The sequence below is a fragment of the Streptomyces sp. CA189 genome (assembly GCF_056428985.1).
In genome coordinates this window covers 114,447-172,117 of the sequence record NZ_JBWJVM010000012.1, presented here as the reverse complement: position 1 = coordinate 172,117, position 57,671 = coordinate 114,447, and the positions used below count along the sequence as shown (strand labels likewise).

General features: G+C 71.8%; 44 protein-coding genes and 4 pseudogenes (2 of these 48 cut by a window edge). 13 read left to right on the top strand and 35 right to left on the bottom strand.

The features are described from left to right. The 5 genes from cimA to ureA form a co-directional block, all read right to left on the bottom strand. Positions 1-1,351, bottom strand: the 5' portion of a protein-coding gene (gene cimA / locus AC061S_RS13070; RefSeq protein WP_478686071.1) for a citramalate synthase. 281 nt of this gene lie to the left of the window's left edge; 1,351 of the gene's 1,632 nt are visible here — the first part of the coding sequence; its start codon is at positions 1,349-1,351; its stop codon lies off the left edge, out of view. 380 nt (positions 1,352-1,731) lie between these two features. Then, complete coding sequence (locus AC061S_RS13065; protein ID WP_478686070.1) at positions 1,732-2,352, bottom strand: TetR/AcrR family transcriptional regulator; 621 nt, start codon at positions 2,350-2,352, stop codon at positions 1,732-1,734. A 32-nt stretch (positions 2,353-2,384) separates the two neighbouring features. After that, positions 2,385-3,425, bottom strand: a complete 1,041-nt coding sequence (locus AC061S_RS13060) for an agmatine deiminase family protein (RefSeq protein ID WP_478686069.1) — start codon at positions 3,423-3,425, stop codon at positions 2,385-2,387. Between the two features lie 47 nt (positions 3,426-3,472). Further along, positions 3,473-5,155: an urease subunit alpha gene (locus AC061S_RS13055; protein ID WP_478686080.1), complete on the bottom strand. Its 1,683-nt coding sequence runs from the start codon at positions 5,153-5,155 to the stop codon at positions 3,473-3,475. A 47-nt stretch (positions 5,156-5,202) separates the two neighbouring features. Further along, positions 5,203-5,961: an urease subunit gamma gene (gene ureA / locus AC061S_RS13050; protein WP_478686068.1), complete on the bottom strand. Its 759-nt coding sequence runs from the start codon at positions 5,959-5,961 to the stop codon at positions 5,203-5,205. 156 nt (positions 5,962-6,117) lie between these two features. Between ureA and AC061S_RS13045 the strand changes: the two genes are divergently transcribed. Both AC061S_RS13045 and AC061S_RS13040 read left to right on the top strand, forming a co-directional pair. Continuing rightward, entirely contained in the window at positions 6,118-7,551 is a 1,434-nt protein-coding gene (locus AC061S_RS13045; protein WP_478686067.1) for a cytosine permease, read from the top strand. Positions 7,552-7,677: 126 nt separating this feature from the next. After that, complete coding sequence (locus tag AC061S_RS13040) at positions 7,678-7,830, top strand: hypothetical protein (protein WP_478686066.1); 153 nt, start codon at positions 7,678-7,680, stop codon at positions 7,828-7,830. Positions 7,831-7,923: 93 nt separating this feature from the next. On the opposite strand, the gene AC061S_RS13035 is transcribed toward AC061S_RS13040, so the two are convergent. The 4 genes from AC061S_RS13035 to AC061S_RS13020 all read right to left on the bottom strand — a co-directional run bounded on the left by AC061S_RS13035 (position 7,924) and on the right by AC061S_RS13020 (position 11,673). Next, positions 7,924-9,027, bottom strand: coding sequence for a branched-chain amino acid aminotransferase (locus tag AC061S_RS13035; protein WP_478686065.1), 1,104 nt, complete (start codon positions 9,025-9,027; stop codon positions 7,924-7,926). 232 nt (positions 9,028-9,259) lie between these two features. Continuing rightward, positions 9,260-10,300 carry a 3-isopropylmalate dehydrogenase gene (locus AC061S_RS13030; protein ID WP_250742445.1) on the bottom strand — a complete coding sequence of 347 codons (1,041 nt, stop codon included), beginning with the start codon at positions 10,298-10,300 and terminating at the stop codon, positions 9,260-9,262. A 92-nt stretch (positions 10,301-10,392) separates the two neighbouring features. Beyond that, positions 10,393-10,530, bottom strand: a complete 138-nt coding sequence (locus tag AC061S_RS13025; protein WP_478686064.1) for a hypothetical protein — start codon at positions 10,528-10,530, stop codon at positions 10,393-10,395. 261 nt (positions 10,531-10,791) lie between these two features. Further along, positions 10,792-11,673, bottom strand: a complete 882-nt coding sequence (locus AC061S_RS13020) for a LysR family transcriptional regulator (RefSeq protein WP_478686063.1) — start codon at positions 11,671-11,673, stop codon at positions 10,792-10,794. 101 nt (positions 11,674-11,774) lie between these two features. Between AC061S_RS13020 and AC061S_RS13015 the strand changes: the two genes are divergently transcribed. Both AC061S_RS13015 and AC061S_RS13010 read left to right on the top strand, forming a co-directional pair. After that, entirely contained in the window at positions 11,775-12,797 is a 1,023-nt protein-coding gene (locus AC061S_RS13015) for an NADP-dependent oxidoreductase (protein ID WP_478686062.1), read from the top strand. 119 nt (positions 12,798-12,916) lie between these two features. Further along, the gene (locus tag AC061S_RS13010) at positions 12,917-14,947 is read left to right on the top strand and encodes a phosphocholine-specific phospholipase C (protein WP_478686061.1); all 2,031 of its coding nucleotides are present in this window, start codon (positions 12,917-12,919) and stop codon (positions 14,945-14,947) included. On the opposite strand, the gene AC061S_RS13005 is transcribed toward AC061S_RS13010, so the two are convergent. After that, positions 14,944-15,525 carry a GNAT family N-acetyltransferase gene (locus AC061S_RS13005; protein ID WP_478686060.1) on the bottom strand — a complete coding sequence of 194 codons (582 nt, stop codon included), beginning with the start codon at positions 15,523-15,525 and terminating at the stop codon, positions 14,944-14,946. The genes AC061S_RS13010 and AC061S_RS13005 overlap by 4 nt on opposite strands. Before the next feature lie 130 nt (positions 15,526-15,655). Here AC061S_RS13005 and AC061S_RS13000 point away from each other — a divergent pair, with 130 nt between their 5' ends. After that, on the top strand, positions 15,656-16,357 hold the full coding sequence (locus tag AC061S_RS13000; RefSeq protein WP_478686059.1) for a nitroreductase family protein: 702 nt from the start codon (positions 15,656-15,658) through the stop codon (positions 16,355-16,357). Here AC061S_RS13000 and AC061S_RS12995 read toward each other — a convergent pair. The 4 genes from AC061S_RS12995 to AC061S_RS12980 form a co-directional block, all read right to left on the bottom strand. Further along, positions 16,341-16,577, bottom strand: coding sequence for a hypothetical protein (locus tag AC061S_RS12995; RefSeq protein ID WP_478686058.1), 237 nt, complete (start codon positions 16,575-16,577; stop codon positions 16,341-16,343). The genes AC061S_RS13000 and AC061S_RS12995 overlap by 17 nt on opposite strands. Next, the gene (locus AC061S_RS12990; RefSeq protein ID WP_478686057.1) at positions 16,577-17,485 is read right to left on the bottom strand and encodes a hypothetical protein; all 909 of its coding nucleotides are present in this window, start codon (positions 17,483-17,485) and stop codon (positions 16,577-16,579) included. The genes AC061S_RS12995 and AC061S_RS12990 overlap by 1 nt, the downstream gene beginning before the upstream one ends. 251 nt (positions 17,486-17,736) lie before the next feature. After that, positions 17,737-19,377, bottom strand: a complete 1,641-nt coding sequence (gene pruA, locus AC061S_RS12985) for an L-glutamate gamma-semialdehyde dehydrogenase (protein ID WP_478686056.1) — start codon at positions 19,375-19,377, stop codon at positions 17,737-17,739. A 33-nt stretch (positions 19,378-19,410) separates the two neighbouring features. Next, positions 19,411-20,394, bottom strand: a complete 984-nt coding sequence (locus AC061S_RS12980; RefSeq protein WP_478686055.1) for a proline dehydrogenase family protein — start codon at positions 20,392-20,394, stop codon at positions 19,411-19,413. A 202-nt stretch (positions 20,395-20,596) separates the two neighbouring features. Here AC061S_RS12980 and AC061S_RS12975 point away from each other — a divergent pair, with 202 nt between their 5' ends. Continuing rightward, on the top strand, positions 20,597-21,973 hold the full coding sequence (locus AC061S_RS12975) for a PucR family transcriptional regulator (protein ID WP_478686054.1): 1,377 nt from the start codon (positions 20,597-20,599) through the stop codon (positions 21,971-21,973). Positions 21,974-21,994: 21 nt separating this feature from the next. On the opposite strand, the gene AC061S_RS12970 is transcribed toward AC061S_RS12975, so the two are convergent. Beyond that, positions 21,995-22,606 carry a TetR/AcrR family transcriptional regulator gene (locus tag AC061S_RS12970; RefSeq protein ID WP_478686053.1) on the bottom strand — a complete coding sequence of 204 codons (612 nt, stop codon included), beginning with the start codon at positions 22,604-22,606 and terminating at the stop codon, positions 21,995-21,997. 103 nt (positions 22,607-22,709) lie between these two features. Here AC061S_RS12970 and AC061S_RS12965 point away from each other — a divergent pair, with 103 nt between their 5' ends. After that, the gene (locus AC061S_RS12965; RefSeq protein WP_478686052.1) at positions 22,710-24,245 is read left to right on the top strand and encodes an MFS transporter; all 1,536 of its coding nucleotides are present in this window, start codon (positions 22,710-22,712) and stop codon (positions 24,243-24,245) included. A gap of 76 nt (positions 24,246-24,321) precedes the next feature. Here the strand turns inward: AC061S_RS12965 and serA are convergent, their stop codons facing one another. The 6 genes and pseudogenes from serA to AC061S_RS12935 all read right to left on the bottom strand — a co-directional run bounded on the left by serA (position 24,322) and on the right by AC061S_RS12935 (position 34,161). After that, complete coding sequence (gene serA, locus AC061S_RS12960; RefSeq protein WP_478686051.1) at positions 24,322-25,911, bottom strand: phosphoglycerate dehydrogenase; 1,590 nt, start codon at positions 25,909-25,911, stop codon at positions 24,322-24,324. Positions 25,912-26,188: 277 nt separating this feature from the next. Continuing rightward, a complete protein-coding gene (ilvC, locus tag AC061S_RS12955; protein WP_478686050.1) occupies positions 26,189-27,190 on the bottom strand; it encodes a ketol-acid reductoisomerase in 1,002 nt (333 codons plus the stop codon). 141 nt (positions 27,191-27,331) lie between these two features. After that, positions 27,332-27,856 (bottom strand): acetolactate synthase small subunit, encoded by a 525-nt coding sequence (gene ilvN / locus AC061S_RS12950; RefSeq protein WP_053677671.1) that lies wholly within the window; start codon positions 27,854-27,856, stop codon positions 27,332-27,334. A gap of 32 nt (positions 27,857-27,888) precedes the next feature. Next, on the bottom strand, positions 27,889-29,778 hold the full coding sequence (locus tag AC061S_RS12945; RefSeq protein WP_478686049.1) for an acetolactate synthase large subunit: 1,890 nt from the start codon (positions 29,776-29,778) through the stop codon (positions 27,889-27,891). Between the two features lie 215 nt (positions 29,779-29,993). Then, positions 29,994-32,922, bottom strand: a pseudogene (locus AC061S_RS12940) (putative bifunctional diguanylate cyclase/phosphodiesterase). A 282-nt stretch (positions 32,923-33,204) separates the two neighbouring features. Next, entirely contained in the window at positions 33,205-34,161 is a 957-nt protein-coding gene (locus AC061S_RS12935; protein WP_478686048.1) for a 2-hydroxyacid dehydrogenase, read from the bottom strand. Between the two features lie 78 nt (positions 34,162-34,239). On the opposite strand from AC061S_RS12935, the gene AC061S_RS12930 reads away from it, so the two are divergent. The 3 genes from AC061S_RS12930 (at position 34,240) to AC061S_RS12920 (ending at position 36,905) form a co-directional block, all read left to right on the top strand. Further along, entirely contained in the window at positions 34,240-35,241 is a 1,002-nt protein-coding gene (locus AC061S_RS12930; RefSeq protein WP_478686047.1) for an aldo/keto reductase, read from the top strand. A gap of 221 nt (positions 35,242-35,462) precedes the next feature. Then, positions 35,463-36,689: a PQQ-dependent sugar dehydrogenase gene (locus AC061S_RS12925; RefSeq protein WP_478686079.1), complete on the top strand. Its 1,227-nt coding sequence runs from the start codon at positions 35,463-35,465 to the stop codon at positions 36,687-36,689. 42 nt (positions 36,690-36,731) lie between these two features. Next, entirely contained in the window at positions 36,732-36,905 is a 174-nt protein-coding gene (locus tag AC061S_RS12920; RefSeq protein WP_385380777.1) for a DUF6191 domain-containing protein, read from the top strand. 12 nt (positions 36,906-36,917) lie between these two features. Here the strand turns inward: AC061S_RS12920 and AC061S_RS12915 are convergent, their stop codons facing one another. From AC061S_RS12915 to AC061S_RS12890, 6 genes and pseudogenes are all read right to left on the bottom strand, one after another. Next, positions 36,918-39,968: a helix-turn-helix transcriptional regulator gene (locus AC061S_RS12915; RefSeq protein ID WP_478686078.1), complete on the bottom strand. Its 3,051-nt coding sequence runs from the start codon at positions 39,966-39,968 to the stop codon at positions 36,918-36,920. Between the two features lie 81 nt (positions 39,969-40,049). Further along, positions 40,050-40,214, bottom strand: a complete 165-nt coding sequence (locus AC061S_RS12910) for a hypothetical protein (protein ID WP_478686046.1) — start codon at positions 40,212-40,214, stop codon at positions 40,050-40,052. Positions 40,215-40,433: 219 nt separating this feature from the next. Next, on the bottom strand, positions 40,434-41,030 hold the full coding sequence (locus AC061S_RS12905) for a hypothetical protein (RefSeq protein ID WP_478686045.1): 597 nt from the start codon (positions 41,028-41,030) through the stop codon (positions 40,434-40,436). A 204-nt stretch (positions 41,031-41,234) separates the two neighbouring features. Then, the gene (locus AC061S_RS12900) at positions 41,235-41,789 is read right to left on the bottom strand and encodes a GNAT family N-acetyltransferase (protein ID WP_478686044.1); all 555 of its coding nucleotides are present in this window, start codon (positions 41,787-41,789) and stop codon (positions 41,235-41,237) included. Between the two features lie 39 nt (positions 41,790-41,828). Continuing rightward, positions 41,829-44,078 (bottom strand): MMPL family transporter, encoded by a 2,250-nt coding sequence (locus tag AC061S_RS12895; protein WP_478686043.1) that lies wholly within the window; start codon positions 44,076-44,078, stop codon positions 41,829-41,831. Between the two features lie 294 nt (positions 44,079-44,372). Then, positions 44,373-44,786: pseudogene (locus AC061S_RS12890) on the bottom strand (cupin domain-containing protein); the annotation flags it as partial. Positions 44,787-44,845: 59 nt separating this feature from the next. On the opposite strand from AC061S_RS12890, the gene AC061S_RS12885 reads away from it, so the two are divergent. Continuing rightward, on the top strand, positions 44,846-45,655 hold the full coding sequence (locus AC061S_RS12885) for a GNAT family N-acetyltransferase (protein WP_478686077.1): 810 nt from the start codon (positions 44,846-44,848) through the stop codon (positions 45,653-45,655). 108 nt (positions 45,656-45,763) lie between these two features. On the opposite strand, the pseudogene AC061S_RS12880 reads toward AC061S_RS12885, so the two are convergent. Next, positions 45,764-47,029, bottom strand: a pseudogene (locus AC061S_RS12880) (chloride channel protein); the annotation flags it as partial. Between the two features lie 176 nt (positions 47,030-47,205). Then, a complete protein-coding gene (locus AC061S_RS12875; RefSeq protein ID WP_478686042.1) occupies positions 47,206-48,009 on the bottom strand; it encodes an alpha/beta fold hydrolase in 804 nt (267 codons plus the stop codon). A 260-nt stretch (positions 48,010-48,269) separates the two neighbouring features. Between AC061S_RS12875 and AC061S_RS12870 the strand changes: the two are divergent. Next, a pseudogene (locus AC061S_RS12870) lies at positions 48,270-48,848 on the top strand (protein kinase domain-containing protein); the annotation flags it as partial. 394 nt (positions 48,849-49,242) lie between these two features. Then, positions 49,243-50,001: an NPCBM/NEW2 domain-containing protein gene (locus AC061S_RS12865; protein WP_478686041.1), complete on the top strand. Its 759-nt coding sequence runs from the start codon at positions 49,243-49,245 to the stop codon at positions 49,999-50,001. A gap of 80 nt (positions 50,002-50,081) precedes the next feature. Here the strand turns inward: AC061S_RS12865 and gatB are convergent, their stop codons facing one another. The 6 genes from gatB to ligA all read right to left on the bottom strand — a co-directional run. Continuing rightward, positions 50,082-51,593 carry an Asp-tRNA(Asn)/Glu-tRNA(Gln) amidotransferase subunit GatB gene (gene gatB / locus AC061S_RS12860; RefSeq protein WP_478686040.1) on the bottom strand — a complete coding sequence of 504 codons (1,512 nt, stop codon included), beginning with the start codon at positions 51,591-51,593 and terminating at the stop codon, positions 50,082-50,084. 15 nt (positions 51,594-51,608) lie between these two features. Then, on the bottom strand, positions 51,609-51,860 hold the full coding sequence (locus AC061S_RS12855; protein ID WP_327304402.1) for a hypothetical protein: 252 nt from the start codon (positions 51,858-51,860) through the stop codon (positions 51,609-51,611). Then, positions 51,857-53,362: an Asp-tRNA(Asn)/Glu-tRNA(Gln) amidotransferase subunit GatA gene (gatA, locus tag AC061S_RS12850; protein ID WP_478686039.1), complete on the bottom strand. Its 1,506-nt coding sequence runs from the start codon at positions 53,360-53,362 to the stop codon at positions 51,857-51,859. The genes AC061S_RS12855 and gatA overlap by 4 nt, the downstream gene beginning before the upstream one ends. A gap of 5 nt (positions 53,363-53,367) precedes the next feature. Then, entirely contained in the window at positions 53,368-53,664 is a 297-nt protein-coding gene (gatC, locus tag AC061S_RS12845; protein WP_007266718.1) for an Asp-tRNA(Asn)/Glu-tRNA(Gln) amidotransferase subunit GatC, read from the bottom strand. A 471-nt stretch (positions 53,665-54,135) separates the two neighbouring features. After that, the gene (locus AC061S_RS12840; RefSeq protein ID WP_478686038.1) at positions 54,136-56,337 is read right to left on the bottom strand and encodes a putative bifunctional diguanylate cyclase/phosphodiesterase; all 2,202 of its coding nucleotides are present in this window, start codon (positions 56,335-56,337) and stop codon (positions 54,136-54,138) included. 388 nt (positions 56,338-56,725) lie between these two features. Next, positions 56,726-57,671, bottom strand: the end of a protein-coding gene (gene ligA / locus AC061S_RS12835) for an NAD-dependent DNA ligase LigA (RefSeq protein WP_478686037.1). The gene runs 1,265 nt beyond the window's last position; the window shows 946 of its 2,211 coding nt (coding positions 1,266-2,211); its start codon lies beyond the right edge, outside the window; its stop codon occupies positions 56,726-56,728.

The window sequence follows — 57,671 nt, the reverse complement described above, 5'->3', positions numbered from 1 at the left end:
CCTCCGCCGTCGCGACGATCCGCTCGCCCTTGGCCCAGAGCTTCACCGTGGCTTCGTTGGCGTGCGTGCCGTCGGGGCGGTCCTCGACGATGGCCCGCCAGGACTCGATGCGGAAGTACTTGCGCGCCCGGCCCTCGGCCTCGGCGCGCAGCAGCAGCTCGAAGGAGGCGTCGGCGGCCTCGTACGTGTAGCCCTGGAGCTCCCGCTCCTTGACCCGCTCGACCACCCGGGAGACCAGCGCGCGGTCCCCGCCGAGGTCGACGCCGAGCTCCTTGCCCTTGAGCTCGATGGAGGCCCGGCCGGCCATGTCGGAGACGAGCATCCGCATGGTGTTGCCGACCCGCGCGGGGTCGATGTGCTGGTACAGGTCCGGGTCGACCTTGATGGCCGAGGCGTGCAGGCCCGCCTTGTGCGCGAAGGCGGACACGCCGACGTAGGGCTGGTGCGTGGAGGGGGTGAGGTTGACGACCTCGGCGATGGCGTGCGAGATCCGGGTCATCTCGGCCAGGGCGCCCGCCGGGAGGACCGTGCGGCCGTACTTGATCTCCAGCGCGGCGACGACCGGGAAGAGGTTGGCGTTGCCGACCCGCTCGCCGTAGCCGTTCGCGGTGCACTGCACGTGGGTGGCGCCCGCGTCCACGGCGGCCAGCGTGTTCGCCACGGCGCAGCCGGTGTCGTCCTGGGCGTGGATGCCCAGGCGGGCGCCCGTGTCGGCCAGTACGGTCGCCACGGTCGCGGTGATCTGCGCGGGCAGCATGCCGCCGTTGGTGTCGCAGAGGACCACGACGTCGGCGCCCGCCTCGTGGGCGGCGCGTACGACGGACTTCGCGTACTCGGCGTTCGCCCGGTAGCCGTCGAAGAAGTGCTCGCAGTCGACGAAGACCCGGCGACCCTGGGAGACCAGGTGGGCGACGGTGTCGCGGACCATCTCCAGGTTCTCGTCCAGGGTGGTGCGCAGGGCGAGCTCGACGTGCCGGTCGTGGGACTTGGCGACCAGGGTGATCACCGGGGCGCCGGATTCCAGCAGGGCGCGGACCTGCGGGTCGGTGGCGGCCGAGCCGCCCGCCCGGCGAGTCGCGCCGAAGGCGACGAGCTGGGCATGCTTGAAGTCGATCTCCGCGCGGGCGCGGGAGAAGAACTCCGTGTCGCGGGGGTTGGCGCCGGGCCAGCCGCCCTCGATGAACCCCACCCCGAAGTCGTCCAGGTGCCGGGCGATCGTCAGCTTGTCCGCGACCGTGAGGTTGATGCCCTCACGCTGGGCACCGTCGCGCAGGGTCGTGTCGAAGACGTGGAAACCGTCATCGGGGCCCGAAGCCGGCGCAGTCGGCTCGGTCGCCTCTGTCGTCGTCATGCTGATCTGACTCCTGTCGGATGGGTGGTTCCGGATGCCCGCCCTCGGGCAGGCCGACGCCACTGCCCCCATCATCGCGCGCTGCCCGATCCCGGCATGTTCGTGGCCGGAAAACGAAAAAACCTCTCGCGGGTGCGAGAGGTCTGCGCGCGGGTCTGGGGCACGGTGGCCGCCTCCGCGAAGTTCTTCCGCGGCTCAGCGGCCACTGGGGACCGGCGCGCTGCTGTCCATAATCATGAGCTGAGCAGGCACGTCGGCAGTCTGCCATACCGCATGCCGCGGGTGGACGGGGATCTCAGCATGCGGGCACACCCGTCCGCGGGGCGGGCGGAGCCGCCGGGCGGCTCCGCCCGGCGGACGGTGCGGGCCGGGTCGCCGGCTCAGACTCCGGCCCCCGGGGTCAGCGCCTCACTGAGGAACTCGCCGACGTGGTCGAGGATGTCGCCCCGCCCTATCCCGGGCAGGCCGACGGCGACCTGGATGCTGAACCCGTCGAGCAGGGCCCGCAGCCGGGCCGCGAAGCGGTCCGGGTCGACCGGGCGGAACTCTCCGCGCGAGATGCCCTCGGCGAGCAGGGCCACCAGGTCGCGGTGCCAGGCGCCCTCGATGGCCCCCTGGCGGTCCCGCTCCCCCGGCCCCGCGTTCTGCGAGCGGTTCCAGACCTCCAGCCACAGCGTCCAGTGCGGATCCCGGGGGCCCTCGGGCACGTACAGGTCCACGTACGACTGCAGGCGCTCGCGCGCCGGGCCGCGGCGGGACAGCAGGGCGCGGCGGCGGGTGCCGAGCGCCGCCTCGCTCCACTCCAGGGTCTGGAGCAGGAGCTCGTCCTTGGTGCGGAAGTAGTAGAGGAGGTGGCCGCTGCTCATGCCGACCTGACGGCCCAGGCCGGCCATGGTCAGACCGTCCAGGCCGCGTTCGGCGATGGTGGCCATGGCGGCGACCAGTACGTCCTCGCGCGGCGGCGCGTTCTTGCGCGCGGCACGTACCTCACCCGCCACCATGGCCCACTCCTCGTCCCGGCCGCCCTCTCGGGTCAGACCTTCGGCTGCTGCTGGGTGATGCAGTGGATACCGCCACCCCCGGCGAAAATCGTACGTGCGTCGACGAGCGTCACGGTCCGCTCGGGGAACAGACCGCGGAAGATCTCCGCCGCCTCCTCGTCGCGCGGGTCGTCGAAGGCGCACAGGACCACGCCGCCGTTGCACAGGTAGTGGTTGATGTAGGAGTAGTCGACCCACTCCCCGTCCTCTTCCAGCACGGTCGGCGCCGGGATCTCCACGACCTGGAGCTGCCGTCCCTGCGCGTCGGTGGACGCGCGCAGGATGGCGGCGATGGTCTTGCCGCGCTCGTGGTCCGGGTGGGCCGGGTCGGGCTGGCTGTGGACCATGACCACGCCGGGGCGGGCGAAGGCGGCGACGATGTCCACGTGACCCTGGGTGCCGTAGGTGCCGTAGTCGCCGGCCAGGCCGTACGGGAGCCAGATCGCCTTGGTGGTGCCCAGGTGGGCGTGGATCTCGGCCTCGACCTGCTCGCGGGTCCAGTCGGGGTTGCGGCCCTTGCCCAGCTGCACGGTGTCGGTGAGGAGCACGGTGCCCTCGCCGTCCACGTGGATGGCGCCGCCCTCGTTGACCAGCGCGGTGCTGTAGGTGCGGGTCCCGACGATGCCGGAGATCTCGCGGGCGATCTTCGAGTCGTGGTCCCAGCGGGCCCACTCCTGGGCGCCCCAGCCGTTGAAGGTCCAGTCGACGGCGGCCAGTTCGCCGGCCTCGTTGGTGACGAAGGTCGGGCCGATGTCGCGCATCCAGGCGTCGTCGAGCTCGCGCTCGACCAGCTCGATGTCGTCACCCACGACGGCGCGGGCGCTGTCTGCGTCACCGGGCGAGACGACGAGGGTCACCGGCTCGTACGAGCGCACCGCGCGGGCGACGGCGCCCCATGCCTCGCGGGCTTCGGCGAGCTCCTGCTCGTTGGTGAAGGTGGGGTTGGGGCTGGGCCAGGCCATCCAGGTGCGCTCGTGGGGCGTCCACTCGGCGGGCATCCGGAATCCGGCGTTCACGGGCGTGGTGTCGGTCATGGCAGGGAGGTCCTTAAAGACTGTGCTGACGTACAAACTGTGCTGGTTTAAAGGAAGTACAGGCGGTTGAGGGAGACCGATTCGGCGGCTTCGGAGCACAGCGGTTCCCCGTCGAGGGAGACGAGTCCGCTGCGCGCGTCCACATCGACCGCGCCCACCCGGGAGTTGAGGAGCAGGTTCCCGGGGCCGATGCCCCGGGTGCCGCGGACGGCGACCCGGCGCCTGCGGGTCGGCATCTCGTCGCTGCCGAGGGCCGCCGCAGCGGCCGAGACGAAGGCGACGGAGATGTCGGCCGCGGTGGCCCCGTACGAGCCGAACTGCGGTCCGAGGACGAGCGGTTCGCAGGTGTCGGTGGCGGCGTTGGGGTCGCCGGTGACCCCGTAGGCCGGGAAGCCGGACTTGAGGACGAGCTGCGGCTTGGCGCCGAAGAACTGGGGGCGCCACAGCACGATGTCGGCGAGCTTGCCGACCTCGATGGAGCCGATCTCGTGGGCCAGGCCGTGGGCGATGGCCGGGTTGATGGTCAGCTTCGCCATGTAGCGCAGGACGCGGGCGTTGTCGTCGCCCTCGCCGTCGCCGGCCAGCGGTCCCAGCTCGCCCTTCATCTTGGCGGCCATGGCGAAGGTGCGGCGGATGGTCTCGCCCGCGCGGCCCATGCCCTGGGCGTCGGAGGAGGTGATGCCGATCGCCCCGAGGTCGTGCAGGAGGTCCTCGGCACCCATCGTGCCCGCGCGGATCCGGTCGCGGGCCATGGCGGCGTCGCCGGGGAGGTCCGGCTTGAGGTCGTGGACGGAGACGATCATCCCGTAGTGCTCGGCGACCGCGTCCCGGCCGAAGGGCAGGGTCGGGTTGGTGGAGGAGCCGATGACGTTCTCCACGCCGGCCATCTTCAGGACGTTGGGGACGTGGCCGCCGCCGCAGCCCTCGATGTGGAAGGCGTGGATGGTCCGGCCGTCGAGCACCCGAAGGGTGTCCTCGACCGAGAGGCACTCGTTGAGGCCGTCGCTGTGCAGGGCGACCTGGACGTCGTGTTCCTCGGCCACGCGCAGGGCGGTGTCCAGGGCGCGGGTGTGCGCGCCCATGTCCTCGTGGACCTTGAAGCCGGACGCCCCGCCCTCGGCGAGGGCCTCGACCAGCGGAGCCGGGTCCGATGAGGAACCGCGGGCCAGGAAGCCGACGTTGACGGGCCAGGCGTCGAAGGCGTTGAACGCGTGCTTCAGCGCCCACGGGGAGTTGACGCCGACGCCCCAGACGGGGCCGAACTCCTGCCCGATGATCGTGGTGACCCCGGACGCCAGCGAGGCCTCCATGATGCGCGGGGAGAGCAGGTGCACGTGGGTGTCGACGGCGCCGGCGGTGGCGATCATGCCCTCGCCGGAGACGATGCTCGTCCCCGTGCCGACCACCACGTCCACCCCGTCGAGGGTGTCGGGGTTGCCGGCCCGGCCGATCGCGTGGATGCGGCCCTCGCGGATGCCGATGGAGACCTTGCGGATGCCGAGCACGGCGTCGATGACCAGCACGTTGCTGATCACCACGTCGCAGGTGTCGCGTACGGCGGCGGCCTTCAGGTGCAGTCCGTCGCGGGCGGTCTTGCCGAAGCCGGCCAGGAACTCGTCCCCGGGCTTCTGCGAGTCGGACTCCACCCGCACGGTCAGCCCGGAGTCGCCGAGCCGGACCCGGTCCCCGGCCCGGGGACCGAAGACGGAGGCGTACTCGTGCGGGTCGATGTGCCGGCTACCGGGTGCGCAGTGGTCACTGTGCCTGGTCTGCTTGCTCACGCCTGGTCTCCGTCCGTGGCCTCGGCTTCGTCGGTCGCCGCGCTTGCGTCGGTTCCGTCGGTTGCCGCGCTTCCGTCGGTTCCGAGGTAGCCGCAGGCGGCCGCGCGGCGCAGGGCTTCGGCCTTGGCGCCGGGGGCGTCCAGCGGTCCGTCGACCAGCCCCGCGAAGCCGATCGCGACGCGGTCCCCGCCGATGGGGACCAGGCCGACCTCGCCCTCGCCGTGCGGGTCGAACCGTACGGACGAGCCCGCCGGCACGCACAGCCGCATGCCGTACGCCGCCGCGCGGTCGAAGTCGAGGCGCGGGTTGGCCTCGAAGAAGTGGAAGTGGGAGGTGACGCTCACCGGCACCGGGGCGGTGTTGCGCACGCGCAGGTGGACCACGGGCTCCGGCTGGGGGGCTCCGGGGCCAGGCACGACCGCGCCCGGGGCGTCCTCGCCCAGGCCGACGGCGCCCCGGATCGGGGACGAGACCACCGCGAGGCGGGATCCGTCGTCGAAGACGGCCTCCACGTGCACCTCGGTGACCACGTCGCTGACGCCGGGCAGCACATCGGCGGGGCCCAGCACGGAGCGGGCCTCCTCGATGGCCTCCGCCAGCCGCTTGCCGTCGCGCGCGGCCTCGCAGACCGTGTCCGCGATGAGCGCGGTGGCCTCCGGAACGTTGAGTTTGAGCCCGCGGGCCCGTCGGGCCCTGGCCAGTTCCGCGGCACTGCGGAGAAGCAGACGGTCGCGCTCCGTAGGGGTCAGCCGCACGCCGATCCACCACCCTTCGAGTCGATGGGTTAGAGCATCACTCTAACTCTTCATTTCTCTGCAATGAAGCATTGACCTGAGACCAGGGCTTAGGTCACATTGAGTGTCGCTCAAACAGTGCACTGCCACCCCCCGCCCTGCCAAGGGAGTCCCCCCATGCCCATCGAACAGCGCGGAGTCGACACCATCCCGGAGGAGGAACGGACGAGCGGTCCCCGTGACCTGATCTCGATCCTCCTCGGCTCCAATCTCTGCCTCGGTGTGATCGTCTTCGGCTGGCTGCCCCCGTCCTTCGGACTGGGTCTGTGGCCGTCGGTCACCGCCATCGTGACCGGCACCCTCGTCGGCATCGCCTTCACCGCGCCGCTGGCGCTCGTCTCCCTGCGCACGGGGACCAACCTCTCCACCTCCAGCGGCGCCCAGTTCGGCGTCCGCGGCCGGCTCGTCGGCTCCGTGGTCGGCCTGCTGCTCTCCCTCGGCTACACCGCGCTGACCCTGTGGATAGGCGGCGACGTGATGGTCGGCGCCCTGTCCCGGCTCACCGGACTGCCGGACACCGGCCTCTCCCGGGCCGTGATGTACGGCGTGCTCGCCGCGTGCACCGTCGTCGCGGCCGTCTTCGGCTACCGGCTGCTGCTGCGCATGAGCAAGGTGCTCTCCATCGGCATGGTGCTGCTGCTGGCCGTCGGTGTGTTCGCCTACGCACCCGACTTCACCAGCGCCGCCCCGCCCGACACCGCGTACCTGCTCGGCTCCTTCTGGCCGACCTGGCTGCTCGCCGCCGTCGCCGCCGGGCTCAGCGGGCCCGTCGCCTTCATCACCCTGCTCGGCGACTACACCCGCTACGTCTCCCCGCGCCGGCACAGCTCCCGCAAGGTGCTCTGGTCCACCGGACTCGGCCTGCTCGTCGGGCTGCTGATCCCGCAGCTCTTCGGCACCTACACCGCGCTCGCCGCCCGGGCCGGCGCCGAGTACGCCGGTCCGCTGGTCGACGCCGCGCCGTTCTGGTACCTGGTCCCGCTGCTCGTCGCCGCGGCGGCCGGATCGATCGGCAACGCCGGGCTGATGCTCTACTCCATGGGCCTCGACCTCGACGCCATCGTCCCCAGGGCCACCCGCACCACGGCCACCGTGATCGCCGCGGCCGTGGCCACCGCGTTCGTGTTCGTCGGCTCCTTCTCGTGGGACGTCCAGGCCGCGATGACCTCGTTCGTCCTGCTGCTGACCGCGATCGGCACCCCGTGGGCCGTGATCACCCTCATCGGCTACGTCCGCTGCCGCGGCCGCTACGACGCCGAGGCCCTCCAGGTGTTCAACCGCCGCGCCAAGGGCGGGATCTACTGGTTCCACGGCGGCTGGAACATCCCGGCCACCCTCTCCTGGGCCGTCGGCGCGGGCGTCGGGCTGCTCGCCGTGACGACCCCGTTCTACGAGGGCCCCCTGCTGGCCCTGACCGGCGGCGTGGACTGCTCCTTCGTCCTCTCCGGCCTGACCGGCGGCCTGGTCTACGCGGCCCTGACCGCCCGCACGGCCCCCGCCCCGGCCCCCGCCCCGGCCGCGGAGGCCGTCGAGGAGTCCGTGGCCGCCTGAGCCACCCCGTACGCCCGGGTTCCCCGGTTCGGACTCCGTGTTCAACCATCCGGCCTGCGGCGGCGTCTACCGGTACAGCGGTGGCCGAACAGGACGCGGCCGCCACGGACGACACGGGGAGACGTCGTGGAAGAGCTCGCATACGTGGCGGGAAGGATCGTCAAGGGGGTCGCGGGCCTGGCCTACGCCTTCGGTGACACCCTGGTGGGCCTCGGCCCGGACGGGAAGGACCAGGAGCGCAAGAAGAAGCGCGAGGGCGAGGCGGACGAGGAGCGCTGACCACGCCCCTCCCGCCGCCCCTCACATCCGGAACACCCGAAGGCCCCCCGCGTATCGCGCGGGAGGCCTTCGGGTCGTTCGGGGCGGGGCGGACTAGCCGAGCGGGTGCATCCACCCGTGGGTGTCGGCCTTGTGGCCGGTCTGGAGGTCCAGGAGGGCCTTGCGGAGCTTCATGGTGACCGCGCCGGGCTCGCCGTCGCCCTGGGTCCAGTTGGCGCGCTCCGACTTGACGGAGCCGACCGGGGTGATCACGGCGGCGGTGCCGCAGGCGAAGACCTCGGTCAGGGTGCCGTTCTCGTTGTCGCGCTTCCAGTCCTCGGTGGTGATGCGGCCCTCCTCGGCGGTGTAGCCGAGGTCGCGGGCGATGGTGAGGAGGGAGTCGCGGGTGATGCCGGGGAGGAGCGAGCCGGTGAGCTCGGGGGTGACGATCCGCTGTGTTCCATCCTTTTGCCCGTACACGAAGTACAGGTTCATCCCGCCCATCTCCTCGATCCAGCGGTGCTCGACCGCGTCGAGCCAGACCACCTGGTCGCAGCCGTGCTCGGCGGCCTGGGCCTGCGCGACGAGCGAGGCCGCGTAGTTGCCGCCGGTCTTGGCGGCGCCGGTGCCGCCCTTGGCGGCGCGGACGTACTCCTCGGAGAGCCAGACGGAGACGGGCTTGACGCCCCCGGGGAAGTACGCGCTGGCCGGGGAGGCGATCACGATGAAGAGGAACTCGTTGGCCGGGCGGACGCCGAGGCCGACCTCGGTGGCGAACATGAAGGGCCGCAGGTAGAGCGAGGCCTCGCCGGAGTCCGGCACCCAGGCGCGGTCCTGCTTGATCAGCGCGTCACAGGCGGCGATGAACAGCTCGGTCGGCAGCTCCGGCATCGCCATCCGGCGGGCGGAGGACTGGAAGCGCTCGGCGTTGGCCTGCGGACGGAACGTGGCGACGGTGCCGTCGGGCTGCTTGTAGGCCTTGAGCCCCTCGAAGATCGTCTGCGCGTAGTGCAGGGTCATGTTCGCCGGGTCCATCGACAGCGGCGCGTACGGGACCAGCTCGGCGTCGTGCCAGCCGCGGCCCTCGGTCCACTTGATCGTCACCATGTGGTCGGTGAAGTGGCGGCCGAAGCCGGGGCTCACCAGGATCGCGTCGCGCTCCGCGGCGGACAGGGGGTTCGAGGAGGGCTTCAGCTCGATCGTGGGCGTCGTCGTCATGAGTGCTTGTCCTTCACCGGTTTTGTAGGGCGGACCGCGCTCACGGCGTACTAGGACGTCCGAGCTTCCCCGTATTCCACGGCCTCGCGTTCGATTATCGCGCGCGAGGGGGGCTTCGGTGAAACGGGGTGAATGCGGCCCAGGGGAGATGGTGGCACCCGGGGCCGCACAGGAAAAGCCGCCGGGTGCGGTGGTCGCGACCCGGCGGCTTCCTTGAGGTGGGGCTACCGGGTCAGCCGGCTACTCGCGCGGCGAGGGCGTCGCCGATCGCGTCGGTGGAGCGGAAGGTGCCGTCGCGCTCGGCCAGGTCGGCGGAGACCGCGTCCTCGATGCGGGCGGCCTGGGCCTCGTAGCCCAGGTGACGCAGCAGGAGGGCGACCGAGAGGATCGTCGCGGTCGGGTCGGCCTTGCCGGTGCCGGCGATGTCCGGGGCCGAGCCGTGGACGGGCTCGAACATGGACGGGAAGGCGCCGGTCGGGTTGATGTTGCCGGAGGCGGCCAGGCCGATTCCGCCGGTCACGGCGGCGGCCAGGTCGGTGAGGATGTCACCGAAGAGGTTGTCCGTGACGATGACGTCGAAGCGCTCGGGCTGGGTGACGAAGAAGATCGTCGCGGCGTCGACGTGCAGGTAGTCGGTGGTGACCTCGGGGTACTCCTGGCCGACCTTGTCGAAGATGTTCTTCCACAGGTGACCGGCGTAGACGAGGACGTTGTTCTTGTGGACCAGCGTCAGCTTCTTGCGCGGGCGGCCGTTGGCACGCTCGTACGCGTCACGGACCACGCGCTCGACGCCGTACGCCGTGTTCAGGCTGACCTCGGTGGCCACCTCGGCCGGGGTGCCGGTGCGCAGGCTGCCGCCGTTGCCGGTGTACGGGCCTTCGGTGCCCTCGCGGACCACGACGAAGTCGATCTCCGGACGGCCGGCGAGCGGGGTGGCCGTGTTGGGGAAGAGCTTCGACGGGCGCAGGTTGATGAAGTGGTCGAAGGCGAAGCGGAGCTTCAGCAGCAGACCGCGCTCCAGGACGCCCGACGGGACCGACGGGTCGCCGATGGCGCCCAGCAGGATCGCGTCGTGGTGCTTGAGGGCCTCGAGCTCCGCGTCCGGGAGGGTTTCACCGGTGCGGTGCCAGCGCTGGGCGCCGAGGTCGTATTCCTTGGTCTCCAGCTTCACATCCTGGGGCAGGACCGCGGTAAGGACCTTGAGGCCCTGAGCCACGACTTCCTGGCCGATGCCATCACCGGGGATCACTGCGAGATTGATGCTGGTCGACATGGTGGAACCGTACTCCTTGTCCCATCCCTCAGACATATCGCGTCCACGATGTGGACGCGATATGTCTCGGTCCGGGGGTGCTCAGCGGCAGGTCAGTGACCGGTCGAGCCGCCGTTGTCGCGGCGGTCCAGCGCGCGCTGGAGGGCGGCGGCGGCGTTCTTGCGGTCCATGTCGGCGCCGGCGGAACGGCGGACGCGACGGGCGGTGGAGGAGGGGGTGGTGTGCGTCATGGTGATCGACTCCTTGAGATCACGGCGTGGCGGGGCCACGGATGAGGGGTTCCTTCAAGGCGCCGGAAGAGGCGGGGAGCGGTGCGCGGCAGGGGTTGCCTGCCATGGGGCGCGCGCTCTCGACCGCCATTCGCCTGATCGGCGAGACGTTCGGCTTCTACAACGTAGGCCAGCTCCCGCTGTATGTCTCCGCAATTACTCGGACTTCCTACTATCTGAGACGCCGAACGCCCCGGAAGGCCCCCTTCCGGGGCTCCGGTTTCAGCCGCTTCCGGCACGGAGTTCCCTGATCAGAGCACGTACGGTGAGAGTGGCAGCGGATTCCGGTGTGGTGACGTACCCCACGCGCCTCACCGGCCCCTCCGGGCCCAAACCGGTGACGTCGACGGCTCCGGTCGCCTCCCGGAGGGACAGCTCGGGCATGATCGCCATGCCGAGCCCCCGTCCGACCATGGTCAGCACCATCGCGTCGTCCTCCGCCTTGACGGTCGCCCGCGGGATCCAGTCCTGCGCCAGCCACCAGGCGCGGGTGTAGGAGCCGCAGTTCTCGTCCCAGTCCATCAGGGGCAGCGCCTTCGGGTCGGGGTGTCCGGCCGGGTGCACCAGGGCGTACGCCTCCTCCACGAGCACCCCGCTCAGCAGGCCGGGCGGCAGGCCCTGCGAAACGCCCAGGGTGGCGATGCCGAGGTCCGCGCGGCCCGCGGCGACCTCCCCGGCCGTGCCGGCGCCGATCTCGCGGACCACCCGGACCTCGGGGCGGATGCCGGGGTGCCGGGCGGTGAGCCGCTCCAGGGCCGGTGGCAACAGGTGCAGGGCCGCGCTGCGGAACGCGGCGATCCGGAGCACGCCTTGCAGCGTCGCCGGATCCCCGGCCCGGCCCGCGCCGCGCGCCTCCGCGCCCAACACCTCGTAGAGCCGCAGGATCCTGCGGGCGTGGCCGACGGTCCGCTCCCCCGCCGGGGTGGGCGAGGCGCCGGTCCGGCCGCGCTCGAAGAGCACCGCGCCGAGCTTGGCCTCGCTGCCGCGCACCGCGTGCGAGACGGCGGACTGGGTGAGGCCGAGGGCGGCGGCCGCGGCGGAGAACCCGCCGGTCTCGGCGACGGCGACCAGGATGCGCAGTTCCTGCGGGAGGAGCTCGGCCACGACCGCTCTCACCTCGTTCTATGAGCGTCATTCATGGATGTGCGGCTTCCATGAACGCAACCCCCTGCCCGGCCCGCCGATTCCCTCCTAGCGTCCTCGCCATGACCACGAACACCGCCCGCGCCGTCCACCAGGCCGCCCGCCCCACCGGCTTCCCCGCCGCCTCCGACTTCACCTACGTGGAGACACCCGTCCCGGAGCCGCGCCCCGGCACCGCCCTGGTGGAGAACCTGCTGCTCTCGGTGGACCCGTACCACCGCGGGCTGATGGACGGCGGCGAGGACGGCTTCGAGCTCGGCACCCCGCTGGAAGGCCGCTCGGTGGGCCGGGTCACCGCCTCCCGCGATCCGGGCCTCGCGGAGGGAGACCTGGTCTTCCACCGCGAGGGCTGGCGCACCCACGCCCTCGTCACCCTGGGCGTCGGCGGCACCCGCAAGCTGCGCGGCCACGAGGGGGTCCCGCTGGAGGCGTACCTCTCGATCCTCGGCGGCACCGGCCTGACCGCGTACGCCGCCCTGACCCGCACCGCGGCCCTGCGCGAGGGCGAGGACCTCTTCGTCTCGGCCGCGGCGGGCGGGGTCGGCACGGCCGTCGGCCGGATCGCCCGGCTGCTCGGCGCCCGCCGGATCATCGGCAGCGCGGGTTCGGCGGCGAAGGTCCGCCACCTCACCGGGGTCCTCGGCTTCGACGCCGCCTTCGACTACCACGACGGGCCGGTCGGCGAGCAGCTCGCGCAGGCCGCGGCTGCCACGGGGGGCGGCATCGACGTCTACGTGGACAACGTCGGCGGGGACCACCTGGAGGGGGCGATCGACGTGCTGCGCGAGTACGGCCGCATCGCCTGGGTCGGCGGGATCTCGATGTACAACGGCGACCGCTCGCCCGCCGCGCCCCGCAACCTCTTCGAAGTCGTACACAAGTCACTCCGCCTGGAAGGCGTATTGGTTCGAAATCACACCAATCTGCAGGACGAGCTGGAGGACTTCCTCGTCCCACATCTGCGCAGTGGCCGGATCGGCACCGACACCACCGTTGTACAGGGCTTTGACCACACGGTGGACGCCTTCCGGGGCATGCTCCGCGGAGAGAACCTGGGCAAAATGCTCGTCCGGATCGACGTCTGAATCCGGCCACCCGGATGTTCACCGACTTCTTACCGCACGGCTGTAGACCTTTGGCTCGACTACCGCCACTCTTGCCGTCAATGTGCCAGCGGGGCACTTGAGTTGGAGGCGAGCAGCCAGTGACACCTATCAGCCGCAGAGGATTCGTGGGAATCGGCGCCGGGCTGATGGCAGGGGCGGCCCTGCCCGCGATCGCGCCGACCTCGGCGGCCGCGGCCGCCGCGTCCGGCACGATCACCGACGTGAAGCACGTGGTGATCCTGATGCAGGAGAACCGCAGCTTCGACCACTACTTCGGCAAGCTGAAGGGTGTCCGCGGTTTCGGCGACCGCGCGGCCGGCAACATCCCGGGCGGCTGGGGCACCTTCAACCAGCCCAACTGGGGCGGCCGCCAGTACCCGTGGAAGCTCAGCTCCACCCCGCCGGCCGGCGGGGTCGACGGCGAGACCCTCGCCCAGTGCAGCGGCGACCTCCCGCACAGCTGGACCTCGCAGCACGCGGCCTGGAACAAGGGCCGCATGGACAACTTCGTCACCGGCGTCGGCAACACCCGCACCCTCGGGTACCTCGACCGCGGCGACATACCGTTCCACTACGGCCTCGCCGACAACTACACGATCTGCGACGCCTACTTCTGCTCCACCCTGAGCGCGACCGGCCCCAACCGCACCTTCCTGTGGAGCGGAAAGATCGACGCGGGCAGCAAGGACGGCGGCGAGGAGTCCGGGCTGACCTGGGAGACGTACGCGGAGGCCCTCCAGCGCGCCGGCATGAGCTGGAAGGTCTACCAGAACGCCCAGGACAACTACGGGGACAACGGGCTCGCCTACTTCAAGAAGTTCACGGACGCCAAGCCCGGCAACCCCCTCTGGGACCGCGGCATGGGCTCCGTCCCCAAGGTCACCGGCTCCACCCCCGACGACATCGCCGCCGCCATCCGCGCGGACGTCGTCGCCGGCACCCTCCCCCAGGTCTCCTGGGTCGTGGCGAACGAGGCCTTCTCCGAGCACCCGTACGCCCCGCCCGGCGACGGCGCGCACTTCGTGGACCTGGTCTACCGCGCGCTCTCGGCGAACCCGGAGGTCTTCGACTCCACCGTCCTCTTCCTCAACTACGACGAGAACGACGGCTTCTTCGACCACGTCCCGCCGCCGATCGCCCCGCCCGGCACCGCCGGCGAGTACATCGACGGCGTCCCGATCGGGCTCGGCTTCCGGGTCCCGATGATCGTGATGTCCCCGTGGACCCGCGGCGGCTGGGTGAGCTCCGAGGTATTCGACCACACCTCCGTGCTGCGCTTCATGGAGAAGTGGACGGCCTCGCTCGGCACCCCCGCCACCTGTCCGAACATCAGCGCCTGGCGCCGCAAGGTCACCGGCGACCTGACGGGCGTCTTCGACTTCGCACACCCGCTCTACGGGGTTCCCGCCGGCCTCCCGTCCACGGCCGAGGTCATCGGCCAGGCGACGTGCGCGCCGATGCCCAACCCGGTGCCGCAGGACAACGCGCAGCCGGTGCAGGAGGCCGGGACGCGGCCCGCGCGCGCCCTTCCGTACCAGGTCAACGGGAACCTGGACCGCTTCGAGTTCGGGGCGGCCGGCAAGATCCTGGCGTGGTTCTCCATGACGAACGCGGGCGCCGAGGCGAAGCAGGCGGCGCACTTCTCGATCCACCCCCACCAGCACCGGGACACGGCCGCCTGGCAGTACACGGTGGACGCCGGCGCCACGTCGACGGACTACTTCAACATCGGCACGGGCAGCGGCTCCGGCAAGTACGACATCTCGATGTACGGGCCGAACCGCTTCCTGCGGCGCTTCATCGGCGACGCGTCGAAGGCGGGCAAGTCGATCGAGGCCGCCTCCCGCTTCGCGGTGGAGCCGGGCACCGGCAAGACGGCGCTCCACCTCAAGATGACGAACGCCTCGGCCTCGCCGGTCACCTTCACGATCCGTGCGAACGCCTACCGCACGGACGGCCCGTGGACGTACACGGTGCCGGCGAACTCCTCCCGCGAGGACTACTTCAACGCCGTCGCCTACAACAACGGCTGGTACGACTTCACGGTCCTCGCCGACTCCGACGGCACCTGGTCGCGCCGCTACACGGGCCACATCGAGTCGGGCGCCCCGAGCATCAGCGGCAGCTAAAGAACGTCGCCGTCGCGCCAGTCGAAGGACAGCGGCCCGGCGGTGGGATCGAGCAGCACCCCACCGCCGGGCGGCGTCCACACGTACGTCGACCCCTCCTCCTCGGGCAGCCGCTCGGGCCCGCCGGGCCCGAGCACCCCGATCTCCCCGCCCCACACCCGCCAGCCGCGGCCCGCGTACAGCCGGGCCCCGTCGGCGGAGGCGCTGAGCGCCCCGAGCGCGTAGGCCCGCCCGACGACCCCCTCGACCGCCTCCATCACCAGCCCGCCGAGCCCGCGCCGGCGCCGGTCGGCCCGTACGGCCACGGCCTCCACGTACCCGGTGCGCAGCGCCCGGCCCTGATGCAGCACCCGGCGCTGCACGACGCTCCCGTGCGCGACGAGCTCCCCGCCCTCGTACACCAGCACGTGCATCCCGCCCAGCGCGTGCTCGAAGTCCGCGTCCCCGAACTCCCCCTCGAAGGCCCCGTCGAGCATCTCCCGCACCCGCCGCAACTCCCCGTCGGCCAGCTGCGAGGTGTGCCGCAGCACGGTTTCCCGTACGGCGGCCGCGCCCTCGCCCACACCCTCGTCACCCATCCCGGGACCGTACCAAGCGGGCTCCCCCCACCACGGATCTCCGCTATGCGGACATGAAATATCGCCCACCGGCCGGATTCGGCCGACGCGGCTCTGGCGGTCTGGACCATTGGCTCGGCAGACTCACCCCATGTCACCCGATACCCAGCAGTGGACCCCGATCCACGGCCAGCCGTACCGTCCCGCCGCCTACCGGCCCGAGCGGATGCCGAGCGGCGAATCCCTGGCCCGCGCCGCCGAGTTGCGCACCCGGATGGACGAGCGCAGGACCGTACGCCACTTCTCCCCCGACCTGGTGCCCGAGCAGGTGGTCCGGGACGCCATCGCGTGCGCGGCGACCGCCCCCTCCGGGGCGCACCAGCAGCCGTGGACCTTCGTCCTGGTCAAGGACCCGGCGGTACGGGAGCAGATCCGCGCGGCCGCCGAGCAGGAGGAGCAGCTCTCCTACGACGGCCGGCTCGGCGACGAGTGGCTGGCGGCCCTGCGCCCCATCGGCACGGACGCCGTGAAGACCCACCTCACCGACGCCCCGGCGCTGATCGTGGTCTTCCAGCAGCGCTACTGGCTCGGCGAGGACGGCACGAAGCACAAGCACTATTACGTCGACGAGTCGGTCGGCATTGCGGTCGGCATGCTCCTGTCCGCCCTCCACCTCTCCGGCCTGGCCGCCCTGATCCACACCCCGAGCCCGATGCGCTTCCTGTCCCAGGTCCTGAACCGCCCCGAGAACGAGAAGGCCTTCGCGGTGATCCCGGTCGGCTACCCGGCGGAGGACTGCGAGGTCCCGGACCTGATCCGCAAGTCCCTGGACCAGGTCATCGTCGAGGTGTGACTCCCTCCCCGACGGGTGGCTCCGGGTCCGGCCCCGGCCCCGGAGCCACCGCGTCGGCCTGTCCGCCGCCCAGGGCCGAGGCCAGCCTCATCCCGATGCGCACCCGGTCCTCGGGCGTCCCCGCGTCCATGGCGGCCCGCACCTGCCGCAGGATGAGCCAGTCCCGCACCACTTTGGCGACCCCGAACACGGCCGCCGTCACGATCGCCGCGGTCAGCATCACTGGTACCTCCGCTCGATCGACGTGGTGATCTTGGCGATCTCCCCGCCGGAGTGCGCGAAGTCCATGCACCGGACGGACACCTCCGCACGGCCGAGCCTGATGACGCCGGGACGGGCGGCCGGAGGATCCGGTTCGGGGGGAGCCCCTTCCGGGCGCGCGGCAAGACCGCTGCGGCGTAGCGACTGTTCCATCTCCGGGGCTCCCGGCGCGCAGCACCACTCCAGCACGAGGTCCTGGTACTGGTGGCAGTAGGAGTTCACCCAGCCGTGGGCTTTCCCCGTACGGTTGATCAGCGTCGGACGGCGGAGCAGCCGGCTGAGCAGGTGGTCCCGGTAGGCAGGGTCCGGCCCGGCCATCGCGGTGCCCGTCCAGCGGTGCAGTTCCTCCTGCTCCGCAGGATGCGGCGCCCCGTCTGCGATGCGGCCCACGTACCGCAGCCCGTCGCCGTCGTCCGGAAGCCGCCAGGCGCCGGGGACGACCTGAAGGCGGATGGTTCCGCCGCCGACGGCATCCCGCAGGGTCAACCCCTCCGTGTCGGCGGTGACCCTCAGGCCGGGCACCCCGCGCAGGCCCCCGTACTCCTCGTCGAGGTGAGGCAGCAGCCCGGTGATGACCCGCCGGGCCATCCGCTCGTGAAGCCGGAGGGTGAGGCCGCCCGCCGACGGCACAGCGGCGACGACGCCGAACACCGCCCCGTCGAGCTGTCCGTCGCGAAGGGCGTCGCCCGCGGTCAGCGCGACCATCGCTTCGAAGGCACGCTGGGCCGGGTCGGACGCGTCGGGCACCGGTTGGCGGTGGGTGATGAGGCCGGTTTCGGCCCAGCCCAGGCAGGTGCGGTGCGACAGCCCGGTGGCTGCGCGGCAGATGGACGCGGCACGGTGGTGATTGTCTGTACGCCTGGACATACGTCTCCCCGGGCACCGGTCCCGGTACGGGCGCGTAGAGGTTGCGTATCTCCCAGCGGTCTGTCCCACCCCGTACGGGAACTCGTCAGAGCCCTTGGCTCCCTCGGGATACCGGGCCCGAGTGGCGGAGCTGGTCGCCGTACACGACAACTGCGTTCAGGCTAGCAGAAGTTGCCGAGGGGGAAATGGAAACCGCCCCCGCTCCGGACTTGGGGGTACCGGAACGGGGGCGGGGTTCAGCGGGGCGGAGGTCAGCCCATGTGGGGGTAGCCGTACTCGGTCGGGGCGACCAGCGTCTCCTTGATGGAGCGGGTCGAGGTCCAGCGCATCAGGTTCGAAGCCGCGCCGGCCTTGTCGTTGGTACCCGAGGCGCGGCCGCCGCCGAAGGGCTGCTGGCCGACGACGGCGCCGGTCGACTTGTCGTTGATGTAGAAGTTGCCCGCCGCGAAGCGGAGCTTCTCCATCGCGTCGGCCGCCGCGTAGCGGTCCTGCGCGATGACGGCGCCGGTCAGGGCGTACGCCGAGACGGACTCCATCTGCGCGAGCATCGCGTCGAACCCGTCGGCGGCCGCGTCATCGTAGACGTGGATCGCCAGGATCGGGCCGAAGTACTCGGTCGTGAAGACCTCGTTCTCCGGGTCCGTGCACGCGATGACGGTCGGGCGGACGAAGTAGCCCTCCGCGTCGTCGTACGTGCCGCCGGCGACGATCTCGCAGGTCGGGTCGGCCTTCGCGCGGTCGATCGCGGCCTTGTTCTTCGCGAAGGAGCGCTCGTCGATGACGGCGCCGATGAAGTTCGTCAGGTCGCGGACGTCGCCCATGGTGATGCCGTCGACCTCGGCCGCGAAGGCCTCCTTGAAGCCGTCGTTCCAGATCGAGGCCGGGACGTAGGCGCGCGAGGACGCCGAGCACTTCTGGCCCTGGTACTCGAAGGAGCCGCGGGTCAGGGCGGTCTTCAGGATCGCGCGGTCCGCGGACGGGTGCGCGACGACGAAGTCCTTGCCGCCGGTCTCGCCGACCAGCCGCGGGTAGGACTTGTACGTCTCGATGTTGGTGCCGACCGTCTTCCACAGGTACTGGAAGGTCTTGGTCGAACCGGTGAAGTGGATGCCCGCCAGCTCCGGGTGGGTCAGCGCCACGTCGGAGACGGCGATGCCGTCGCCGGTCACGAGGTTGATGACGCCCTTCGGCAGGCCGGCCTCCTCCAGCAGCTCCATCAGGAGGACCGCGGAGTGGGTCTGCGTCGGGGACGGCTTCCACACGACCACGTTGCCCATCAGGGCCGGGGCGGTCGGCAGGTTGCCCGCGATGGCCGTGAAGTTGAACGGGGTGATCGCGTAGACGAAGCCCTCGAGCGGGCGGTGGTCGCTGCGGTTCCACACGCCGGCGGAGTTCGCGACCGGCTGCTCGGCCAGGATCTGGCGGGCGAAGTGGACGTTGAAGCGCCAGAAGTCGACGAGCTCGCACGGGGTGTCGATCTCGGCCTGCTGCGCGGTCTTCGACTGGCCGAGCATGGTGGACGCGGCCAGCTTCTCGCGCCACGGGCCGGACAGCAGCTCGGCGGCGCGCAGGATGATCGCGGCGCGGTCGTCGAAGGACATCGAGCGCCAGGCCGGGGCGGCGGCGAGCGCGGCGTCGACGGCCTCCTGGGCGTCGGCCCGGGTGGCGTTCGCGTAGGTGCCGATGACCGACTTGTGGTCGTGCGGCTGCACGACGTCGAAGCGCTCGCCGCCGCCCATCCGCTTGACGCCGTTGATCGTCATCGGGAGGTCGATCGGGTTCTCGGACAGCTGCTTCAGCTGCGTTTCGAGACGCGCGCGCTCCGGGGTGCCGGGGGCGTACGAGTGGACCGGCTCGTTGACCGGCACGGGGACCTGGGTTACAGCGTCCATGATGCGGGGTGCTCCTTGAGCTAGTGGGAGGGCCTAGTTCTTGGTGATCATCGAGCGGAGGAAGAAGAGCAGGTTGGCCGGCTTCTCCGCGAGGCGCCGCATGAAGTAGCCGTACCAGTCGGTCCCGTACGCCGTGTAGACGCGCATCCGGTGACCCTCGGCGGCCAGCCGCAGGTGCTCCTCGCTGCGGATGCCGTACAGCATCTGGAACTCGTACTCGTCCAGCTTGCGGCCGGCCTTGCGGGCGAGCTCCTGGCCGATGGCGATCAGGCGCGGGTCGTGGGACCCGATCATCGGGTAGCCCTCGCCCTCCATCAGGATCTTCAGGATGCGGACGTACGCCTTGTCGATCTCGGCCTTGTCCTGGTACGCGACCTCGGCGGGCTCCTTGTAGGCGCCCTTCACGATGCGTACGCGGCTGCCGGCCGCGGCCAGGCGGCGGGCGTCGGCCTCGGTGCGGAACAGGTACGCCTGGATCACGCAGCCGGTCTGCGGAAACGTGCGGCGCAGCTCCTCGTGGATGGCGAACATCGAGTCGAGGGTGGTGTGGTCCTCGGCGTCCAGGGTGACGGTGGTGCCGATGGCGGCGGCGGCCTCGACGACCGGGCGGACGTTGGCGAGGGCCAGCTCGTGGCCGCCCGCCCGTCGCCCGCCACCACCCTCAACCGAGAGTCCTGCGGACTCGCCCCCCTCGATTTCCAGCGCCTGGCCGAACATGGACAGCTTCACCGACATCTCGACGGTCTCGCCGAGGCCCAGGTGGGCGAGCTGCTCGATGAGCTCGAGGTACGCGTCACGCGCGGCGTGGGACTGCTCCACGGTGGTGATGTCCTCGCCGACGACGTCGAGGGTCACCTCCAGGCCCTTGCCCGTCAGGTCCTCGACGATCGGGATGACCTGGTCGACCGTCTCACCGGGGATGAACCGGTTCACCACGGGCTTGGTCACCGGGGCGGCAGAGACGATTCGGCGCATCTTGTCGCTGCGCGAGGCGGCGAGGATCGCGGGACCCAGCACGGGGTACCTCCAACGGGTGGCGGGCAGAAGCCGACATTCGCCCCGCGCCGGGACGACGGAGGCCATAAGGAAAACGCAAGTAAAACCACCGTGAAACCTAGGGATCTCCCCGATCCTCTGCCATCGACAGCTGTCACGCATCCGTGGCCCGGATCTCATACATCTGTCTGAAGGGCAGGTGCGGGGGTGGGAGAATGTGCGGGTGAAAGGCGATTACCAGGACCTGGTGGACGAGATTTCGGCGCTGCTCGGCGCCCCGGCGACGCTGGAGAACCGGGACTTCCGCCTCATCGCCTTCGGCGCGCACGACAGCGAAGACGATCTCGCCATGGATCCCGTACGGACCCGCTCGATCCTGACCCGCCAGTCGACGGCGGCCGTCCGGTCCTGGTTCGAGGGCTTCGGCATCGCCCGGGCCACCGGACCGGTCAGGATCCCGGCGGCCCCGGACGCCGGCGTCTTCCGGGGCCGGATCTGCCTGCCGGTGCGGTACCGCGGGATCGTCCAGGGCTACGTGTGGCTCCTGGACCAGGAGCCCGGCCCCGACGCGGAGGCCCTGGCCGCCGCCATGGAGGTGGCCCAGCGGATCGGGCTGCTGCTCGCGGAGGAGGCCCGGGCGGGGGCCGACCTGTCCCGGGAGTTCCTCGCCGTGCTCACCGCCGGGCGCGGCTGGCAGCAGGACATGGCGGTGGCCGCCCTACGGGTGGCACTCGGTCCGGGCGGCGAGGGACCGCACGCCGCGGTCTGCGTGAGCCCGTGGTCCGGCGAGGCCCCGGCTTCGGTCCCGGGAGCGGCGGCCGTGTGCGTGGCGCCCTGGCGGGGGGCCGGCGAGCAGGAGCCCCACCCGGGCGGCGGCCCGGCGGGGCAGTCCCTCGCGGTCCTGATCCGGCTGCGCGGCGCCGACCCGCTGGCTCCGGCCCTCACGGCGATCTCCCGCCTGATGCCGAGCACGCCCGCCCCCGGCCAGGGCCACGGCGCGGCGGGCCCGGCCGTCGGCACAGGCGCCCGCGCCGGGCGGCCCCCGGCGGGCGGCGGCGCGGGCACTACGGGCGGCACCGGGCCCCGCGCGGCACGGCCCGCATCGGCCGCCGCCGCCGGCGGCGCGGGCTCGGCGGGCGGCTCCGGCTCCGCGGCGGGCTCCGCGGCCGGCCACGCCCCGGGTGGGATGACCGCCGGGGTGTCCGACCCCGTGCGGGCGCTCACCGGGCTGCCCGCCGCCTGGCAGCAGGCCACCGCCGCCGCCCGGGCCGCAGCCGCCGGGCCGCGGCTCGGGCCGGTCGCGCAGTGGTCCGCGATCGGGCCGTACCGCATGCTGGCGTCCGTCGCCGAGGAGGCCCTGGACGACCCGGTGGCCCGCGCCCTGCGCGGCCCGGCCAATCCCGAACTGGCCCGGACCGCCGAGGTGTTCCTGGACTGCGCCGGCCAGGCGGGCCGCGCGGCGGCGGCCCTCGGCATCCACCGCCAGACCCTGTACTACCGCCTGTCCCGCGTGGAGCAGCTCACCGGCCTCGATCTGGACGAGGGCGAGGACCGCCTGCTCCTCCACATGGCCCTCAAGGCCACCCGCCTGCACGGCTAGCGCAGGCGCGGGGGCGCCGGGTCAGCCCGCCCCGTCCCCGGCCGCGCCCCCGCCCCCGGCCGCGCCCCCGGCCATCGCGGCCACCGCCCGCCGCATCCCCTCCGTCAGCTCCGCCGGGGTCGCGGCCGACGCGGGGTCGAAGAGCCACTGGAGCATGAAGCCGTTCAGCAGGGCCTGGTAGAAGGCGCCGGCGGTCCGCGCGTCCTCCTCCGTCAGGTCCCCCTCGGGCACGCCGGTGAACATCGAGACCAGCCCCTTGCGCCCCTCCCCCTGCGAGGCGGCGAGCATCGCCCGCAGTTCCGGCAGCCGGTCCCGGGTCACCGCGACCTCCATGCTGGCCGCCCAGATAGGGCCGGACTCCTCGTGCCCGGCGTGCACCCCGTCCCAGACCGAGCGGAAGCGCTCCAGCGAGCCGCCCTCGCCCTTCACCGCGCCCGTGAACTGGTCACCCCACTCCTGGACCACGGCCATGAACGCCTCCGTCATGAGGGCGTCCTTGGACCCGTAGTGGTAGCCGATCGAGGCCAGGTTCGCACCCGCGGCCTTGACGATGTCGCGGGCGGTCGTCCCCACGAAACCCTTCTCGACCAGGCACTTCTTGGCGCCTTCCAGCAAGTCTTCGCGATGTCCCATGCCTGCACGGTAGCCAAGACGCCCGTCCAAGACAAACGTTCCACACAATCGTCCTATACGCCCGTCCTAGACAATCGTTTATGACGCTTGTACATTGCTGCTCATGACGAACCCCGCAGCGCGTCTCGCCGGTCGCCGGGAATGGACCGCCCTCACCGTTCTCCTGCTCCCCCTGCTCCTGGTCTCGATGGACGTCTCCGTCCTCTACTTCGCCATCCCGGCCATCACCCGGGAGCTGGACCCCAGCGGCACCCAGCAGCTCTGGATCTTCGACAGCTACGCCTTCGCCCTCTCCGGCCTGCTCATCACGATGGGTTCGCTCGGCGACCGGATCGGCCGCCGCAGGCTGCTGCTGGCCGGCGCGGCCGCCTTCGGGCTCGCCTCCGTCGCCGCCGCCTACGCCTCCAGCGCCGAGATGCTCATCGCGGCCCGCGTCCTGCTCGGCATCGGCGGCGCGACCCTGATGCCGTCCACGCTCGCCCTCGTACGCAACCTCTTCCAGGACGACCGGCAGCGCGGCAAGGCCATCGCGATCTGGTCCGGCGCCATGACCGGCGGCATCGCCCTCGGCTCGGTGCTGAGCGGGGTGATGCTGAACCACTTCTGGTGGGGCTCCGTCTTCCTGATCAACGTGCCCGCGATGCTGCTCCTGCTGGTCCTGGTCCCCTTGCTGGTCCCCGAGTTCAAGGACCCGGCGCCCGGCTGCTTCGACCTGCTGAGCGTGCCGCTGTCGATGGCCGCCGTGCTGCCGGTGGTCTACGGGCTCAAGGAGATCGCCGCCGAGGGCTTCACCCCGTTCTACGCGGGCTGCCTCGCCGCCGGCCTGGCCTTCGGGTACCTCTTCGTCCGCCGCCAGCGCACCCGCGACGGCGCCATGGTCTCCCGGGCCCTCTTCCGCGGGCGCGGCTTCGGCGCCGGCATCGGCCTGAACACCGTCGCCGCCTTCGCCATGATGGGCTCGGCGTACTTCACCACCCAGTACCTGCAGTCGGTGCTCGGCATGGGCACCCTGGAAGCCGCCCTCTGGAGCCTCGCCCCCTCGGTCCTCATCGGCGCCGCCGCCCCCGCCAGTGCGGCCCTCGCCCAGAAGACCGACCGGGCCTACGTCGTCTCGGGCGGCTTCGTCCTCGCCGCCGCCGGGTTCGCCCTGATCGGCCTGGTGGACACCGACTCGCTGTGGCTGCTGCTGACCGGAGCCGGGGTCCTCGCCTCGGGCATCGTCACCGTGATGTCCCTGGTCTCGGACATGGCGCTCGGCTCCGCTCCCGCCGAGAAGGCCGGCTCCGCCGCCTCCCTGCTGGAGACCGGCACGGAGTTCGGCGGCGCCCTCGGGATGGCCGTCCTAGGCAGCCTGGGCACGGCGGTCTACCGCTCCGACCTGGCCGGCTCCGAGCCCGCCGTGCGGGAGACCCTCGGCGGGGCCGTGGCCGCAGCGCAGGAGCTCGGCGGCGCGGCCGGCGGGCAGGTCCTGGCAGCGGCCCGGGAGGCCTTCGTGCACGGAATGCAGTACGCGGCCTGGGGCGGTACGGTCCTGCTCCTCGCGGCGGCGGTGCTCGCCGCGGCCCTGCTCCGGGGGCGCGGAGCCCAGGCCCCGGCCCCCACGGAGCCGGCCCCGGCCGGTGAGGCACTCGCGCGCTGAGCGGCGTAGCGGGGCGGGGCACGCAAAAGGGCCCGGGGTCTCCCCCGGGCCCTTCGCTCTGTCAGCTGCCGGAACGTCAGCCGAGGCTGACCGTACGGGCCGAGACGGCGCCGATCTCGGTGGCGATGTCCGCGAGGACGTTCACCGGGGCCTCGGCGTCGACCGTGAGGACCGCGAGGGCCTCGCCGCCCTCTTCGGCGCGGGCGACCTGCATGCCCGCGATGTTGAGGCCGGCCTCGCCGAGGATGCGGCCGACGGTGCCGACCACGCCCGGGCGGTCGGCGTAGCGCAGGACGATCATGTGCTCGGCGAGCGCGAGGTCCACGTCGTAGTCGCCGATGCCGACGATCTTCTGCAGGTGCTTCGGGCCCACGAGCGTGCCGGAGACCGAGACCTCCTGGCCGTCCGACAGGGTGCCACGGACGGTCACCACGTTGCGGTGGTCCGGGGACTCCGAGGAGGTGGTCAGACGGACCTCGACCCCGCGCTCCTGCGCGAAGAGCGGGGCGTTGACGTAGGAGACCGTCTCGTCGACGACGTCCTCGAAGACACCCTTGAGCGCGGAGAGTTCGAGCACCTTGACGTCGTGCTGGGTGATCTCGCCGCAGACCTCGACGTCGAGGCGGACCGCGACCTCGCCCGCCAGCGCGGTGAAGATGCGGCCGAGCTTCTCGGCGAGCGGCAGGCCGGGACGGACGTCCTCGGCGATGACGCCGCCCTGGACGTTGACCGCGTCGGGCACGAGCTCGCCGGCGAGCGCCAGGCGCACCGACTTGGCGACCGAGACGCCGGCCTTCTCCTGGGCCTCGTCCGTGGACGCGCCGAGGTGCGGGGTGCAGACGACCTGGTCGAGCTCGAACAGCGGGGAGTCCGTGCAGGGCTCCTTCGCGTACACGTCGAGGCCGGCGCCGGCGACGCGGCCCTCCTTGATGGCCGAGTACAGCGCGGCCTCGTCCACGATCCCGCCGCGGGCGGCGTTGACGATGCGGACGGACGGCTTGACCTTGTGCAGGGCCTCGTCCCCGATGAGACCGAGGGTCTCGGGGGTCTTGGGCAGGTGCACGGTGATGAAGTCGGCGACCTCGAGCAGTTCGTCGAGCGTCAGCATCTTGACGCCCATCTGGGCGGCGCGCGCGGGCTGCACGTAGGGGTCGTACGCGACGATCTTCATGCCGAAGGCCGACATGCGCTGGGCGACCAGGACGCCGATGCGGCCGAGGCCGACGACACCGAGGGTCTTCTCGCTGAGCTCGACACCCGTGTACTTGTTCCGCTTCCACTCACGGTTCTTCAGAGCGGTGTTGGCCTGCGGGATGTTGCGGGCCGTCGCGACGAGCAGGCCGCAGGCCAGCTCGGCGGCGGTGACGATGTTGGAGGTCGGGGCGTTCACGACCATCACGCCGGCCTTGGTGGCCGAGGAGACATCGACGTTGTCGAGACCGACGCCCGCGCGGGCGACGACCTTCAGCTTCTTGGCGGCGGCGATGGCCTCGGCGTCGACCTTGGTCGCGGAGCGGACCAGGATCGCGTCGACGTCCGCGATCGCGGGGAGCAGCTCCGCACGGTCGGCACCGTTGCAGTGCCGGATCTCGAAGTCCGGGCCGAGCGCCTCGACAGTGGCGGGCGACAGCTCTTCGGCAATGAGTACGACAGGTTTCGAGCTCACGTGGGTCCTCACAAGTCCAGTGCGGACGGCCGTCCCGACGGCCGCAGGCGGTGGAGGGGGGTAGCCGCGTGGAAGACGCACGACACTGTGGGCCTGACGCGTTGTGTTGTGCAGTGTAGTGGCGGATCCGGAAGGGAATTCCGCCTGTACGGAAGGATCACCCGCACGAGATTGGCCGGGGTGGACAAGCGGTCCTCCAGGAGGCCCGCCGTCCGGGTGCCCGAGCCGGTGTGCCGCGGGGCCCGGGCCGTGCCTACCCGCCCCGCGGCGAGGCGGATCAGCTCTCGTCGTTGTCGACCCAGCTCATCAGCTTGCGCAGCTTCTTGCCGGTGGTCTCGAGCAGGTGCGCCTCGTCGGCGCTCTTGTACTCGTTGTACTTCGGCAGACCGGCCTTGTACTCGGCCATCCAGGTGTTGGCGAACTCGCCGTTCTGGATCTCCGCGAGGACCTTCTTCATCTCGGCCTTGGTGGCGTCCGTGATGATGCGGGGACCGGTGATGTAGTCGCCCCACTCGGCGGTCTCGGAGACCGACCAGCGCATCTTCTCCAGGCCGCCCTCGTACATGAGGTCCACGATGAGCTTCAGCTCGTGCAGGCACTCGAAGTACGCGATCTCCGGCTGGTAGCCGGCCTCGGTCAGCGTCTCGAAACCGGCCTTCACCAGCGCCGAGGCACCACCACAGAGAACGGCCTGCTCACCGAACAGGTCGGTCTCGGTCTCCTCCGTGAACGTGGTCTTGATGACGCCGGCGCGCGTGCCGCCGATGCCCGCCGCGTACGACAGCGCGAGCTGGAAGGCGGAGCCGGTGAAGTCCTGCTCGACGGCGGCGATGCAGGGCACGCCGCGGCCTTCCTCGTACTGACGGCGGACCAGGTGACCCGGGCCCTTCGGCGCGACCAGGGCGACGTCCACGTTGGTGGGGGGCTTGATGAAGCCGTAACGGACGTTGAAGCCGTGGCCGAAGAAGAGCGCGTCGCCCTCTTCCAGGTGCGACTCGATGGAGGCGGCGTAGATCTCGGCCTGGAGCGGGTCCGGGGTCAGGATCATGATGACGTTCGCCCAGGCCGCGGCCTCGGCGACGGGCAGGACCTTCAGGCCCTGCTCCTCGGCCTTGGCCTTGGACTTCGAGCCCTCGTGCAGGCCGACGACGACGTCGACGCCGGAGTCACGGAGCGACAGCGCGTGGGCGTGGCCCTGGCTGCCGTAACCGATGACCGCGACCTTGCGGCCCTGGATGATGGACAGGTCGGCGTCGTTCTCGTAGAACAGCTCGGCCACTGGGATATCTCCTTGGTGCGCTGGTGTTGCTCCCACCGTACGGCGGGGAACGGAATACGTGGTTCTCGGTCTCGCCATACGAGCGAGCGAGAAACGGACGGGCGGGGCACGACCGGGCCGGTGTCACCGGCCCGGCCGGGCTCAGGCGCTGCGGTCGAGCGCGCGCAGGCTGCGGTCCGTGATGGACCGGCCGCCGCGCCCTATGGCGATCGTGCCGGACTGGACGAGCTCCTTGATGCCGAAGGGCTCCAGCATCTTGAGCATCGCGCCCAGCTTGTCGGTGCCGCCGGTGGCCTCGATGGTGACGGCCTCCGGGGAGACGTCGACGGTCTTGGCGCGGAACAGCTGGACGATCTCGACGATCTGCGAGCGCGTCTCGTTGTCGGCGCGGACCTTCACCAGAACGAGTTCGCGCTCGATGGCGTTGTGCTGCTCCAGCTCGACGATCTTGAGCACGTTGACCAGCTTGTTGAGCTGCTTGGTCACCTGCTCCAGCGGGAGGTCCTCGACGTTCACGACGATGGTGATGCGCGAGATGTCGGGATGCTCGGTGACACCGACCGCGAGGGAGTCGATGTTGAACCCGCGGCGGGAGAACAGCGCGGCGATCCGGGCGAGGATGCCGGGCGTGTTCTCGACCAGGACGGAGAGCGTGTGCTTGGACATGTGAGTCGTTCTCTCTCTCAGGCTCTCTCGGCTCAGTCGTCTTCGTTGTCGCCGAAGTCGGGGCGGACGCCCCGTGCGGCCATGACCTCGTCGTTCGAGGTGCCGGCGGCGACCATCGGCCACACCATGGCGTCCTCGTGGACGATGAAGTCGACGACGACCGGGCGGTCGTTGATCGCGTTGGCCTCGGCGATGACCCTGTCCAGGTCGGCCGGGTCCTCGCAGCGCAGCGCCACGCAGCCCATGGCCTCGGACAGTTTGACGAAGTCCGGGACGCGGGTGCCCATGCGGGGGGCGGCCGACTCGCCGAGCTGGGAGCCGACGGCCGTGTCGGTGCCCGTCTCGCCGGCGTGCAGCACGGTGTTCGAGTACCGCTGGTTGTAGAACAGGGTCTGCCACTGGCGGACCATGCCCAGCGCACCGTTGTTGATGATCGCGACCTTGATCGGGATGTTGTTCAGGGCGCAGGTGGCCAGTTCCTGGTTGGTCATCTGGAAACAGCCGTCGCCGTCGATCGCCCAGACGGTGCGCTCCGGCATGCCGACCTTGGCGCCCATCGCGGCGGGGACCGCGTAGCCCATGGTTCCGGCGCCGCCGGAGTTCAGCCAGGTGCGGGGCTCCTCGTAGTTCACGAAGTGCGAGGCCCACATCTGGTGCTGGCCGACACCGGCCGTGTAGATGGTGCCCTTCGGCGCCAGCTGGCCGATCCGCTCGATGACCTGCTGGGGGGAGAGCGTGCCGTCCTCGGGCAGGTCGTAGCCCAGCGGGTAGGTGTCGCGCCAGCGGTTGAGGTCCTTCCACCAGGCGGTGTAGTCGCCGACGTTGCCGTCGTTGGCCTCGGCCTGGACGGCCTGGATCAGGTCGGCGATGACCTCGCGGGCGTCACCGACGATCGGGACGTCCACGGCGCGGTTCTTGCCGATCTCGGCCGGGTCGATGTCCGCGTGGATGACCTTGGCGAAGGGGGCGAAGCTGTCCAGCTTGCCGGTGACACGGTCGTCGAAGCGGGTGCCGAGCGCGATCAGCAGGTCCGACTTCTGGAGCGCGGTCACCGCGGTGACGGCACCGTGCATGCCGGGCATGCCGACGTTCTGCGGGTGGCTGTCCGGGATGGAGCCCAGGGCCATCAGGGTGGTGACGACCGGGACACCGGTGAGCTCGGCGAGGACCTTCAGCTCGGCGGTCGCGCCGGCCTTCATGACACCGCCGCCGACGTAGAGGACCGGCCGCTTGGCGGCGACGATCATCTTGGCGGCCTCGCGGATCTGCTTGGCGTGAGGCTTGGTCACCGGCCGGTAGCCGGGGAGGTCCTGGCTCGGCGGCCACGAGAAGGTGGTCTTCGCCTGCAGGGCGTCCTTGGCGATGTCGACCAGCACCGGACCGGGGCGGCCGGTCGAGGCGATGTGGAAGGCCTCGGCGATGGTCCTCGCGATGTCCTCGGCCTTGGTGACCAGGAAGTTGTGCTTGGTGATCGGCATGGTGATGCCGACGATGTCCGCCTCCTGGAAGGCGTCGGTGCCGATGGCCTTGGAGGAGACCTGGCCGGTGATCGCGACGAGCGGCACGGAGTCCATGTGCGCGTCGGCGATCGGGGTGACCAGGTTGGTGGCGCCGGGGCCGGAGGTGGCCATGCAGACGCCGACCTTGCCGGTCGCCTGGGCGTAGCCGGTGGCGGCGTGGCCGGCCCCCTGCTCGTGGCGGACCAGGATGTGGCGGACCTTCTTGCTGTCCATCATCGGGTCGTACGCCGGGAGGATGCAGCCGCCCGGAATGCCGAAGACGGTGTCGCACCCCACCTCTTCGAGAGAGCGGATGAGGGACTGCGCACCCGTGACGTGCTCAACTGCGGCGGCGTGGTGTCCGCCGGTACGGGCCCGCGGCTGCGGATGGTGGGCCCCGGTGGCCTGCTCGGTCATCGGCATTCTCTTCTCGAAGCTGAGGGTTTTACGAGGAGGGTTTTACGAGATTCGACGTTGCCAGTGCAACAAAAAACCCCTCGTGCCGGGAGGCAAGCGAGGGGAGCGCGTCGGGTGCGTTGAGCGGGGACATGCTGGTCCCAGCTTCAGCCGACGCGCTTTCCAAGTACGAGAATTCGGGTGCGCATGGCATTGACCCTCCCTCCGGCGGGAGGGTGATGTCAAGCGGGTGGGACGGGCGTCTCATTATGTGAGCCTCTGTGGATAACCATCGAGCCCCCTGGCGAACCACCGGCCAACGCGGGTTGGGCCGCACCGCCCGGTACTGGGAACGTACCGCGCACGAGCGCTCGCCGCAGCCTGTACTCGTCCAGAGGGCCGGAGAAGGCCATTCCCTGCCCATGGGTACAGCCCATCGCGCGCAGGGCCATGACCTGCTCCGGGAGGTCCACGCCCTCCGCCACCGACTGCATGCCGAGGTCGTTTGCGATCCGCAACAAACCTGCGGTGATCTTGTGGAGCCGGGGGGATTCCACGACCCCCTCGACCAGTCCGCGGTCGAGTTTGAGCATGTCCACGGGGAGCCTGCGCAGCGCGCTGATGGCCGCGTAACCGCTGCCGAAGCCGTCCAGGGCGATCAGGACCCCGAGTCGGCGCAGGGCCGCCAGGCGGCGCTCCAGGTCGTCGAAGGGCACCCTGGGGTCGGAGACGGCGAGCTCCAGGACGAGCGCGCCCGACGGCAGCCCCTTGCGGGTCAGGAGGGCTTCCACGGAGCCCAGCGGCATCGACCGGTCCAGCAGCCGCTGCGCGGTCATCCGTACGGCCACCGGGACGTCGTGCCCGGCCCGGTGGCGCTCGGCGGCCTGCCCGACGGCCTCCTCCAGCAGCCAGCGCCCCAGCTCGGCGGTGCGCGAGGCGTCCGGCACGGCCGCCCTGGCGGTGGCCCCTCCCTCTCCGGCCCCGCCCCCCCCGGCCTCCCCCGCTGGCCCCTCCCCCGCTGTACTCGGCGACCCGCAGGAACTCGGCGGGCGTGAACAGGATCCCCTGGGCGGAGCGCCACCGGGCCTGGGCCACCACGGCCGAGATCTCCCCCGAGGCCAGGGAGACCACGGGCTGGTGCAGCAGGGCGAACTCCCCGTCGTGCAGCGCGGTGCGCAGCCGCCCCGCCAGCTCGGCCTTGCGGACGACCTCGGCCTGCATCTGGGGCGCGTACATCTCGACCCGGTCCTTGCCGCCCGCCTTGGCCCGGTACATCGCGAGATCCGCGTTGCGCATGAGGTCCGAAGGGGTGATGCCGGGGTCCGCGAAGGCCACGCCGATGCTGGCGGCGACCCGGACCTCGCTCCCGGCGATCCGGTAGGGCTGGGAGAGGGTGGTGCGCAGCCGGTCGGCGATCTCGTGGACCTGGTACTCGCGGGCGCTGCGGTCGCGGTTGCCGTCGCCCAGGATCAGTGCGGCGAACTCGTCGCCGCCGAGGCGGGCCGCGGTGTCCCCGGCCCGGACCGAGTCCTGGAGCCGGCGGGCGGCTTCGATGAGCAGCTCGTCACCGGCCTGGTGGCCGATGGTGTCGTTGACCGCCTTGAAGCCGTCGAGGTCGATGAAGAGCACGGCGGTGCTGTGGTCCCCGGCCCGCCGGCCGGTGAGGGCCTGGCGGACCCGGCGGGTGAACAGGGCCCGGTTGGGGAGGTCGGTCAGCGGGTCGTGCTCGGCGCTGTGCTGGAGCTGCGCCTGGAGCCGGACCCGCTCGGTGACGTCGCGGCTGTTCAGGATGAGGCCGCCCTGGTGGCGGTTGACGGTGGACTCCACGTTGAGCCACTCGCCGCCGCCCGATCTGAACCGGCACTCGATGCGGGTGGTCGGCTCCTCGGCGGGCGGCGCGGCCAGGAAGCGGCGCACCTCGTGGACGACGCGGCCCAGGTCCTCCGGGTGGATCAGGGTGGCCAGCTCGGTGCCGACCAGCTCCTCCGCCTCGCGGCCGTAGACCCCGGCGGCGGCGGGGCTGACGTAGCGCAGGGTGCCGGTGGGTGCGGCGATCATGATGACGTCGCTGGAGCCCTGGACCAGGGAGCGGAAGTGGTTCTCCTTCTGGGCCAGCTCCTGGGTCAGGGCGATGTTGTCGAGCAGCATGATGCCCTGGCGGATGACCAGGGCGAGCACGACCGTGCAGCCCGTGAAGACGACGACCCGGTCGACCTTCCTGCCGTCCACCACGTTGTAGAGGATTCCGAGGGTGCAGACGGCCGCCGCGAGGTACGGGGTGAGGGCGGGCAGGGAGCCGGTGATGGGGCGGCTGTGCGGGCGCTCGGCGCGCGCGTGCGCGACGGGGTCGGGGCCGGGGTGCATGCGGCGCGCGCCCCAGGGCGCGTACGCGAGGAGGAGCGAGCCGGCGAACCAGCCGGCGTCGAGGAGCTGGCCGGACTGGTACTCGGCGCTGAGCAGCGGCGAGGTGAACAGCGCGTCGCTCAGCACGGTCAGGGCGAGGGCCGCGATGGCGGTGTTCACGGCGGAGCGGTTGGTCTCGGAGCGGCGGAAGTGCAGTACCAGCACCATCGAGACGAGCGCGATGTCCAGGAGCGGGTAGGCCAGCGAGAGGGCCGCGCGCGGGACGCTGCCGGGTGCGCCGGACTGGGCGGTCTGCGCGGCGTGCGCGAGGGCCAGGCTCCAGGAGAGGGTGAGCAGGGAGCCGCCGATGAGCCAGGAGTCGAGGCCGAGGCAGACCCAGCCGGCTCGGGTGACCGGGCGCTTCGCGAGGACGAGCAGGCCCACGATGGCGGGCGGCGCGAAGCAGAGGAAGGCGAAGTCGGCGAGGGAGGGCTTCGGCACGGCCTCGCCGAGGACCACCTCGTACCAGCCCCAGACCGCGTTGCCGCAGCAGCCCATGAGCGAGGAGAACGCGAAGAGCAGCCAGGCCGGGCGCTCCCGGCTGTCAATGGCCCTGGCGTACGTGAAACAGGAGACGGCGGCGAGCAGTCCGGCGGCGCTGAGTCCGAAGTCGCCCATGATCTCGGCGAGTTCCTCTGATCCCCAGCCGAGGGCCGCGCCCACGGCATACCCGCTGCTGACCACCGCGAGGAGGAGCTGCATCGCCACCGCCTTACCGTTGGCGGCGAGGGGCTGGCGGGTCAGGAGCGCCGCCCCCGGGGCGCTCACCGGTCCCCCTCGCTGGCTGGTTCCGGCGCAGTCCAGTCCCGACACCGTCGCCTCCGGCGGCTTCGCCGCATCGGATCCTTCGTCCATTGGCCGTGCATCGCCCGTCGCCCCCCAAAGTGTCCGATCACTCCCCAGCGCCAGACGTTCGTGGCGCAGCCCCTTGTTCCGGACGATACACCACTTTCGTCACTCAGGGACATAGTTTCTCTACGCTCCGTCACCAACAGGGGAGTTGTGCCCACCGAGCGCATTCGGACGAACGCGGAGCGTGCGCACCGCGCGTCATTCCGTGATCAACACCGTGTTCTCCACGGGGTCTCCGGCGGCGAAGCTGCGGAGCTGACGGGCCACCAGCCGCTTCGCCCGCGGCTCGAACGCGGAGCTGCTGCCGCCCACATGGGGCGTGATCAGGACACCCGGAGCATGCCAGAGCGGATGGCCTGAAGGCAGTGGTTCCGGGTCGGTGACGTCGAGCGCGGCGCGCAGTCGGCCCGACTCCGCCTCCGCCAGAAGGGACTTGGTGTCGACGACGGGTCCGCGGGCCACGTTCACCAGCAGTGCGCCGTCCTTCATGCGGCCGAGGAACTCGGCGTCGGCCAGCCCCCTCGTCTCCTCGGTGAGCGGGGTGGCGAGGATCACCACGTCGGCGCCGGGCAGGAGTTGGGGCAGTTCGGAGAGGGCGTGCACCGGCCCGCGCGCCGTGGTGCGCGCCGTCCGCGCGACCCGGACGATCCGCTCGCACTCGAAGGGCGCGAGCCGGTCCTCGATGGCCGCGCCGACCGCGCCGTAGCCGATGATCAGTACGGACTTGTCCGCGAGGGCCTCGTAGAACCCGAAGCGCCACTCCTCGCGGTCCTGGCCGCGCACCATGCCGGGGATCCCGCGCAGGGAGGCCAGGATCAGGGTGAGCGCGAGCTCGGCGGTGCTCGCGTCGTGGACGCCCTTGGCGTTGCACAGCCGCACGCCGGGGGCGAGGTCGCCGAGGCCGCCCAGCACGTGATCGACACCGGCGGTCAGGGTCTGGACGACCCGCAGGCGGGGCATCGCGGCCAGCGGGCGCAGGGTGACGGCCGGGGACTTCATGTACGGGGTGACGTAGAAGACGCAGGCGGCCGGATCGGCCGGGAAGGTCTCCTCTCCGTCCCAGTGGCGGTACCGGAAGGAATCGGGCAGCCCCTCGATCTCCTCGGCGGGGAAGGGAAGCCATACGTCGAGGGTCTCGCGCATCTCTGCAGTCATGATCAGGAGGCTATGCCAGGGGATCCTGATCGAGCCGTTAGTTTGTGTGCCGGACCGGGAGCACCAGGGGGACGCACGGTGGAGCGCAGGTCGATCGGGGCGGGGGCGCTGGCGGTGGGTGCCATCGGCCTCGGGTGCATGCCGATGAGCGGGGCGTACGCGCCTTCGCGCAGGCGGCGGGAGGACTCGCTGCTCACCGTGCACACGGCCCTCGACCTGGGCGCGAACCTGCTCGACACCGCCGATCTGTACGGCCCTTACACCAATGAGCTGCTGCTCGGCCGGGTGCTGCGCGAGCGCCGGGCCGACGCCTTCGTGTCCGCGAAGGCGGGGCTGCGGGCCGACGGGGTGCACGTGGTGGCCGACGGGCGCCCCGGGTACCTGCGGCGGGCCTGCGACGCCTCGCTCCGGCGGCTGCGCACCGACGTCATAGACCTGTACCAGCTGCACCGCGTGGACCCGGACGTGCCCGTCGAGGAGTCCTGGGGCGCGCTGGCGGAGCTGGTGGGCGCGGGGAAGGTGCGGGCGCTGGGCTTCTGCGCGCTGGGGGCCGGCACCGGGCCGGGCGCGGGGCGGCGTGGGGACCGGGCGTACGAGGCGACCGTGCGGCACCTGGAGCGGGCGCAGCAGGTGTTCCCGGTGAGCGCGGTGCAGGCGGAGCTGTCGGTGTGGTCCCCGCAGGCGGCGTGGCGGCTGCTGCCGTGGTGCGCGGCGCGGGGGGTGGGGTTCCTGGCGGCGATGCCGCTGGGGAGCGGGTTCCTGACCGGGACGCTGGTTCCGGGCGAGGGGTTCGAGCCGGAGGACGTGCGGGCCAGGCATCCGCGGTTCACGGCGTACGCGATGGCGGCGAACCAGGTATTGGTGGTGGGGCTGCGGCGGGTCGCCCGGCGGCACGGGGACGAGGTCACGGCGGCGCAGGTGGCCCTTGCCTGGGTGCTGGCGCAGGGTCCGCAGGTGGTACCGGTGCCCGGGGCCGGGCAGGCGCGCTGGGCGGCGGAGAACGCGCGGGCGGCGGAGGTGCGGCTGACCGCCGAGGATCTGGTGGAGCTGGCGGAGCTGCCGGTGCCCATGGGCGCCTGAACCACTCGATCGAGTGTACGAGTGGCGGAACTTGCGGCATGGTCGGCGCTGTTGAGTCGTGCGAGGGCACGATCGGAGGACCGGAGGGGAGTACGGCGATGCGATACGGACACGGCCGGGGACTGGATCAGGGTCAGGCGCGGGGGCAGGGGCAGGGCCAGGGGCAGGAGCAGGCTCAAGGGCTGGGCCAGGGGCCGGGCCAGGGGCGGGAGCCGCTGCCGATGCGGTCGTACGCCGGTCCGCGTGCCCGGGCCCGCGGGGTACTGGCGGCGTTCGCCCTGGCGGGATGCGGGGCGCTGCTGGCGGCGGGGTGCTCGCCGCCGAACGGCGCCGGAGCCCGGCCGAGCGATGCGCCACCGGGCACGGCCGCCGGCTCCGCGCCGCCGGGGGCCTCGGGCGGGCCCTCCGCGTCGGCTTCCGCCTCGGCCTCCGCGCCGGCCTCCGCGCCGCCGGCCAAGGGCCAGGTGACGGTGACGGGCGTGGCCGCCCAGGGCCTGGAATCCCCGTGGGGGGTGGCTCCGCTGCCCGACGGGAACCTGCTGGTCGCCTCGCGGGACAAGGGCACGATCAGCCGGGTCGACGTGGGCACGGGGGCCGTGACCGCGGTCGGCAGGGTGCCCGGAGTGGCGCCGGGCGGCGAGGGCGGGCTGATGGGCCTGGCCGTGTCCCCTTCCTTCGCCTCCGACCGGATGGTGTACGCCTACTTCACCACCGAGTCCGACAACCGCATCGCCCGGCTGCTCTATGACGAGAAGAGACCGGCCGGCGATCAGCTGGGCGCACCCGACACGGTCTTCAGGGGCATCCCCAAGGGGCTCATCCACAACGGCGGGCGGATCGCCTTCGGCCCGGACAAGATGCTCTACGCCGGGACGGGCGAGACCGGGGAGACCGGGCTGGCCCAGGACAAGAAGTCGCTGGGCGGGAAGATCCTGCGGATGACCCCGGACGGGGAGCCGGTGCACGGGAATCCCGAGGCCGACTCGGTCGTCTATTCCTACGGGCACCGCAATGTGCAGGGGCTCGCCTGGGACAAGGACAAACGGCTGTGGGCAGCCGAGTTCGGCCAGAACACCTGGGACGAGCTGAATCTGATCGAGCCCGGAGCGAACTACGGCTGGCCGGAGGCGGAGGGCAAGGCCGGCAAGCCGGGGATGCGCGATCCGGTGGCGGTGTGGAAGACCGACGAGGCCTCGCCGAGCGGGATCGCCTGGGCGCAGGGCTCCATCTGGATGGCCGGGCTGAGGGGGCAGCGGCTCTGGCGGATTCCGCTGGCCGGGGCGGAGCCGGTGGCGGAGCCCGAGGCGTTCCTGGCGGGCGAGTACGGCCGGCTGCGCACCGTGGTGCCCCTCGGTGGGGACAGATTGCTGCTGGTCACGAGCGAGACGGACGGGCGCGGGTCGCCGGAAGCGGCCGACGACAGGATCCTGACACTGACGGTGCGATGACCGGCGGGCCCCGACGGGGGGACGAAAGGCGCGGTGGACGCGATGTTCAACATGATCGAGGAGCTGTTCAGTCCGGGGCGCAAGCACACGGACGAGGAGAAGAAGCGGCTGGAGCTTTCCCGGATCGACGTGAATGACGGCGACCCGGGAAAGGGTCCCATAGACCTGGACTCCGGCAAGGTGCTCATACGCGCGAAGGAGCACCCGGCGGCCTAGCGGGACATGTCCTCACCGCTTCCCGGCCGCCTGCGGGGCGAGGGGGCCGAAGAGCCGTAGCCGGTGGGCCAGGGCGGCCGCCTCGCCGCGGCCCGCGACGCCGAGCTTCGCCAGGATGTTCGAGACGTGCACGCTGGCCGTCTTCGGGGAGATGAACAGCTCCTCGGCGATCTGGCGGTTGGTGTGGCCTGCCGCGACCAGGCGCAGCACGTCCCGTTCGCGGCTGGTCAGGCCCAGCGCCTCGACCGGGTCGGTGTCCGGGGCGAGCAGGGCCTTGGCGGCGGCGTCCACGGGGGTGAGCGGGAGCCTGGCGCGCTGCGCGAGCAGGGCCAGGTCCTCGCGGAGCCTGCGGGCGCCGAGCTGCTCGGCGGTGGCGTGGGCCTCCTGGAGCATCCCGGCGGCGGCCTCGCGGTCCCCGCCGGCCGCCAGCAGGGCCTCCACGAGCCGGTACCGGGCCCTGGCGAGCAGGTAGGGGCGCTCCAGGGGGCGTACGGCCGCTTCCACGGCCGTCCAGTCGGCGACGGTGTCCCGGGCCTCGGCCCGCAGCAGCTCGGCCCTGAGGTACTCGGAGTGGGCGCTCCACACCGGGACCGGGGTGGCCAGGGCCCGGGCGGCGCCGCGCAGCACCGTCAGCGCCTCCTCCCGGCCGGCCTCGGCGGCCGGCAGGCCCCGGGCCTCGGCTTCGGCCGAGGCGGCGGCGAGCAGCAGCGGCCAGGCGTAGCGGTGGTTGCCGAGCGGGAAGCCGTGCTCGATGACGGCGGCCACCTCGCTGCGGACGTCGGCTATCCGGCCCTCCCCCGCCGCCACGCCGATCGCGAGGCGGAACAGCGGGATCCGGTGCTGGGGCTGGCCGTCGTGGGACCCGAAGTGGGTGCGGGCGGCGGTGAGCTGGCCCGCGGCCTCGGCGAGTTCGCCGCGGGCCAGGGCCAGGTAGGCCAGCCGTACGACGGCCGCGGCGCGCGGGGCGGCGCTGCTGACGAGGGTCAGGGTGCGCCGGGCCTGCGTCGCGGCCTCCTCCCACCGGCCGAGGCTGTACAGGCTCTCCGCCAGGTTCCCCCGGATGTAGGCCTCGGAGTCCATCAGATGGGAGTTCTTGACCAGCTCGGCACCTTGTTCGGCCAGTTCCACGGCTTCGCGGGACCGGCCCAGGCTTTCCAGATGAGAGGTGAGGTTCACGTGCGCACGTCCCACCAGCATGCCGAGCCCGAGTTCGGCGGCCCGGTCCTTGACCGCGTACATCTCGGCGAGACCGCGCTCGGGTTCCCCGGCGTCGACGAGCAGGCTGCCCACGGTGATCCGGGCGTTGAGTTCGGTGTCCTCGGCCCCGACCATCCGCGCGTACTCCACGGCGCGTTCGGCGGCGACCAGGTTGTCGGGCCCCGGCTTGTGGAGCATGCCCCAGCTCGCGGCCCGGACCAGGACGTCGGCGTGCACCTGGGACGGGGGCAGCCCGCGGACGAGCTCCTGTGCCTTGGCGAGCTCCGCCCAGCCGTCGCCGCGGGCGAGGCTCGCGATCATCCGGGAGCGCTCGGTCCAGAACCAGGCGGCGCGCAGCGGGTCGTGGCCGTCCTCCAGCAGTCGCAGGGCCGTCTTGGTCAGTTTCAGCGCGCGTTCGCGCTCGCCGCCGAAGCGGGCCGCGACGGTGGCTTCGGCGAGCAGGTCGATGCGTTGCAGCGGGGTGGTCGCCGGGTCGCAGCCGCAGGGCGGGTAGACCTCGGTGTAGTCCGCCGGGCGCAGTTCGTCGCGTATCTCCTCCGGCACGGCCTCCCACAGCTCCATGGCCCGCTCCAGCAGGCGCAACTGCTCGGAGTAGGCGTGCCGGCGCCGGGCGGCCACCGAGGCCGCGAGCACGGCGGGCAGGGCCTTGACCGCGTCGTTGGCGTAGTACCAGTAGGTGGCGAGGCGGATGACCCGCTCCTCCGCGCGGATCAGCGAGTCGTCCTGTTCGAGCTCCTCGGCATAGCGGCGGTTGACGCGGGCCCGCTCGCCGGGCAGCAGGTCGTCGGAGACGGCCTCGCGGACCAGGGAGTGGCGGAAGCGGTAGCCGTCCCCGTCGGAGGTGGGGAGGAGGATGTTGGCGCCGACGGCCGAGCGCAGCGCCTCGATCAGTTCGTCCTCGGTGAGCCGGGTGACGGCGCGCAGCAGGGCGTACTCCACCGTGGAGCCGCCCTCGGCGACGATGCGCACGACCCGCTGCGCGGCGTCCGGGAGGACTTCGACGCGGACGAGGAGCAGGTCGCGCAGGGATTCGGTGAGGCCGGTGGCGCAGCCGCTGGCGCGGGAGGCGACGAGTTCCTCGACGAAGAAGGCGTTGCCGTCGGAGCGGTCGAAGACCGATTCGACGAAGTCCTCGTCGGGTTGCGAGGCGAGGATCCCGGCGAGCTGGCGGCGCACTTCGGCCCGGTTGAAGCGGGACAGCTCGATGCGCTGCACGGTGCGCAGCCGGTCGAGTTCCGCGAGGAGCGGGCGCAGCGGGTGGCGGCGGTGGACGTCGTCGGCGCGGTAGGTGGCGACCACGACGAGCCGGCCGCTGCCGAGCGCGCGGAACAGGTAGGAGAGCAGGTGCCGGGTGGAGGTGTCCGCCCAGTGCAGGTCCTCCAGGACGAGGACGACGGTGCGGTCGGCGGCGAGGCGCTCCAGCATGCGGGCCGTCAGCTCGAAGAGCCGGGCGGTGCTCTCCTCGTCGTGCGGGCCGCGCGGGGTCTCGCCGAGTTCGGGGAGGATGCGCGCGAGTTCGTCCTCCTGGCCGACGGCGGCCGCGGCCAGCTCGTCGGGGAGCAGGCGGTGCAGGGTGCGCAGCGCCGTCGAAAACGGGGCGAAGGGAAGTCCCTCCGCCCCGATCTCCACACAGCCTCCGACGGCTACGACCGCGCCGCGGCGGTCGGCCTCGCAGAGGAACTCCTCGGTGAGGCGGGTCTTGCCGACCCCGGCCTCGCCGCCTATGAGCAGTGCCTGCGGCTCCTGGCCGGCGGCGCGCGTCAGGGCGTCGGTGAGTACGGCCAGTTCGTCGGCTCGGCCGACGAACACCGGGCTGACAGATCTGGTCTCCACGCCGCCGAGCATCGCACAGGGGCCCTGCTCAACGGCACTGGATATCGCTGCGCTTCTCATCACGTGCCGGTTCGCACGGTCTCGCGACGCGGGTTACGCGGCGCGGGTGAACCGGCCGCGCTCCCCTCTCACCGACCCCTCCGGTTCCTGGCTCCGGGAGAAGCGGCGGGCCTTCTTCGCTTCCTGGACCAGCCGGTAGGCGTCGGCCTCGCGGATGAGGTCGTCGCGGCGGGCGGTGGCGATCTCGTACTCGAGCATCTCGTGCTCCCTGGTGGGCGTTTCTCGGACACCTCGTTCGGTGTGATCCAAGATTCGCGCCCCAGGGGGTGCCGGCACATCGGGAGCATGCCGCATCTGTACGAGCCGGGGGCCTTAGACCGGGACCCGGGGTCCCTGAGGTGGCCTAAGGCAGTGCCTAGGCGGGCCGCCGGGCAGGCACGAACGGCCTAGGCGGGCCGCCGGGCGGCAGCGTACGGACTAAGCGGCGCCGACAGGGGCCGTCGGAAGGGCGAGAAGGTACATGAACACGAAGGCGATCACGCCGATCACGGCGACGACCACGGCGGCCCAGGAAACGGAGCGGACCCAGGCCGGCAGGGTGCGGCCGGGGGCGCCGAAGGCCGGACGGGCCAGCACGAAGACGGCGATGAGCAGCGCGACCGTCGACAGGACGCCGTTGACCAGGGCGGTCATCTGCCAGGCGTTGCCGTACAGCGCCTCGATCTTGTCCGCGGTGGTGGTGGCGTTGGCCGAGCTGATCTGGCCCTTGAGGGTCTCCCGCTCGCCTATGACGCGGGAGGTCCAGCTTCCGCTGAGGGCGATCAGGCCGAGACCGGCGGCGACGATCGCGGAGGCTCCGGAGGCGACACCACTGCTCTGCTCCTCGTCGGCCTCGGCGTCGAACTCGTCGAGCTCCTCGTCGAGGTCGGTGGCGAGCTCCTCGCCCGGGACCTCCTCGGTGACGGCGGTGTCCGCCGCGGCCGGGGTGGTCGTCTCGTCGGTGGCGGCCTTCTTCAGGTCGGCCGGGGAGTCCGCCTCGGGCGCGGTCGGGGCGGGGGTCTTGGTGGTGTCCATGCGGGGCACCGTAGGCGGCTTTTCTGAGAGGTTCCTGAGAATCCGGCCGGGCAGCGGACAGCGCCCCGCCCCGGCCCCCGGCGGATTCCGGTACGCGCGGGTGGCGGGACGGGGACGGGAGGGCGCGGGGGTGGTGACGCGCGGAGGTGCGGGGGTGGTAACGCGCGGGGGCGCGGGGGTCGTTGCCCGCGGGGGCGCGGGTGGTTACGCGGGGCGGGCCGCGGACCACTCGGGGGCGAGGAGCGCCCAGACCTCGGTGTCCTGGCGGACGCCCCGGTGCAGGTGGTTCTGGCGCATGACGCCTTCACGGGTCATGCCGAGGCGCTCGGCCACGGCGAGGCTCTTCTTGTTGCCGGAGGCGGCGTGCCATTCGACGCGGTGCATGCCGCGCTCGCCGAAGGCGTAGTCGATCAGGACGCGGCAGGCCTTCGTCACCAGACCGCGGCCGGCCGCGGCGGGCTCCAGCCAGCAGCCGATCTCGCAGTTGCCGGTCGCCGCGTCGAAGGCCGGGAACAGCACCCCGCCGACGAGGGTGCCGCCCCGCCGGATCCCGAAGAACCGCGCGCCGTCCTCCCCCGCGGTGACCGCGTACTTGGCCAGCAGGGCCCGGGCGGACTCCAGGTCGGAGGACCGGTCCGGGAAGCCGACGTACTGGCCGATGAACTCGCGTCCGCGTTCGATGTGGGCGAAGAACTCCTCCGCGTGCCGGGCTTCCAGCGGGAACAGCTGGGCGTCGTCGGCGAGGTCTATCGAGAACATGCGCGTTCTTCCTTGGCTATCGAGCGGCGGGTGGCCGGATCACCGGGAGCTGGTCGCGGGCTCGGCCGCGTCCTCGCTCGTGGCGGGGTCCGCGCCGGGCCGCTGCAGGGGAAGTTTCGCATGCGGACGGCGCTCCGGGGGCTCGATGCTGATCTTCGGGAGCCGGCGGTCCAGCCAGGCCGGCAGCCACCAGTTGGCTCCGCCGAGCAGGTGCATCAGGGCGGGGACGAGCAGGGTCCGCAGGACGAAGGCGTCGAGCGCGACGGCCGCGGCGAGCGCGATGCCGAACATGGCGATGAGCCGGTCGCCGCTGAGGACGAAGGCCAGGAAGACGGCGATCATGATGACGGCCGCCGAGTTGATCACCCGGCTGGTCTCGGCGAGGCCGACGCGCACCGCCCGCCTGTTGTCCCCCGTCTCCAGCCACTCCTCGTACATCCGGCTGACGAGGAACACCTGGTAGTCCATGGACAGCCCGAAGAGCACCGAGACCATGATCACCGGGAGGAAGGGCTCGATCGGCCCCGCGCTGCCCAGCCCCAGCGGTTCGCTGCCCCAGCCCCACTGGAAGATCGCGACGACGACTCCGAAGGAGGAGGCGACGGCGGCGACGTTCATGGCGGCCGCCTTGACCGGAATGCCGATGGAGCGGAAGGCCAGCAGCAGGAGCACGCAGCCGAGCGCGATGACCACCCCGACGAAGAGCGGCAGTTTGCCGACGATGACCTCGGCGAAGTCGTCGTAGCCGGCGGTGACTCCGCCGACGTGCACCTGCATGGAGTTGTCGTGGCCGGCGCGCGGGATGACGTCCGCGCGCAGCCTGTCGACCAGTTCGCTCGTGGCCCGGGACTGCGGAGAGGAGTCCGGTACGACGGTGACGACGGCGGTGTCGCCGCTGCGGTTGAAGACCGCCGGTCCGGCCGCCGCCACGCCCCTGGTCGTACGGAGCGACTCGGCCAGCGTCTCCACGGCGAGCCGGTCGCCGGCCCCGCCGAGGCGGGCGACCACGGTCAGCGGGCCGTTCATCCCCGGGCCGAAGCCCTCCGCGAGCAGGTCGTAGGCCTTGCGGGTGGTGGACGTGGCCGGGTTGTTGCCCTGGTCGGAGGTGCCGAGGTGGAGGGAGAACGTGGGCAGCGCCAGCACCACCATGACCACCGTGGCGACCAGGCCGAGCAGCTTCGGATGACGCTCGACGAAGGCCGACCAGCGGGCGGCGAAGCCGGTGACCGCATCGGGCTGCGGACCCTCGGCGGCCAGCTTGCGGCGCTCCCGGCGGGACAGCGCGCGCATGCCGATGTACGAGAGGAGCGCGGGCAGCAGGGTCACCGAGGCGGCGACGGTCAGGACCACGGTGACGGAGGCGGCGATGGCGACGCCGTTGAGGAAGTTCAGCCGGAGGACCAGCATGCCGAGCAGTGCGATGCAGACGGTGGCCCCGGCGAAGACCACGGCCCGGCCGGTGGTGGCGACGGCGCTCTCGGCGGCTTCCGCGACCGGGAGTCCGCGCGCGAGGCCCTTGCGGTGGCGGGTGACGATGAACAGCGCGTAGTCGATGCCCACCCCGAGGCCCACGAGGGTGCCGAGCATCGGGGCGAAGTCGGCGACCGGCATCGCGTGGCCGAGGAGGGTGATGCCGAAGTAGGCGGTGCCCACGCTGACCAGGGCGGTCGCGATGGGCAGCAGGCTCGCGGCCAGCGATCCGAAGGCCAGGAAGAGCACCAGCGCGGCGATGGCCACGCCGATGACCTCGGCGAGGTGCGCGCTGGGAGCCTCGGTGAGGCCGATGGCCCGGCCGCCGAGCTCGACCTGGAGGCCGTCGGCCTGGGTCGTCGGGTTCCTCGCGGCGTCGAGGACGGCCTTCGCCTCGCTCTTCGGCACCGAGTCGGCCTGCCGGTCGAAGGTGACCACGGCGTAGGCGGTACGCCCGTCGGGGCTGATCCGGGCCCCGCTGTCGGGCCCGGGACCGTAGGGACCGGCAACCGATCCGACACCGGGCAGCCCGGCTATGGAGTCGAGCGCGCGCGTCATGCGCTCCTGTACGGCCGGCGTCCGCACGCTCTGCCCGTCCGGGGCCCGCCACACGATGGTGTCGGTATCGCCGCCCTGCCCGGGGAAGCCCTCACGCAGCAGGGCGTGCGCCTTGGCGGACTCGGTGCCGGGTACCTCGTAGTCATTGGAGAACGCCGTCCCGGCGCCGACCGCGGCGGCGGCGGTCCCGCCGAAGGCGAGGAGCCAGAGCAGGACGGCAACGAGTCGGTGCCGCATGCACCAGCGTGCGAGGGCTGACAACGGACGGGCTCCCTGGTGGTTCGGATCTTTACCGGGGAACGGCCCGTCGGAAAGAACGCGTGAACACTGAACGCTGAACGTCTGGAATTTTGAGTAGGTGCGGCTCGCATGGTCTACACCTCAACGATCGCAGCGTCGCGTGATCGTTGGCGGCCTTCGTGGGCAGCGTCACAGGCCTTCGGGCAGGTGCGGGACCATGGTCACACGGGGGTTCGGAGCGGAGGTCCGGCCGGACTGGTCGTCGGGCTGATCGTCGGGCTGATCGTCGGGCCGGCTGCCGGGCCGGTTGCCGGGGCCTTCGTCCGTCCGGTAGCCCGGCAGCGAGGGCCAGCGCACGGTGAGCACCACCGAGTCCTCCTCCGCGTACCAGGAGTGGTCGACTCCGCGCCCCCACACGACGTAGTCCCCCTGCTCGGCGAGCACCACGCTCCGGCCGGGGAACTCCAGCCGGAACCGGCCGCTGATCAGTACGTGCAACGCCGTACGGGACTCTCCGCGCACCCACCGCGCCCGCTCCTCGCCTTTGGGGTGGACACCCCACTTGATCTCCACGTCCTCGCTGTGGCGGGGATCGCCGGGCTCCTTGAAGTGCCCCAGCAGCCAGCCCCGGTCGACGGCGGCGTCGGGGGCGGCCTTGCCGGTGTAGACGGAGAGGTGGGTGGGGCTGGTGGGGTGCGTGGGTGTGGTGGGGTGCGTGGGGTCGCTCACGGGGTGAGGTTAATGCAGTTGTCGGACGTGTCGGCGGCTGCTCAGCTGGCCGGATGACGATGGATGCAGACGACCTGCTGAAGGTGCGCGCCGAGTTCGACTCCGTGATGCGGCGGGACGCCCGCCCCGACACCAGTGACGCGCGTGTGGAACGGGCGGGCGCGGTCGTACGGCAGATCGTGCCCGGCCCCGGAGGGAGCATGGTGCTCTGGTCGGACCTCGACGAGCACACGGCGGATGCGGTGATCGCGGAGCAGGTGGCGTTCTTCACGGAGCTGGCAGATCGGGGCGAGGTCCCGTCGGCGGAGTTCGAGTGGAAGCTGTACGGCCACGACCGCCCCGCCGACCTCGGGGACCGGCTGCGCGCGGCCGGCTTCGTGGCGGAGCCCGCGGAAACACTGCTGGTGGGGCGGGCGGCGGAGCTGGCCGCCCTGTCGGTGGAGCCGCCGGAGGGCATCACGCTGCGGGTGGTGACCGACGAGGAGGGCGTGGACCTGATGATGGAGGCCCACCGCCGCGCCTTCGGTGCGGGCCGCCCGCGCATCAGAGACCTGATGCTGAACCTGCTGAGGGACGAGCCGGACACGATCGAAGCCGTCGTCGCGATGGCGGGCGACAGCCCGGTGAGCGCGGCCCGGATGGAGATGCGCCCGGGGAGCCCCTTCGCGGGCCTGTGGGGCGGCGGAACGGTCCCGGAATGGCGAGGCCGCGGCATCTACCGCCTCCTGGTGGCCCACCGGGCCCGCGTGGCGGCGGACCGGGGCATCCGCTACCTCCAGGTCGACGCGTCGGAGGACAGCCGCCCGATCCTGGAGCGGCTGGGCTTCGACGTGTTGGGGGTGACGGTGCCCTGGGTGTGGCAGGGGTAGGCCTGGAGGCGCCGGCCCGCCGGGGGTGCCGGCCAGCTGGGGGTGCCGGGGGGCCGCCGATCCGCAGTCCCCGATCCCCCTACGTCCCCCTACGTCCCCCTACGCCGCCAGTCCGATCCCCCTCCGCGTCAGCTTCAGCGTGTACACCGTGTCCTTGCTGAGCAGCCGGCTCACGCCCGTGGCCAGGGCCACCGCCAGCATGAAGGGGGCGATCAGGGTGTACTCGCCCGTCAGTTCCACCATGATGACCACCGCCGTGATCGGGGCGCGGGCGCTTCCCGCGAAGACCGCCGCCATGCCGACCAGCGCGAAGGCGGGAGCACTGGCCGGGTTGGCCACCAGGCCGAAGGCCGCGCCGAGGGTGGCTCCGATGAAGAGGGACGGGGCGAAGACCCCGCCCGAGCCCCCGATGCCCATCGTGGTGCTCGTCGCCAGGATCTTGCCCAGCATCAGGACCAGCAGCAGGCCCAGGGCGTACTTCCCGTGGACCGCGCCCTCCAGGACGGGGTAGCCGACTCCGTACATCTGCGGAAGCGCCAGCAGGATCAGGCCGAGCAGCAGCCCGCCCACCGCCGGGCGCAGCCACTCCGGCCCGCGCCACAGCCGGTCGCACAGGTCCTCGGCCGCGTACAGGAAGCGCGTGAAGCCGATCCCGACGGTTCCCGCGAGGACTCCGAGGGCGGCGAAGAGCAGGTACTGCCCGGGGTGTCCCACGTGCATCACCTCCAGGACCAGGAACGGCCGGTCCCCGAAGACCGCGCGGGCGATGGCGCAGGCCGTGACGGAGGCGAGGGCGAGGCAGCCGAAGGTGCGGGGGGTCCAGCGGCGGAGGATGAGCTCCATCGCGAAGACCACCCCGGCGAGCGGGGCATTGAAGGTCGCCGCGATGCCGCCGGCCGCGCCGCAGGCGAGGAGCAGCTTGGTGTGTTCCTCGTCGGACTTCAGCAGCCGCCCGAGGGTGGAGCCGAGGGCCGCGCCGATCTGGACGATGGGGCCCTCGCGGCCGACGGAGCCGCCGCCGCCGATGCAGAGGGCGGAGGCGAGGGATTTGACGGCGGCGACGCGGCCCTTGATGCGGCCGCCGCCGTGGGCGACGGCCAGCATGACCTCCGGGACCCCGTGGCCCCGGGCCTCGCGGGCGTAGCGGTGGACGAGCGGCCCGTAGACGAGGCCGGCGACGACGGGGGCGAGCAGGACGAAGTGCGGGCCGAGGAAGCGTGCGCCGGGGTGGGCGGCGTGGCCGGCCGCGGCGTAGTCGGCGTGGCCGGAGAGCAGCTCCGTCGCCCCGATCACCATCCACCGGAAGAGCACGGCTCCGACGCCCGCTCCGATGCCGATGAGCAGGACGGGCCCGAGAGCCTTCAAGTGGGGCATATGGGTGATGCGGGGAGGACTTGGCGGCATATGTCCAGTTTAGGAACAAAAACGGAGCACACCTAGGGGCGAACGCCTTCCGCCCCCCGGGACCAACGGGGCAAGATCGCAGCCACGGCGGCAACGGAACCCGCCCACGACGCCTCCGGCTCGACCCGCCCCCTCGGACCCGCCGCTCACCCCCGAACCGCCGGCAGCCCCGCCAGGAACCCGGTGACCAGCGCCGCCCACTCCCCCGGGAGTTCGGCGAACGGCAGGTGACCGGTGGCCAGTTCCACCCACCGGGCGCCCGGCAGCGCGCCCGCCAGCTCCCGCTGGACCTCCAGCGGTACGAGGCGGTCGGCGGTGGTCGCGATGACGAGCGCGGGTACGTCGATCCGCGCGAGGTCGGCCCGCAGGTCGGCCCCCTTCACCAGCGCGGCATGGTCCCCGCCGCCGGGCGGGAAGGAAGCGGCGGTGGCCCGTACGACCTCCTCCACCTGCTCGCCGGTCAGCCCCTCCAGCACCCGCGGAGCGAGGGCGAGCGGGACGAGGAGCCGGGCGAGCAGCTCGTCCTCCCCGCGGCGGGCCAGCTCGGCCCAGAGGTCGGTGATGAGGCCGAGCCGGTGGCCGGCGCGGGCGAAGCTCGCCGTGAGCACCAGTGCGGTGACCCGCCGCGGGTACCGGGCGGCGATGCGCACGGCGACGTTCCCGCCGAGGGAGTAGCCGAGGACGGCGAACCGCTCCAGCCCCTCCGCGTCGGCGGCGGCTACCAACTGGTCCGCGAGTTCGTCCAGTTCGAGCGGCCCCGTGGCGCGCGGGGTGGCGCCCGTTCCCGGGTAGTCGACGCCGACGACGCTGTGGCCGGCGGCCAGGGCGTCGAGGATCGGTCCGAAGTTCGACTCCACCGAACCGCCTCCGCCGTGGGCGAGGAGGAGGCCGGGCCCGCCGCTCTCCTTGCGGACGGTGCGGGCGTAGGAGCTGGTCTGAACGGTATGCATCTGAACGGTGTGCACGAGAGGATCCCCTGACTTCAGTAACGATCACTACAGAAAGAACCGTACACGATTTAATTAGCGATCACTACAGAACATCCGTCGCCGCCGCGCCTTGACCGCCGCCCTCCCGCGCCGGGAAGCTGATCCCCACTCAAACAACCGGCGCTGGGGGGAAATTGACCAGCCAGAATCTACACATCGGGCCGGACGCGGCAGCAGACCGCTACCGCTTACTCCGGTCCATCGGGCGCGGCGGGGAGGCCGTGCTCTATCTGGCGGAGATCGAGCTCGCGGGAGGATCCGAGCCCGTCGTCGTGAAGGTGCTCGACTCCAAGACCACGATCACCCCGGACGTCTTCGACCGGATCAGCCAGAAGTGGAACGAGCAGGCCGAACTGCTGCGCTTCGTCCACCGGCCCGGGGTCGTGGGCGTACGGGAGCATTTCGAAGGGCCGCCGATCCACCGGCCCGGGGAGTCCTCGACGCTGACCGGGCGGGCCCTGGTCCTGGTCATGAACCACGTCGACGGAATCGACCTGCGGGACTGGCGGGCCGAGCGGACCCTCGCCACGGCCGCCGAGCGGCGCGAAGTGATGCGCACGCTGGAGCAGTTGGCCGACGTACTGGACTGGCTGCACTCGGGGAAGGCCACCCCCTCCGGGCGCCAGGTGATCCACGGTGACCTGTCACCCGGCAATGTCATGGTCGACGCGCACGGGCAGGCCACCCTGGTGGACTTCGGCCTCAGCAAGCTGACCGCCGACCACCAGACGGCGGAGGTGTGGTTCACCCAGGGCTACGCGGCGCCGGAGGTCTTCGAGGGGAAGCGGACCCCGGGCGCGGACCGGTACGCCTTCGGGGCCCTCGCGTACTTCCTGCTGAGCGGGGAGTCCCCGCCCTCGACGCCCGAACTGCTGGCGCAGGCCCTCGTACGGCTGCCGCAGTTCGCCGTTCTGGACGCGGAGCAGCGGGCGCAGATCGCCTCGATCTACGCGGCCGACCCGCTGAAGCGTCCGTTGAACCTGGCGGGCTGGATGAAGGACATCCGCCGCGCGGTGGTGTCCACCACCACGTCCACCTCCCAGCGGGTGGTCCAGGACGCGGCACCGGCACGACCGGTGACGCCCCCGGCCCCGGCCGCCGCCCCAGACCCAGACCCAGCCGCCGGCCGCACCGGTGGCGGCCCCGACCTTCCCCGCGGCGCCCCCGCCGCAGCCGGTGTACACCCCGCCACCGGTGCAGGCGAGCGTGCCGCAGGGGTACGGTCCGCCGCCATCGACCGTCTCCCGTACGGAACCGGCCCCCGAGCCGCCCCCGCCGGGGCGACGCCGGACCCGGCTGGCGGTCGCAGCAGCGGCCGTGGTCCTGCTGGTGGCAGCCTCCGTATGGGGCGGCGGACAGCTGCTGGGCGACAAGGACGAGGACGGAGCGAACAAGGGGAGCGGCAGCACACAGTCGACGCCGCCCCCGGCCCCGGTGTCTTCGGGTCCGGGCTCGCAGACATCGGCCGCTCCATCTGCCTCGGTGACGCGGTCGACGGAGCCGTCGCCGTCCGCCTCGGTGTCCCCGTCGCCTGCCCCGTCCGGTACGGACGAGATCTCCCTCACCACCCTGAACCCGGTCGCCAAAGACAAGTTCGCGTGGCTCGAAGTCGAAGGCGGCACGCTGAACGGCACGTACTACGACACCGCGCTGGTCCCCGCCGGATTGGGCGACCAGGACTGCAACGGCAGTGCCGAATACAACCTCGGCCTACAGTGGAAGACGCTGACGATGGTCGCGGGCATCGACGACTCGTCGGCCGACACCGCGTCCCGGATCACCATCTCGGTGGACGGGAAGGCCGTGTTCACCGGCGAGGTGAACCTCGGAGCCCCGGAGACGCTGAACGTCAATGTCGAGAACGGCCTGCGGCTCGCCATCGCGTACGGCGACCCGGCGAACAGCTGCGACATGGGCAAGCTCGTCCTGGGGGCGCCCACCCTGAAGAAGTAGAGCCGCCGCGCAGGAAGGGCCGTACCCGAAAACCGGGTACGGCCCTTCCTGACGACCGGCGAACGGGCCGCGAGTCCCTGCTAGCCCTCGGAGACGCCCAGGCGCTCCAGGATGAGCTCCTTGACGCGAGCCGCGTCGGCCTGGCCGCGGGTGGTCTTCATGACCGCTCCGACCAGTGCGCCGACGGCGGCGATCTTGCCGCCGCGGATCTTGTCGGCGATGCCCGCGTTGCCCGCGATGGCCTCGTCGACGGCCGCGCCGAGCGCGCCCTCGTCCGAGACGACCTTCAGGCCGCGCTTCTCGACGACCTCGTCCGGGGTGCCCTCGCCGGCGAGTACGCCTTCGAGGACCTGGCGGGCCAGCTTGTCGTTGAGCTCGCCGGCCGCCACCAGGGCCGCGACGCGCGCGACCTGGACGGGGGTGATGGGCAGCTCGTCGACGACGACGCCCTGCTCGTTGGCGTTGCGCGCCAGCTCGCCCATCCACCACTTGCGGGCGGCCGTGGAGTCGGCGCCGGCCTCGATGGTGGCGACGATGGAGTCCACCGCGCCCGCGTTGAGGATCGACTGCATGTCGTGCTCGGTGACGCCCCACTCCTGGAGGAGGCGGTTGCGGCGCACGCGCGGCATCTCCGGCAGGCCGGAGCGCAGCTCCTCGACCCAGTCGCGGGCCGGGGCGATCGGGACCAGGTCGGGCTCCGGGAAGTACCGGTAGTCCTCGGCGTTGTCCTTGATGCGGCCGGCCGTGGTGGAGCCGTCCTCCTCGTGGAAGTGCCGGGTCTCCTGCACGATCGAGCCGCCGGAGGAGAGCACCGCCGCGTGGCGCTGGATCTCGAAGCGGGCCGCGCGCTCGACGGAGCGCAGCGAGTTGACGTTCTTCGTCTCGCTGCGGGTGCCGAACTCGGACTCGGGCGTGGGACGCAGCGACAGGTTGACGTCGCAGCGCATCTGACCCTTGTCCATGCGGGCCTCGGAGACGCCGAGCGCCTTGATGACCTCGCGCAGCTCGGCGACGTACGCCTTGGCCACCTCGGGGGCGCGCTCGCCGGCGCCCTCGATCGGCTTGGTGACGATCTCGATGAGGGGGATGCCGGCGCGGTTGTAGTCCAGCAGCGAGTGGGACGCGCCGTGGATGCGGCCGGTGGCGCCGCCGACGTGCAGCGACTTGCCGGTGTCCTCCTCCATGTGCGCGCGCTCGATCTCCACGCGGAAGATCTCGCCGTCCTCCAGCTGGACGTCGAGGAAGCCGTTGAAGGCGATCGGCTCGTCGTACTGGGAGGTCTGGAAGTTCTTCGGCATGTCCGGGTAGAAGTAGTTCTTCCGGGCGAAGCGGCACCACTCGGCGATCTCGCAGTTCAGCGCGAGGCCGATCTTGATGGCGGACTCGATGCCGATCTCGTTGACGACCGGCAGCGCGCCGGGCAGGCCGAGACAGACCGGGCAGGTCTGCGAGTTGGGCTCGGCGCCCAGCTCGGTCGAGCAGCCGCAGAACATCTTGGTCTTCGTGCCGAGCTCGACATGGACCTCGAGGCCCATGACGGGGTCGTACGACGCGAGGGCGTCCTCGTACGACAGCAGTTCAATGGCAGTCACAGTGGAAATTCCCTCTCAGCCCAGCAGGACGTCGTCGTCGCCGAGACGCTTCAGTTCGCGGTACAGGATCGCGAGGCCGGTGACGATGGCGGCGGCGGACACGACGGCGTCGATCAGCTTCAGCGTGTCGTGTTCGGTGCGGGCCTTCTTGGCCTGCTTGACCACGCTGAGGGCACCGAAGGCGGTGGTGCCGATGGACAGGTACGTACCGGACTTGGACTTCCTGAAGCCCTTGGCCTTGGACAGCGCATTCGTATGGGAACTCACAGCGACGGAGCCTCCTCAAGCAGCGGGTGACCCCAGCGCTCGACGAAGGCGGCCTCGACTGCGGCACCCACCTTGTACAGGCGGTCGTCCTTCATCGCCGGGGCGATGATCTGGAGCCCGACCGGCAGACCGTCCTCCGGGGCCAGGCCGCAGGGCAGCGACATGGCGGAGTTGCCGGCCAGGTTGGTCGGGATGGTGCACAGGTCCGCGAGGTACATCGCGAGGGGGTCGTCCGAGCGCTCGCCGATCGCGAACGCGGTGGTGGGCGTGGTCGGGGAGACGATCACGTCGACCTGCTCGAAGGCCTTCTCGAAGTCCCGCGTGATGAGCGTGCGGACCTTCTGGGCGGAGCCGTAGTACGCGTCGTAGTAGCCGGAGCTGAGCGCGTACGTCCCCAGGATGATGCGGCGCTTGACCTCGTCGCCGAAACCGGCTTCGCGGGTCAGGGCGGTGACGTCCTCGGCGGACTTGGTGCCGTCGTCGCCGACGCGCAGGCCGTAGCGCATGGCGTCGAAGCGGGCCAGGTTCGAGGAGCACTCGGACGGCGCGATCAGGTAGTACGCGGCCATCGCGAGGTCGAAGGACGGGCAGTCCAGCTCCACGATCTCGGCGCCGAGCTCCTTGAGGAGGGCGACGGACTCGTTGAACCGCTGGACGACGCCCGCCTGGTAGCCCTCACCGGCGAACTGCTTGACGACACCGACGCGCATGCCGGCGACGGAGCCGTTGCGGGCCGCCTCGACGACCGGCGGGACCGGGGCGTCGATGGAGGTCGAGTCCATCGGGTCGTGGCCGGCGATGACCTCGTGCAGGAGCGCCGCGTCCAGGACCGTACGGGCGCAGGGGCCGCCCTGGTCGAGGGAGGAGGAGAAGGCCACCATGCCGTAGCGCGAGACGCCGCCGTACGTGGGCTTCACGCCGACGGTGCCCGTGAGGGCGGCGGGCTGGCGGATGGAACCGCCGGTGTCCGTGCCGATGGCCAGCGGCGCCTGGAAGGCGGCCAGCGCGGCCGCGGAGCCGCCGCCGGAGCCGCCGGGGACCCGGGTGAGGTCCCAGGGGTTGCCGGTGGATCCGTAGGCGCTGTTCTCGGTGGAGGACCCCATGGCGAACTCGTCCATGTTGGTCTTGCCGAGGATGACGACGTCGGCTTCCTTCAGCTTGCGCGTCAGGGTGGCGTCGTACGGCGGGATCCAGCCTTCGAGGATCTTCGAACCGACGGTGGTGGGGATCCCGACGGTGGTGAAGATGTCCTTGAGGGCGAGCGGTACGCCGGCCAGCGGGCCGAGCTGCTCGCCGCGCTCGCGCTTGGCGTCGACGGCGGCCGCCTGGGCCAGTGCGCCCTCGCGGTCGACGTGCAGGAAGGCGTTGACCTTCTCGTCGGTCGCCTCGATGCGGGCCAGGTGGGCCTCGGTGACCTCGACGGCCGTGAGCTCGCCGGAGGCGATCTTCTCGGCGGTCTGGGCGGCCGTGAGCCTGATGATGTCGATGTTGATGTCAGCCATGGTGATTAGTCCTCCCCCAGGATCTGCGGCACCTTGAAACGCTGCTGTTCCTGGGCGGGAGCGCCGGAAAGCGCCTGCTCGGGGGTGAGCGACGGACGGACCTCGTCCGCGCGCATGACGTTCGTCAGCGGCAGCGGGTGGGAGGTCGGCGGGACGTCTTGGTCGGCGACCTCGGAAACGCGGGCGACCGCGCCGATGATGTCGTCGAGCTGTCCAGCGAAGTGGTCGAGCTCTTCGCTCTTCAGCTCCAGACGTGCCAGCCGAGCGAGGTGGGCGACCTCCTCGCGCGTGATGCCAGGCATGCAGCGATCCTCTGGGGGTTCGAGTGTGTAGGTTTCGGCCCCAATCCTATGGGGCCCCGCCCCCGCCCGGCGCCCCGGTTTCCCCCGGGGCGGTACGAAGCCCTCGCGCGGGGCGATTCCGCTGCGCGGGGCGAGTCCCCACAGCGACCCTTGCCGCTGCGCGGGGCCGTCCCCTACCCGCCCTTCCCCCGTTCCCCGGGCTGCGCCCGGACCCCCTGGGGCTCCGCGCCGGACCCCGCGCCTCAAACGCCGGCGAGGCTGATTTCGGCCGGCGTCAGCCTGCACGTGCGGGCAATCTCAGCCCCTCCGGCGTTTGAGGAGCGGGGGTCCGGGGGCTGGCCCCCGGCGACGGCGCCGCACCGTTGGTGGGTCCGGGCGGAGCCCGGGGAACGGGGGAAGGGCGGGTAGGGGACGGCCCCGCAGGGCAGCGTCAGGACGGGCCAGTCGGGCCGGCTCCCGCGCAGGCCTACCTCACGGTGTCTGGGCCGCCGCCGCGGCAGCCGTCTCCGCCGCCAGCTCCGCCGTGATGTCCGCAGGCCGCCGCCAGCCGCGCTCGCCGCGGGCCAGCAGCCAGGCCGTCGCCTCCTGCGGAGGCATCGCGGCGGCGACCAGCCAGCCCTGGACGGCGTCGCAGCCCAGGTCCCGCAGCCGCTCCCACGTCTCGTCGTCCTCGACGCCCTCCGCGACGACCAGCAGGCCGAGGGAGTGCGCGAGGTCCACCGTGCAGCGGACGATCTCCGCGTCCTGGGCGTCCACCGCGAGCCGGGCCACGAACGACCGGTCGATCTTCAGTTCGCTGACCGGCAGCCGCCGCAGGTGGACGAGGGAGGAGTAGCCCGTGCCGAAGTCGTCCAGGGACATCTTCACGCCGTGGCCGGTCAGCCCGGCCATGGTGTCGGCGGCCCGCTGCGGGTCCTCCAGCAGGACGTGTTCCGTTATCTCCAGCTGGAGCCCGCTCGCCGGGACCCCGTGCCGGGCCAGGCGCGCGGCCACGGCTCCCGCGAAGCCGGGGGTGTGGACGTCGCGCGGCGACACGTTGACGGCGACCGGGACCTTGAGGCCCTGGGCCCGCCACCGGGCGACCTGCGCGAGCGCGGTCTCCAGTACGTACTCCGTCAGGTGCGGCATCAGCCCGGAGGTCTCCGCGATCGCGATGAACTCGTCCGGCGACACCCGCCCGCGTTCCGGGTGCACCCAGCGCACCAGCGCTTCCAGCCCGGCCACCTTGCCGTCGAAGCGGACCTTCGGCTGGTAGTGCAGTTCCACCTCGCCCGCGTCCAGCGCCCTGCGCAGGTCGCCCAGCAGGCCGAGCCGGTCGGGGGTGTTGCTGTCGCGCTTGGACTCGTAGACCTCGACTCCCGTCCGGTCCCGCTTCGCCTGGTACATGGCGACGTCGGCGCGGCGCAGCAGTCCCTCCGCGTCCAGCGCGTGGTCGGGGAAGACGGCGAGGCCGGCGCTGGCCTCCAGGACCAGGGTCAGACCGTCCAGGTCGAGGGGGGAGCTGAGTTCGGCGACCAGGTTGCGGGCGACCCGCTGGGCGCTGGTGGTGGAGTCGGCGATGGGGAGGAGGACGGCGAACTCGTCGCCGCCGAGCCGGGCCGCCTCGGCGTCCGGGGGCAGGGCCTGGCGCAGCCGGTCCGCGATCTGCAGGAGCAGCCGGTCGCCGGCGAGGTGGCCGAGGGTGTCGTTGACCGCGCGGAAGCGGTCCAGGTCGATCAGCACCAGCGCCGAGCGGGTGCCCAAACGTTCAGCCTGGTCGAGGGCGCTCCAGGCGCGCTCCAGCAGCCACTGCCGGTTCGGCAGTCCGGTGAGCGGGTCCCGCAACTGCTCCTCGGCGCGGGCCCGGGCGATCCACAGCGTGGAGTCCAGGGCGATCAGCGGTACGGCGAACAGCGGCAGCAGCACCGGCTGCGATTCGGCGACCACGCAGATCAGCGGGGCGATGCCGAGGAGGGCGACGGCGACCAGGACCTGGCGCAGCAGCGCGGTACGGGCGACGGTGGGCAGTCCCCCGCCGCTCGGGGCGAGGGCGAGCCAGAGCAGGACGCGGGTGACGAGCAGGTAGGCGAGGGCGACCAGGATGACCTCGGGGACCGCGTCGAGCTCCCAGCCGGTGGGCCGCCACGGGTGCTCGACGGAGGGGTCCTCGCCGAACGCGGCGAGGACGAGGGCGCCCGCACCGATGCCGAGGATGTCGGTGGCCCCGTGCAGCAGGCCCTGGCGCCAGCGGTGCCTGCGGGCGGCGCCGACGAGGGAGACCACGGCGAGGGAGACCAGGCCGGCGGGGACCCATCCGTAGAGGATGAGGACGCCGAGGGTGAGGGCCGCACCCGATCCGGTACCGCCCCACCAGCGGTCGCGGCCGAGGGCGACGAGGTGGCCGACGATGATGCCGGTGAGCAGGGCGAGCGCCCAGCCGACCGGGCCGCCGGGGAACAGGGCGTGACGGCTGGTCAGTGCGGCGATGACGCCGATGCCGAGCACGACGGCGGCGAGACCCACGATGGCGAAGGGCAGGGCGAGGCTCCGGCCCGCCGGGCCCGTACCCGCTCCGGTGGCGAGCGGTCGCGATTGCGGTGTCCTGGAACCCAGGACACCGAGCCGGCCCGTCCGCATGGACGGGAACTCCCCGCCGAAATCTGGTGACGGGTCGGCGCTTTCGGTGGGTTTCATGCCCGTCCCTCTCACAGCCGGCGATGCCGATGCCACGCGATGGCCCCGATGTCATGCCATCACGGCTGGAATCGCGTCAAGCAGCCGTGCACGACAGGCGCACCCCTCAACAGTAGGACGCGAGAGGCACCCAGGGGCAGCGGTCGGCGGCGGTTGCCCGAATACGACCCAGCCATCCTCATCAGTACGGTATCCGCCGAACGGGTGAGTTTGGACCAGGACCCCCCGGTCGCCCCTCCGATGATCCGACAGGTCACGGGCCCGCGACCAGCCTTGTACCGGCCTCGCGTGGGCCGGGTACCGGCCGTTCGCCGCCGCGTGCCACCGCCACCCGCGCCCGGCGCGCGCCCGCTCGTACGGCCGCACGCCACGCATCCGTTCGCCTTCGCTACTCCGCTGCGGCGTCGCCGTCCACCGGGAGCGCGGCCGCGCGTGCCGCGTCCGGGCCGTCCTCCAGCAGGACGGCGAATCCCGCGTCGTCGAGGATCGAGAGCTTCAACTGCACGGCCTTGTCGTACTTCGAGCCCGGGTTGTCGCCGACCACGACGAAGGAGGTCTTCTTCGAGACGGACCCCGTCACCTTGGCGCCGCGGCTCTGCAGGGCCTCCTTCGCACCGTCCCGCGTGTGGCTCTGCAAAGTTCCGGTGACGACGACGGTCAGACCCTCCAGCGGGCGGGGCCCCTCGTCCTCGCCGGAACCTTCCTCCTCCATCCGGACGCCGGCCGCCCGCCACTTGCGCAGGATCTCCTGGTGCCATTCCTCGGCGAACCACTCCTTGACCGAGGTCGCGATGATCGCGCCGACGCCGTCGGTGGCGGCCAGCTCCTCCTCGGTCGCCTGCTCGATCCGCTCGATGGAACGGAACGCGCGGGCCAGTGCCGCCGCCGCGACCGGGCCGACGTGCCGGATCGACAGGCCGTTGATGATCCGGGCCAGCGGCTGGGTCTTGGCCGCCTCGATGTTCGCGAGCATGGCCAGCGTGTTGGCCTTGGCCTCGCCCTCCTTGTTCGCGAAGAAGGTGACGACCTTCGGCTCGCCGGTCTTCGGATCGATCTTGGGCTGACCCGAGTCCTGGTCCCGTACGTAGGAGGTGATGGGGAGCAACTGCTCCAGGGTGAGCCCGAAGAGGTCGCCCTCGTTCGCCATCGGGGGGACCGATGGCTCCAGCGGCTGGGTGAGGGCGGCCGAGGCCACGTACCCGAAGTTCTTGATGTCCAGGCAGGCGCGCCCGACCAGATAGAAGAGCCGCTCGCGCAACTGCGCGGGACACGTCTGCCCGTTGGGGCAGCGCAGGTCGATGTCCCCCTCCTTCATCGGCCGCAGCGGCGTCCCG

Excerpts from the sequence above, each read along its gene's own strand:
- AC061S_RS12900 (WP_478686044.1), bottom strand. The coding sequence starts at position 41,789 with ATGTTCTCGATAGACCTCGCCGACGACGCCCAGCTGTTCCCGCTGGAA.
- AC061S_RS13065 (WP_478686070.1), bottom strand. The coding sequence starts at position 2,352 with ATGGTGGCGGGTGAGGTACGTGCCGCGCGCAAGAACGCGCCGCCGCGC.
- AC061S_RS12945 (WP_478686049.1), bottom strand. The coding sequence starts at position 29,778 with ATGCCGATGACCGAGCAGGCCACCGGGGCCCACCATCCGCAGCCGCGG.
- AC061S_RS12970 (WP_478686053.1), bottom strand. The coding sequence starts at position 22,606 with ATGGGACATCGCGAAGACTTGCTGGAAGGCGCCAAGAAGTGCCTGGTC.
- AC061S_RS13025 (WP_478686064.1), bottom strand. The coding sequence starts at position 10,530 with ATGACGCACACCACCCCCTCCTCCACCGCCCGTCGCGTCCGCCGTTCC.
- AC061S_RS13015 (WP_478686062.1), top strand. The coding sequence starts at position 11,775 with ATGACCACGAACACCGCCCGCGCCGTCCACCAGGCCGCCCGCCCCACC.
- pruA (WP_478686056.1), bottom strand. The coding sequence starts at position 19,377 with ATGGACGCTGTAACCCAGGTCCCCGTGCCGGTCAACGAGCCGGTCCAC.
- gatA (WP_478686039.1), bottom strand. The coding sequence starts at position 53,362 with ATGGCTGACATCAACATCGACATCATCAGGCTCACGGCCGCCCAGACC.
- AC061S_RS12935 (WP_478686048.1), bottom strand. The coding sequence starts at position 34,161 with ATGACTGCAGAGATGCGCGAGACCCTCGACGTATGGCTTCCCTTCCCC.
- AC061S_RS12925 (WP_478686079.1), top strand. The coding sequence starts at position 35,463 with ATGCGGTCGTACGCCGGTCCGCGTGCCCGGGCCCGCGGGGTACTGGCG.
- AC061S_RS12995 (WP_478686058.1), bottom strand. The coding sequence starts at position 16,577 with ATGCTGACCGCGGCGATCGTGACGGCGGCCGTGTTCGGGGTCGCCAAA.
- AC061S_RS12875 (WP_478686042.1), bottom strand. The coding sequence starts at position 48,009 with ATGCATACCGTTCAGACCAGCTCCTACGCCCGCACCGTCCGCAAGGAG.
- AC061S_RS12910 (WP_478686046.1), bottom strand. The coding sequence starts at position 40,214 with ATGCTCGAGTACGAGATCGCCACCGCCCGCCGCGACGACCTCATCCGC.
- AC061S_RS13045 (WP_478686067.1), top strand. The coding sequence starts at position 6,118 with ATGCCCATCGAACAGCGCGGAGTCGACACCATCCCGGAGGAGGAACGG.
- AC061S_RS12915 (WP_478686078.1), bottom strand. The coding sequence starts at position 39,968 with ATGCTCGGCGGCGTGGAGACCAGATCTGTCAGCCCGGTGTTCGTCGGC.
- AC061S_RS13030 (WP_250742445.1), bottom strand. The coding sequence starts at position 10,300 with ATGTCGACCAGCATCAATCTCGCAGTGATCCCCGGTGATGGCATCGGC.
- AC061S_RS12920 (WP_385380777.1), top strand. The coding sequence starts at position 36,732 with ATGTTCAACATGATCGAGGAGCTGTTCAGTCCGGGGCGCAAGCACACG.
- AC061S_RS12840 (WP_478686038.1), bottom strand. The coding sequence starts at position 56,337 with ATGAAACCCACCGAAAGCGCCGACCCGTCACCAGATTTCGGCGGGGAG.
- AC061S_RS12885 (WP_478686077.1), top strand. The coding sequence starts at position 44,846 with ATGGATGCAGACGACCTGCTGAAGGTGCGCGCCGAGTTCGACTCCGTG.
- AC061S_RS12965 (WP_478686052.1), top strand. The coding sequence starts at position 22,710 with ATGACGAACCCCGCAGCGCGTCTCGCCGGTCGCCGGGAATGGACCGCC.
- AC061S_RS13000 (WP_478686059.1), top strand. The coding sequence starts at position 15,656 with ATGTCACCCGATACCCAGCAGTGGACCCCGATCCACGGCCAGCCGTAC.
- AC061S_RS13005 (WP_478686060.1), bottom strand. The coding sequence starts at position 15,525 with ATGGGTGACGAGGGTGTGGGCGAGGGCGCGGCCGCCGTACGGGAAACC.
- AC061S_RS13060 (WP_478686069.1), bottom strand. The coding sequence starts at position 3,425 with ATGACCGACACCACGCCCGTGAACGCCGGATTCCGGATGCCCGCCGAG.
- gatC (WP_007266718.1), bottom strand. The coding sequence starts at position 53,664 with ATGCCTGGCATCACGCGCGAGGAGGTCGCCCACCTCGCTCGGCTGGCA.
- ilvN (WP_053677671.1), bottom strand. The coding sequence starts at position 27,856 with ATGTCCAAGCACACGCTCTCCGTCCTGGTCGAGAACACGCCCGGCATC.
- AC061S_RS12990 (WP_478686057.1), bottom strand. The coding sequence starts at position 17,485 with ATGTCCAGGCGTACAGACAATCACCACCGTGCCGCGTCCATCTGCCGC.
- AC061S_RS13035 (WP_478686065.1), bottom strand. The coding sequence starts at position 9,027 with ATGACGACGACGCCCACGATCGAGCTGAAGCCCTCCTCGAACCCCCTG.
- AC061S_RS12905 (WP_478686045.1), bottom strand. The coding sequence starts at position 41,030 with ATGGACACCACCAAGACCCCCGCCCCGACCGCGCCCGAGGCGGACTCC.